The sequence below is a fragment of the Streptomyces sp. SDT5-1 genome (assembly GCF_052245995.1).
In the GTDB taxonomy this organism is placed as follows: Bacteria; Actinomycetota; Actinomycetes; order Streptomycetales; family Streptomycetaceae; genus Streptomyces.
Map to the genome: position 1 here is coordinate 55,036 of NZ_CM125963.1, position 54,266 is coordinate 109,301.

The 54,266-nt window shown below is 72.4% G+C and carries 57 protein-coding genes (2 of these 57 only partly in view); 26 read left to right on the top strand and 31 right to left on the bottom strand.

Translation table 11 applies throughout. The features are described from left to right. A protein-coding gene (locus tag ACTWJ8_RS00270; RefSeq protein WP_443262297.1) for a cysteine hydrolase family protein crosses the window boundary here: on the top strand, positions 1 to 180 show its end. Its footprint begins 384 nt before the window's first position; 180 of the gene's 564 nt are visible here — the last part of the coding sequence; its start codon lies beyond the left edge, outside the window; it ends in the stop codon at positions 178 to 180. Between the two features lie 8 nt (positions 181 to 188). Here the strand turns inward: ACTWJ8_RS00270 and ACTWJ8_RS00275 are convergent, their stop codons facing one another. The 3 genes from ACTWJ8_RS00275 to msrA form a co-directional block, all read right to left on the bottom strand. Continuing rightward, positions 189 to 368 (bottom strand): hypothetical protein, encoded by a 180-nt coding sequence (locus ACTWJ8_RS00275; RefSeq protein WP_356382595.1) that lies wholly within the window; start codon positions 366 to 368, stop codon positions 189 to 191. Between the two features lie 55 nt (positions 369 to 423). Then, positions 424 to 2,154: an MFS transporter gene (locus ACTWJ8_RS00280; RefSeq protein WP_443262298.1), complete on the bottom strand. Its 1,731-nt coding sequence runs from the start codon at positions 2,152 to 2,154 to the stop codon at positions 424 to 426. Positions 2,155 to 2,241: 87 nt separating this feature from the next. After that, the gene (msrA, locus tag ACTWJ8_RS00285; protein ID WP_356382590.1) at positions 2,242 to 2,751 is read right to left on the bottom strand and encodes a peptide-methionine (S)-S-oxide reductase MsrA; all 510 of its coding nucleotides are present in this window, start codon (positions 2,749 to 2,751) and stop codon (positions 2,242 to 2,244) included. Positions 2,752 to 3,000: 249 nt separating this feature from the next. On the opposite strand from msrA, the gene ACTWJ8_RS00290 reads away from it, so the two are divergent. Next, positions 3,001 to 4,365: an FAD-dependent oxidoreductase gene (locus tag ACTWJ8_RS00290; protein ID WP_356382587.1), complete on the top strand. Its 1,365-nt coding sequence runs from the start codon at positions 3,001 to 3,003 to the stop codon at positions 4,363 to 4,365. A 135-nt stretch (positions 4,366 to 4,500) separates the two neighbouring features. Then, entirely contained in the window at positions 4,501 to 4,947 is a 447-nt protein-coding gene (locus ACTWJ8_RS00295; protein WP_443262299.1) for a 5-carboxymethyl-2-hydroxymuconate Delta-isomerase, read from the top strand. Here the strand turns inward: ACTWJ8_RS00295 and ACTWJ8_RS00300 are convergent. Genes ACTWJ8_RS00300 through ACTWJ8_RS00340 form a run of 9 tightly spaced genes read right to left on the bottom strand, consistent with a single transcriptional unit; the run spans position 4,892 to position 10,751 of the window. Continuing rightward, positions 4,892 to 5,485 carry a bifunctional 4-hydroxy-2-oxoglutarate aldolase/2-dehydro-3-deoxy-phosphogluconate aldolase gene (locus tag ACTWJ8_RS00300; RefSeq protein WP_443262300.1) on the bottom strand — a complete coding sequence of 198 codons (594 nt, stop codon included), beginning with the start codon at positions 5,483 to 5,485 and terminating at the stop codon, positions 4,892 to 4,894. The genes ACTWJ8_RS00295 and ACTWJ8_RS00300 overlap by 56 nt on opposite strands. Before the next feature lie 32 nt (positions 5,486 to 5,517). Further along, on the bottom strand, positions 5,518 to 5,781 hold the full coding sequence (locus ACTWJ8_RS00305) for an HPr family phosphocarrier protein (RefSeq protein ID WP_443262301.1): 264 nt from the start codon (positions 5,779 to 5,781) through the stop codon (positions 5,518 to 5,520). Next, positions 5,778 to 6,881: a DgaE family pyridoxal phosphate-dependent ammonia lyase gene (locus ACTWJ8_RS00310; protein WP_443262302.1), complete on the bottom strand. Its 1,104-nt coding sequence runs from the start codon at positions 6,879 to 6,881 to the stop codon at positions 5,778 to 5,780. Before ACTWJ8_RS00310 ends, ACTWJ8_RS00305 begins: the two co-directional genes overlap by 4 nt. A gap of 25 nt (positions 6,882 to 6,906) precedes the next feature. Next, positions 6,907 to 7,647: a DUF4310 family protein gene (locus ACTWJ8_RS00315; protein WP_443262303.1), complete on the bottom strand. Its 741-nt coding sequence runs from the start codon at positions 7,645 to 7,647 to the stop codon at positions 6,907 to 6,909. Positions 7,648 to 7,660: 13 nt separating this feature from the next. Beyond that, positions 7,661 to 8,449, bottom strand: coding sequence for a DUF4311 domain-containing protein (locus tag ACTWJ8_RS00320; protein ID WP_443262304.1), 789 nt, complete (start codon positions 8,447 to 8,449; stop codon positions 7,661 to 7,663). A 4-nt stretch (positions 8,450 to 8,453) separates the two neighbouring features. Beyond that, positions 8,454 to 8,789, bottom strand: coding sequence for a DUF4312 family protein (locus ACTWJ8_RS00325; protein WP_443262305.1), 336 nt, complete (start codon positions 8,787 to 8,789; stop codon positions 8,454 to 8,456). Continuing rightward, on the bottom strand, positions 8,786 to 9,154 hold the full coding sequence (locus tag ACTWJ8_RS00330) for an SFCGS family glycine-rich protein (RefSeq protein ID WP_356382563.1): 369 nt from the start codon (positions 9,152 to 9,154) through the stop codon (positions 8,786 to 8,788). The genes ACTWJ8_RS00325 and ACTWJ8_RS00330 overlap by 4 nt, the downstream gene beginning before the upstream one ends. A gap of 23 nt (positions 9,155 to 9,177) precedes the next feature. Then, positions 9,178 to 9,573 carry a hypothetical protein gene (locus ACTWJ8_RS00335; protein WP_356382560.1) on the bottom strand — a complete coding sequence of 132 codons (396 nt, stop codon included), beginning with the start codon at positions 9,571 to 9,573 and terminating at the stop codon, positions 9,178 to 9,180. Next, complete coding sequence (locus ACTWJ8_RS00340) at positions 9,570 to 10,751, bottom strand: amidohydrolase/deacetylase family metallohydrolase (protein WP_443262306.1); 1,182 nt, start codon at positions 10,749 to 10,751, stop codon at positions 9,570 to 9,572. The genes ACTWJ8_RS00335 and ACTWJ8_RS00340 overlap by 4 nt, the downstream gene beginning before the upstream one ends. A gap of 158 nt (positions 10,752 to 10,909) precedes the next feature. On the opposite strand from ACTWJ8_RS00340, the gene ACTWJ8_RS00345 reads away from it, so the two are divergent. Then, on the top strand, positions 10,910 to 11,656 hold the full coding sequence (locus tag ACTWJ8_RS00345; protein ID WP_443262307.1) for an IclR family transcriptional regulator: 747 nt from the start codon (positions 10,910 to 10,912) through the stop codon (positions 11,654 to 11,656). 52 nt (positions 11,657 to 11,708) lie between these two features. Here the strand turns inward: ACTWJ8_RS00345 and ACTWJ8_RS00350 are convergent, their stop codons facing one another. From ACTWJ8_RS00350 to ACTWJ8_RS00360, 3 genes are all read right to left on the bottom strand, one after another. Continuing rightward, the gene (locus ACTWJ8_RS00350) at positions 11,709 to 11,993 is read right to left on the bottom strand and encodes a hypothetical protein (RefSeq protein WP_356382551.1); all 285 of its coding nucleotides are present in this window, start codon (positions 11,991 to 11,993) and stop codon (positions 11,709 to 11,711) included. 112 nt (positions 11,994 to 12,105) lie between these two features. Continuing rightward, a complete protein-coding gene (locus ACTWJ8_RS00355; protein ID WP_356382548.1) occupies positions 12,106 to 12,579 on the bottom strand; it encodes an SsgA family sporulation/cell division regulator in 474 nt (157 codons plus the stop codon). A gap of 296 nt (positions 12,580 to 12,875) precedes the next feature. Next, positions 12,876 to 13,082 (bottom strand): hypothetical protein, encoded by a 207-nt coding sequence (locus ACTWJ8_RS00360; protein WP_356382545.1) that lies wholly within the window; start codon positions 13,080 to 13,082, stop codon positions 12,876 to 12,878. Positions 13,083 to 13,202: 120 nt separating this feature from the next. Between ACTWJ8_RS00360 and ACTWJ8_RS00365 the strand changes: the two genes are divergently transcribed. Continuing rightward, positions 13,203 to 13,673, top strand: coding sequence for a peroxiredoxin (locus ACTWJ8_RS00365; protein WP_443262308.1), 471 nt, complete (start codon positions 13,203 to 13,205; stop codon positions 13,671 to 13,673). A 3-nt stretch (positions 13,674 to 13,676) separates the two neighbouring features. On the opposite strand, the gene ACTWJ8_RS00370 is transcribed toward ACTWJ8_RS00365, so the two are convergent. Genes ACTWJ8_RS00370 through ACTWJ8_RS00380 form a run of 3 tightly spaced genes read right to left on the bottom strand, consistent with a single transcriptional unit; the run spans position 13,677 to position 17,588 of the window. Next, complete coding sequence (locus ACTWJ8_RS00370; RefSeq protein WP_443262309.1) at positions 13,677 to 15,731, bottom strand: iron ABC transporter permease; 2,055 nt, start codon at positions 15,729 to 15,731, stop codon at positions 13,677 to 13,679. A gap of 4 nt (positions 15,732 to 15,735) precedes the next feature. Continuing rightward, positions 15,736 to 16,719 carry an ABC transporter substrate-binding protein gene (locus tag ACTWJ8_RS00375; RefSeq protein ID WP_356382537.1) on the bottom strand — a complete coding sequence of 328 codons (984 nt, stop codon included), beginning with the start codon at positions 16,717 to 16,719 and terminating at the stop codon, positions 15,736 to 15,738. Beyond that, on the bottom strand, positions 16,716 to 17,588 hold the full coding sequence (locus tag ACTWJ8_RS00380) for an ABC transporter ATP-binding protein (RefSeq protein ID WP_356382534.1): 873 nt from the start codon (positions 17,586 to 17,588) through the stop codon (positions 16,716 to 16,718). Before ACTWJ8_RS00380 ends, ACTWJ8_RS00375 begins: the two co-directional genes overlap by 4 nt. 142 nt (positions 17,589 to 17,730) lie before the next feature. Here ACTWJ8_RS00380 and ACTWJ8_RS00385 point away from each other — a divergent pair, with 142 nt between their 5' ends. From ACTWJ8_RS00385 to ACTWJ8_RS00405, 5 genes are all read left to right on the top strand, one after another. Continuing rightward, positions 17,731 to 18,288 carry a Dps family protein gene (locus ACTWJ8_RS00385; protein ID WP_356382532.1) on the top strand — a complete coding sequence of 186 codons (558 nt, stop codon included), beginning with the start codon at positions 17,731 to 17,733 and terminating at the stop codon, positions 18,286 to 18,288. A 130-nt stretch (positions 18,289 to 18,418) separates the two neighbouring features. Beyond that, positions 18,419 to 18,586, top strand: coding sequence for a hypothetical protein (locus ACTWJ8_RS00390; RefSeq protein ID WP_356382529.1), 168 nt, complete (start codon positions 18,419 to 18,421; stop codon positions 18,584 to 18,586). Positions 18,587 to 18,740: 154 nt separating this feature from the next. Beyond that, positions 18,741 to 19,229 carry an HPP family protein gene (locus ACTWJ8_RS00395; protein WP_443262310.1) on the top strand — a complete coding sequence of 163 codons (489 nt, stop codon included), beginning with the start codon at positions 18,741 to 18,743 and terminating at the stop codon, positions 19,227 to 19,229. 215 nt (positions 19,230 to 19,444) lie between these two features. After that, positions 19,445 to 21,079 (top strand): ribosomal protection-like ABC-F family protein, encoded by a 1,635-nt coding sequence (abc-f, locus tag ACTWJ8_RS00400; RefSeq protein WP_443262311.1) that lies wholly within the window; start codon positions 19,445 to 19,447, stop codon positions 21,077 to 21,079. A gap of 83 nt (positions 21,080 to 21,162) precedes the next feature. Then, entirely contained in the window at positions 21,163 to 22,791 is a 1,629-nt protein-coding gene (locus tag ACTWJ8_RS00405) for an ABC-F family ATP-binding cassette domain-containing protein (protein ID WP_443262312.1), read from the top strand. A gap of 9 nt (positions 22,792 to 22,800) precedes the next feature. Here ACTWJ8_RS00405 and ACTWJ8_RS00410 read toward each other — a convergent pair whose 3' ends face one another. Beyond that, entirely contained in the window at positions 22,801 to 23,535 is a 735-nt protein-coding gene (locus ACTWJ8_RS00410; protein ID WP_443262313.1) for a nitroreductase family protein, read from the bottom strand. A 202-nt stretch (positions 23,536 to 23,737) separates the two neighbouring features. Between ACTWJ8_RS00410 and ACTWJ8_RS00415 the strand changes: the two genes are divergently transcribed. From ACTWJ8_RS00415 to ACTWJ8_RS00425, 3 genes are all read left to right on the top strand, one after another. After that, complete coding sequence (locus tag ACTWJ8_RS00415) at positions 23,738 to 24,076, top strand: hypothetical protein (protein WP_443262314.1); 339 nt, start codon at positions 23,738 to 23,740, stop codon at positions 24,074 to 24,076. Positions 24,077 to 24,148: 72 nt separating this feature from the next. After that, the gene (locus ACTWJ8_RS00420) at positions 24,149 to 24,730 is read left to right on the top strand and encodes a carbonic anhydrase (RefSeq protein ID WP_356382514.1); all 582 of its coding nucleotides are present in this window, start codon (positions 24,149 to 24,151) and stop codon (positions 24,728 to 24,730) included. A gap of 8 nt (positions 24,731 to 24,738) precedes the next feature. Further along, positions 24,739 to 26,220: a SulP family inorganic anion transporter gene (locus ACTWJ8_RS00425; RefSeq protein ID WP_443262315.1), complete on the top strand. Its 1,482-nt coding sequence runs from the start codon at positions 24,739 to 24,741 to the stop codon at positions 26,218 to 26,220. A gap of 63 nt (positions 26,221 to 26,283) precedes the next feature. Here the strand turns inward: ACTWJ8_RS00425 and ACTWJ8_RS00430 are convergent, their stop codons facing one another. The 3 genes from ACTWJ8_RS00430 to ACTWJ8_RS00440 all read right to left on the bottom strand — a co-directional run bounded on the left by ACTWJ8_RS00430 (position 26,284) and on the right by ACTWJ8_RS00440 (position 29,125). Next, positions 26,284 to 26,691 carry a RidA family protein gene (locus tag ACTWJ8_RS00430; RefSeq protein WP_356382510.1) on the bottom strand — a complete coding sequence of 136 codons (408 nt, stop codon included), beginning with the start codon at positions 26,689 to 26,691 and terminating at the stop codon, positions 26,284 to 26,286. 71 nt (positions 26,692 to 26,762) lie between these two features. Then, positions 26,763 to 28,091: an alpha/beta fold hydrolase gene (locus tag ACTWJ8_RS00435; protein WP_443262316.1), complete on the bottom strand. Its 1,329-nt coding sequence runs from the start codon at positions 28,089 to 28,091 to the stop codon at positions 26,763 to 26,765. Positions 28,092 to 28,267: 176 nt separating this feature from the next. Beyond that, positions 28,268 to 29,125, bottom strand: a complete 858-nt coding sequence (locus ACTWJ8_RS00440) for a Cof-type HAD-IIB family hydrolase (RefSeq protein ID WP_443262317.1) — start codon at positions 29,123 to 29,125, stop codon at positions 28,268 to 28,270. Positions 29,126 to 29,333: 208 nt separating this feature from the next. Here ACTWJ8_RS00440 and ACTWJ8_RS00445 point away from each other — a divergent pair, with 208 nt between their 5' ends. From ACTWJ8_RS00445 to ACTWJ8_RS00465, 5 genes are all read left to right on the top strand, one after another. Then, complete coding sequence (locus ACTWJ8_RS00445; RefSeq protein ID WP_356382501.1) at positions 29,334 to 30,146, top strand: alpha/beta fold hydrolase; 813 nt, start codon at positions 29,334 to 29,336, stop codon at positions 30,144 to 30,146. Positions 30,147 to 30,155: 9 nt separating this feature from the next. Next, positions 30,156 to 30,923 carry an IclR family transcriptional regulator gene (locus ACTWJ8_RS00450; protein WP_356382498.1) on the top strand — a complete coding sequence of 256 codons (768 nt, stop codon included), beginning with the start codon at positions 30,156 to 30,158 and terminating at the stop codon, positions 30,921 to 30,923. Between the two features lie 95 nt (positions 30,924 to 31,018). Beyond that, positions 31,019 to 32,032 (top strand): aromatic ring-hydroxylating dioxygenase subunit alpha, encoded by a 1,014-nt coding sequence (locus ACTWJ8_RS00455; protein ID WP_443262318.1) that lies wholly within the window; start codon positions 31,019 to 31,021, stop codon positions 32,030 to 32,032. After that, positions 32,029 to 32,199 (top strand): hypothetical protein, encoded by a 171-nt coding sequence (locus ACTWJ8_RS00460; RefSeq protein ID WP_356382492.1) that lies wholly within the window; start codon positions 32,029 to 32,031, stop codon positions 32,197 to 32,199. The genes ACTWJ8_RS00455 and ACTWJ8_RS00460 overlap by 4 nt, the downstream gene beginning before the upstream one ends. Continuing rightward, complete coding sequence (locus tag ACTWJ8_RS00465; protein WP_443262320.1) at positions 32,196 to 33,116, top strand: PDR/VanB family oxidoreductase; 921 nt, start codon at positions 32,196 to 32,198, stop codon at positions 33,114 to 33,116. Before ACTWJ8_RS00460 ends, ACTWJ8_RS00465 begins: the two co-directional genes overlap by 4 nt. On the opposite strand, the gene ACTWJ8_RS00470 is transcribed toward ACTWJ8_RS00465, so the two are convergent. From ACTWJ8_RS00470 to mdlC, 5 genes are all read right to left on the bottom strand, one after another. Beyond that, entirely contained in the window at positions 33,100 to 34,665 is a 1,566-nt protein-coding gene (locus ACTWJ8_RS00470) for an MFS transporter (protein ID WP_443262321.1), read from the bottom strand. The genes ACTWJ8_RS00465 and ACTWJ8_RS00470 overlap by 17 nt on opposite strands. A gap of 109 nt (positions 34,666 to 34,774) precedes the next feature. Further along, positions 34,775 to 35,260: a GNAT family N-acetyltransferase gene (locus ACTWJ8_RS00475; RefSeq protein WP_356382483.1), complete on the bottom strand. Its 486-nt coding sequence runs from the start codon at positions 35,258 to 35,260 to the stop codon at positions 34,775 to 34,777. Positions 35,261 to 35,303: 43 nt separating this feature from the next. Continuing rightward, entirely contained in the window at positions 35,304 to 36,530 is a 1,227-nt protein-coding gene (locus tag ACTWJ8_RS00480; RefSeq protein ID WP_443262322.1) for an MFS transporter, read from the bottom strand. Positions 36,531 to 36,626: 96 nt separating this feature from the next. Next, positions 36,627 to 38,084 carry a benzaldehyde dehydrogenase gene (locus ACTWJ8_RS00485; RefSeq protein ID WP_356382477.1) on the bottom strand — a complete coding sequence of 486 codons (1,458 nt, stop codon included), beginning with the start codon at positions 38,082 to 38,084 and terminating at the stop codon, positions 36,627 to 36,629. 2 nt (positions 38,085 to 38,086) lie between these two features. Continuing rightward, positions 38,087 to 39,670, bottom strand: a complete 1,584-nt coding sequence (gene mdlC / locus ACTWJ8_RS00490; protein WP_356382474.1) for a benzoylformate decarboxylase — start codon at positions 39,668 to 39,670, stop codon at positions 38,087 to 38,089. 126 nt (positions 39,671 to 39,796) lie between these two features. Between mdlC and ACTWJ8_RS00495 the strand changes: the two genes are divergently transcribed. Both ACTWJ8_RS00495 and ACTWJ8_RS00500 read left to right on the top strand, forming a co-directional pair. After that, positions 39,797 to 40,705, top strand: a complete 909-nt coding sequence (locus tag ACTWJ8_RS00495) for a LysR family transcriptional regulator (protein ID WP_443262323.1) — start codon at positions 39,797 to 39,799, stop codon at positions 40,703 to 40,705. 226 nt (positions 40,706 to 40,931) lie between these two features. Further along, entirely contained in the window at positions 40,932 to 41,504 is a 573-nt protein-coding gene (locus tag ACTWJ8_RS00500) for a hypothetical protein (RefSeq protein WP_356382468.1), read from the top strand. A gap of 43 nt (positions 41,505 to 41,547) precedes the next feature. On the opposite strand, the gene ACTWJ8_RS00505 is transcribed toward ACTWJ8_RS00500, so the two are convergent. Further along, entirely contained in the window at positions 41,548 to 43,941 is a 2,394-nt protein-coding gene (locus tag ACTWJ8_RS00505; RefSeq protein WP_443262325.1) for an ATP-binding cassette domain-containing protein, read from the bottom strand. Between the two features lie 349 nt (positions 43,942 to 44,290). On the opposite strand from ACTWJ8_RS00505, the gene ACTWJ8_RS00510 reads away from it, so the two are divergent. Then, positions 44,291 to 45,172, top strand: coding sequence for an SGNH/GDSL hydrolase family protein (locus ACTWJ8_RS00510; protein ID WP_356382462.1), 882 nt, complete (start codon positions 44,291 to 44,293; stop codon positions 45,170 to 45,172). A gap of 12 nt (positions 45,173 to 45,184) precedes the next feature. Here the strand turns inward: ACTWJ8_RS00510 and ACTWJ8_RS00515 are convergent, their stop codons facing one another. Both ACTWJ8_RS00515 and ACTWJ8_RS00520 read right to left on the bottom strand, forming a co-directional pair. Beyond that, the gene (locus ACTWJ8_RS00515; protein WP_443265145.1) at positions 45,185 to 45,757 is read right to left on the bottom strand and encodes a transcriptional regulator; all 573 of its coding nucleotides are present in this window, start codon (positions 45,755 to 45,757) and stop codon (positions 45,185 to 45,187) included. A 109-nt stretch (positions 45,758 to 45,866) separates the two neighbouring features. Then, entirely contained in the window at positions 45,867 to 47,102 is a 1,236-nt protein-coding gene (locus ACTWJ8_RS00520; RefSeq protein WP_443262326.1) for an alpha/beta hydrolase family protein, read from the bottom strand. A 223-nt stretch (positions 47,103 to 47,325) separates the two neighbouring features. Here ACTWJ8_RS00520 and ACTWJ8_RS00525 point away from each other — a divergent pair, with 223 nt between their 5' ends. From ACTWJ8_RS00525 to ACTWJ8_RS00545, 5 genes are all read left to right on the top strand, one after another. Next, positions 47,326 to 49,557: an FUSC family protein gene (locus ACTWJ8_RS00525; protein ID WP_443262327.1), complete on the top strand. Its 2,232-nt coding sequence runs from the start codon at positions 47,326 to 47,328 to the stop codon at positions 49,555 to 49,557. A gap of 95 nt (positions 49,558 to 49,652) precedes the next feature. Beyond that, complete coding sequence (locus ACTWJ8_RS00530) at positions 49,653 to 50,420, top strand: nucleoside phosphorylase (protein WP_443262328.1); 768 nt, start codon at positions 49,653 to 49,655, stop codon at positions 50,418 to 50,420. Then, positions 50,417 to 51,712: an amidohydrolase gene (locus ACTWJ8_RS00535; RefSeq protein WP_443262329.1), complete on the top strand. Its 1,296-nt coding sequence runs from the start codon at positions 50,417 to 50,419 to the stop codon at positions 51,710 to 51,712. The genes ACTWJ8_RS00530 and ACTWJ8_RS00535 overlap by 4 nt, the downstream gene beginning before the upstream one ends. Continuing rightward, complete coding sequence (locus ACTWJ8_RS00540; protein ID WP_443262330.1) at positions 51,709 to 52,320, top strand: sulfite oxidase-like oxidoreductase; 612 nt, start codon at positions 51,709 to 51,711, stop codon at positions 52,318 to 52,320. Before ACTWJ8_RS00535 ends, ACTWJ8_RS00540 begins: the two co-directional genes overlap by 4 nt. A gap of 4 nt (positions 52,321 to 52,324) precedes the next feature. Beyond that, a complete protein-coding gene (locus ACTWJ8_RS00545) occupies positions 52,325 to 53,056 on the top strand; it encodes a ferredoxin reductase (RefSeq protein ID WP_356382442.1) in 732 nt (243 codons plus the stop codon). A gap of 9 nt (positions 53,057 to 53,065) precedes the next feature. Here the strand turns inward: ACTWJ8_RS00545 and ACTWJ8_RS00550 are convergent, their stop codons facing one another. Beyond that, positions 53,066 to 54,266, bottom strand: partial view of a S28 family serine protease gene (locus ACTWJ8_RS00550; protein WP_443262331.1) — the 3' portion only. 122 nt of this gene lie beyond the right edge of the window; the window shows 1,201 of its 1,323 coding nt (coding positions 123-1,323); the start codon falls outside the window, past its right edge; its stop codon occupies positions 53,066 to 53,068.

The following is a 54,266-nucleotide window of genomic DNA, read 5'->3' on the forward strand; positions in this document are numbered from 1 at the left end:
CAGTGCGTGCTCTATTCGGCGCTCGACGCGCACATCCGCCATCTGCGGACCACGGTGCCGCACGACGCGGTGGCGGCCATCCACCCGGAGCTCGCGCAGGCGGCTCTCGAGATGATGCGGCGCAACATGGGCGCCCGCATCGTGGCGGCCCCGGACGTGACGTTCGAGGCCGCCGGCTGAGACGAACCTCAGCGTACGAGTGCGTACACGCCCCAGCCGAGGAGGAACAGCACCACGATTCCTGTCAAGATCGCGGTGCCGCTCCCCGGCCGCGCCGAGCGTTCGCGCTCGAGTTCCTTCTCCTTGATGAACGCCTTGGTGTCTGCCTCGGTGCGGGTGCGCACCCACGCGCTTCCTGGAGCGAACATTTCCGTCTTCCTCCCCGTTGTCGACTGATCACGAGCCTCACCGATCGGGGGCGGATCAAACGTTTCCCGCGCCGCGCAGCTGGGCCAGGGACGACGGGTTGAGGGGGCGCGGCGGGGTGTTCTCGGCCGTGTCGACGAGGACGACGGTGCGGGCGCAGGCGTGGGTGAGGGCGGTGGTGAAGCTGCCGTCGGCGAACTGGGCGAGCGGGCCGCGCGGCGAATGCCCGACGGCGACGACGCGGGCCCCGACCTCCTCGGCGTGCCGGGCGAGGGCGCGGCCCGCGGCGGCGTGGTCACCGACGCTGGTGAGCACCTGGCCCGTCGCTGCGACGCCCTGTCCCGCGAGTCGGTCGAGGTGGGCGGTGACGGCGGCGCGGGCCTGCGCCAGGTCCTCGGTGTCGGTGGCCTGGTCGTCGACCACGGCGGTCTGCTGGACGTGGACGACCTCCAGCGGGCCGCCGGTGTCGCGGGCGAGGCGCGCGGCGGCGTCGACGATGGCGGGTGCCCTGTCGTGGTCGCCGACCGCGACGACGACGCGCGGCGCGGTGTCCCGCGCCGGGGCACCGACGGGCGTGAACGACGGCCGCACCGGCTCGCTCTCCGCTCCCCCGGACTCGGCCCTGCGCAGCAGCCGGTGGCCGCTGGCCAGGACGGGGATGGCGAGGAGGAAGGTGCCCGCGGCCAGGTAGAAGGGCACGCTGAGGTCGGTGGCGTCGGCGAGCTTCCCTGCGACGTAGGGCGCGAGGCCGCCGCCGATGAACCGCAGGAAGCCGTACGCGGAGGAGGCGACGGGGCGCTCCACCGGGGAGACGAGCATGACGGCCTGAGTGGTGAGCGTGTTGTTGATGCCGATGAAGGCGCCGCTGACGATGACGGCGACGATCACCACGGTGGGGGTGGCGACGCCCGCGGCGATGACCGCCATGACGACGCCGAGGCAGAACAGGTTCGCGTAGAGGACGGCGGCGGTGCCGTACCGGGCCTGGAGGCGGGGTGCGAAGAACACGCTGAACAGGGCGACGAGCAGGCCCCAGCCGGTGAAGACGAGGCCGAGTTCGTGGGCGTCGAGCTCCATGGGGTACGGCGCGTAGCCGAGCATGGTGAAGAAGCCCCAGTTGTAGAGCAGCGCCATGATGCCCATGGTCAGCAGGCCGCGGTGGCGCAGGGCCCGGAGCGGGGCGAGCGGCGACGTGATCCTCTTCGGTCTGGGCAGGTCGGGGACGAAGGCGATCGTGGCGGCGAGGGCGATCGCCATGAGGACGGCGACGCCGAAGAAGGGGCCGCGCCAGCTGATCGCGCCGAGTTCGCCGCCGAGCAGCGGGCCCACGGCGATGCCGAGGCCGAGCGCGGTCTCGTAGAGGATGATCGCGCCGCCGAAGCCGCCGCTCGCGGAGGCGACGATGACGGCGAGGGATGTGGCGATGAACAGGGCGTTGCCGAGTCCCCAGCCGGCGCGGAAGCCGACGATGCCGTTGATGGAGCCCGTGGCGCCTGCGAGCGCCGAGAAGACGACGATGACGCTCAGGCCGATGACGAGGGTGCGCTTGGCGCCGAAGCGGCTGGAGAACCAGCCGACGACGAGCATCGCCACGGCGGTCACGATCAGATAGCTGCTGAACAGCAGGGACACCTGGCTGGGCGTGGCGTGCAGGCTCTCGGCGAGGGCGGGCAGGATCGGGTCCACGAGACCGATGCCCATGAACGAGATGACGCAGGCGAACGCGACGGCCCAGACGGCCTTGGGCTGCTTGAAGGGGCTCGCGGTCTTCGACTCACGCTGATCCATGCAGCCATCATGTATTTACGTGTAAGGCGAAACAAGATGCGTGCGGGCGCCACTCCCCGCAGGGGGCGGCGCCCGCACGGCGACGGCTCAGGCGGCGCGCTTCGGCAGCTTCCAGTTCGGCCGCGGGAAGTGGCAGGTGTAACCGTCGGGGTAGCGCTCCAGGTAGTCCTGGTGCTCCGGCTCGGCCTCCCAGAAGTCGCCGAGCGGCTCGACCTCGGTCACGACCTTGCCGGGCCACAGACCGCTCGCGTCCACGTCCGCGATGGTGTCGACCGCGACCTCGCGCTGCGCCTCGTCCGCGTAGTAGATCGCGGAACGGTAGCTGCGCCCCAGGTCGTTGCCCTGACGGTCCTTGGTGGTCGGGTCGTGGACCTGGAAGAAGAACTCCAGGAGGTCCCGGTACGTGATCACCGACGGGTCATAGACGATCTCGATGGCCTCGGCGTGGTCGCCGTGGTTGCGGTACGTGGCGTTCGGCGTGTCACCGCCGGAGTAGCCCACGCGCGTCGACAGCACGCCGGGGCGCTTGCGGATCAGGTCCTGCATTCCCCAGAAGCAGCCGCCCGCCAGCACTGCCTTCTCGGTCTTCTCCGACATACGCCACTCCCTGCACTTCCTGACACGACCAACGGATCCAACGAGTGCAACAGACCGGGACCCGCAGATCTTCCAGCTTAAGGTGAGCCCCTAAAGCGAGGCTATCGACCCCCATAAGCCTGCCTTATGTGCCCATAGACCGGACCCGCCTACTTGCTAAGGCTTGCCTTACTTTAGGCTTCCCTTCAAGCACTCGTGGCCCGACCAGCACGTACGGACCACGGGAACCACTCGAAGGGAACCTGAACCATGCCTCGCCCCCTGAGGGTCGCCATCGTCGGAGCCGGCCCCGCCGGCATCTACGCCGCCGACGCCCTGCTCAAGTCCGAAGCGGCCGCCGAGCCGGGGGTGTCCATCGACCTCTTCGAGCGCATGCCGGCGCCGTTCGGCCTGATCCGCTACGGCGTGGCGCCGGACCACCCGCGCATCAAGGGCATCGTCAAGGCGCTGCACCAGGTGCTCGACAAGCCGCAGATCCGGCTGTTCGGCAACGTCGACTACCCGCGCGACATCGACCTCGACGACCTGCGCGCCTTCTACGACGCCATCGTCTTCTCCACCGGCGCCACGGCCGACCGGGCGCTCGACATCCCGGGCATCGAGCTCGACGGCTCCTACGGCGCGGCCGAGTTCGTCGCCTGGTACGACGGCAACCCCGACTTCCCGCGCACCTGGCCGCTGGAGGCCGAGAAGGTCGCGGTCCTCGGCGTCGGCAACGTCGCCCTCGACGTCGCCCGCGTGCTCGCGAAGACGGCGGACGAGCTGCTCCCGACCGAGATCCCGGCCAACGTGTACGAGGGCCTGAAGGCGAACAAGGCCAAGGAGATCCACGTCTTCGGCCGCCGCGGCCCGGCGCAGGCGAAGTTCAGCCCCATGGAGCTGCGCGAGCTGGACCACTCCCCGTCCATCGAGGTCATCGTCAACCCCGAGGACATCGACTACGACGAGGGCTCGATCGCCGCCCGGCGCGGCGAGAAGCAGACCGACATGGTCGCCAAGACGCTGGAGAACTGGGCGATCCGCGACGAGGGCGACCGCCCGCACAAGCTGTTCCTGCACTTCTTCGAGTCGCCCACCGAAATCCTCGGCGAGGACGGCAAGGTGGTCGGCCTGCGCACCGAGCGCACCGAGCTGGACGGCACGGGCAACGTCAAGGGCACGGGCAAGTTCACCGACTGGGACCTCGGCGCCGTCTACCGCGCCGTGGGCTACCTCTCCGACGAACTGCCCAAGCTGCCCTGGGACATCAAGTCCGGCACCGTCCCGGACGAGGGCGGCCGTGTCATCCAGGAGAACGGCGAGCACCTCCAGTCGACGTACGTCACCGGATGGATCCGGCGCGGCCCCGTGGGCCTCATCGGGCACACCAAGGGCGACGCCAACGAGGCGATCGGGAACCTCCTCGCGGACCACGCGGAGGGCCGCCTGCAGACGCCGGTCTCCCCCGCCCCCGAGGCCGTCGACGAGTTCCTCGGCGAGCGCGGCGTCCGCTACACGACGTGGGAGGGCTGGTACAAGCTCGACGCCGCGGAGAAGGCGCTCGGCGAGCCGCAGGGCCGTGAGCGCGTGAAGATCGTGGAGCGCGACGAGATGCTGGACGCCAGCGAGGCGTGAGACTCCGTGTGAGGGCCCGGCCGGATTCCGGTCGGGCCCTCACACGTACCCGCGCGTGCGGGGCGAGTTCGGCGACGGGATAAGCTGGTGCGGATAGATGTAAAGCCCACCCACCTTGTCCGCCGCGGAGGCGCCGTGCCTCAGATCACCGTCGACTACTCGCCCGCACTCTCCGACACCCTCGACCGGCGGGCCCTCGCCGTGGAGCTGGGCGCCCTGGTCGTCGAGGGGTCGGGATCCCGCGGCACCTGCAAGACGTTCTTCCGCGCCGCCACCGAGACGTACGTCGTCGGGGGCGAGCAGGAGGACGCCCCCGTGGTGCACGTGGAGGTGGCGCTGCTGCCGGGGCGCAGCGAGCGGACCATGGACCGGCTCTCGCAGCGGATCCTCGCGCTGCTGGTCGAGCGGGCGGGCGAGGACGTGGTGTGTTCCGTCGAGGTGCGGCCCCTGGCGGCGTACAGCCTGTATCCGACGCGGCACGCGTGCGCCTCGGACGCCTGCGGGCGCCCGGCCGCCCCGTCGGCGCTCAGCCGATCCGCGCCTTCAGCCGGGCCACGTTGGACGGTACGTCGCCGCGGGTGAGGTCGCTGCCGATGCTGACGGTGAACGCGCCGGCGGCGAGCCACCGGTCGGCCTCGTCGACGGCCACGCCGCCGGTCGCCATGATCCGGGCGCCGGGCAGCACGGAGAGCACCGACTTCAGGTAGGCGATGCCGCCGACATGGGCGGGGAACAGCTTCGCGACACCCCGGCCCGCCGCGGTCCGCAGCTCGCTCGGGGTGAGGCCGCCCTCCACCAGGAGCCGTCCCGCGGTGTCGGCCACGGGACGTACCTCCGGTACTTGGAACGGGCTGACCAGGAAGTCGGCCCCGGCCGCAAGGGCGCGCTCGGCGATGTCGGGCGAGGTGACGGTGCCGAGGCCGAGCGTCACCTCGGGGAACTCCTTCGTCCAGGCCGCCACCAGGTGCTCCCAGCCGGGTGTGGTGGCGGTGAACTCGAAGGCGGTGAGGCCGCATTCCACGAGGGTGCGGGCGACCCGGTCGGCGGTGTCGGCGTCGGCCTCTCGGACGGTCGGGGTGACGCGCGCGGCGCGCAGGGCGTCGATGACGTCGGCGTGCATGGATGTCTCCGGTGGGGTGCTGGTCGCCTCGGTCATGCCGGGGCCGCGATCTCGGCGAGGGCGTCGAGGGTGGACTCGGCGTCGGCGCCCCGGGCGCGCAGCACGATGGCGTCGCCGCAGCGGATGTTGAGGGTCATCAGGGACAGCACGCTGCGGGCGGGCACCTCGTCGCCGTCGTCGCGTGCGACGGTGACATCGGCCGCTGCGCGGGCGGCGATCTGGGCGAAGGCGGTGGCGGGGCGGGCGTGCAGGCCGGCCTCCTCGGTGACCACGAGGCGGCGTTCGACGACGGTCATCGGTTGGTCTCTCCGTCCAGCAGGGCGGTCAGCCGGCGCACCAGCTGGTCCTCTTCGTCGGGGTTCAGGGGGCGCGGGTCGATGGTGAGGCGGCCGGTGGCGGCGTGGTGGTCCCTCAGGTACACGCCGGAGGCGGCGAGTTCGGCGGCGAGACCGGCCGCGTCGCGGCCTGCCGTGTCCGGGTCGACGGTGAGTTCGGTGCGGTGGATGTCGCGGCCCGCCTCGTCGCCGACGACGCGCGTGGTGATGCCGGGCAGGCCGGCGAGGCGCGCGGCCAGCTTCTCCATGCGCGGGCGGTGCCCGCCGGACGGGGCGGTGCCGTACTCGCGCAGGGCCTGGACGAGGCCGAACAGGGTCTCCTTGCCGACCTTCATGGGGCGGGCGATGCCGCCGTACTGAGCCCGGCACGCCGCCATGTGCGCGGCGCCGCCGCAGATCATGCCGGAGGTGGGTCCGCCGACGGCCTTGCCGCCGCTGTAGATCACGAGGTCGGCGCCGGTGGCCGGCCAGTGGCGCAGATCCTCTTCGGCTGCAGCGTCGACGATCACCGGGAGGTCGTGGGCGTGGGCGACCTCGATCGTCTCCGCGAGGGACACCATGCCTTTCTGGACGGCGTGGTGGGACTGGACGTACAGGAGGGCGACGGTGCGCGGTCCGACGGCGCCCGCCAGGTGGGCCGCGGTCACCTTGTTCGCGGAGCCGACCTCGACCGGGCGGCCGCCGCCGAGCGCGACCATCTGCCGTACGGGCGCCCCGAAGTGGACGGAATGGCCGCGCGGCAGGATCACCTCGCAGGGGGCGTCGCCGGGGTCGGGCAGGGCCTCGATGCGGGACACGTCGGTGCCCGCGATCAGGGCGGCGACGGCGATGGCGATGCCGGAGGCGGCGCCCGTGGTGGGGCAGCCGTCCTCGGTGCCGGTGGCACGGGCGATCTCGCGGCCGACGGCGGCCATCAGGTCGTCCATGACGACGTGGTGCCGGGCTGCCTCGCCCATCGCGGCGACGACGCCCTCGCTGAGGACGCTGCCGCCGAGCGCGGTCATCTTGCCGCTGGCGTTGATGGCTGGGGGTGTGCCGAGGTCGTGGTGGAGGGATTGCACGTTGCTCCCGAGAGCCTGGGGGTGGTCACTTGCCGGGGATGGGGAAGAAGAGGCCCGCGATCATCGCGCCGATGATGGCCCCGCCGGTGAGCGGCTTCTGCCACTTGTAGAAGAGGGCGGCGCCGACGGTGGAGCCGATGCCGACGGGCAGGGAGGCGGTGGCGGCGGAGATGATGACGAGCGGCCCGAGGTAGCGTCCGGCGGAGTTGCCGGCGCCCATCATCACGTCGGCTCCGAAGGTGGAGGTGCCGCCCGTCGAGTTCACGGTGGCCCGCCGGATCGCGAGGATCGCGGCGCCGATCAGCGCACCGAGCAGGGCGCCCACCGGGATGGCGAGCCAGAAGTGCTGGAGCGGGGCGGTGAACCCGGCGCCGAGCAGCATCGCGGGCACGCCGATACCGACGCCGGTCTGGAGGGAGCCGCCGATGTCGAGGATGCCGACCATGGGCCCCTCGATGACGCGGGCGAACAGGAAGCCCGCGCCGAACGCGGCGGCGGCGCCGTAACTGCCGCTCTCCATACCGGCCTTGAGCATGGAGGCCACGGCGACGTCGCTGAACACACCGGTGCCGTACGTGTAGTAGAGGTGCGTACCGGTGAAGATGCCGGAGGCCAGGCAGGCCACGAAGACGGGGAAGGCCCATTCGGAGAGCCAGAAGCTGCCCTCGCCCGGCACCTTGGTCAGGAAGCCGCCCTTGGACTGCTTCTCCCCGGAGTCGTTCTGTGCCGGTATGCCGCCCGACGCGGCGGTTGATGTCTCGGTCATGTCGCTGCCTGCCTCACTCGGGCTTGGTGCCGGTCACGTCGTGGAGGTGCGCGAGCCAGTGCGGGATGTCGACGTTCAGCTGCTGGAGCAGGGTGAGGTCGGCGCCGCGCAGGAACGTGCTGGCCGCGAAGAGGGTGAGCACCACGGCCGCGAGGGACTTGGTGACCTTCGTCCAGCCCAGATCGTCGACACCCTTGCCGATGACGATGCCGAGCACGATGCCGGGCACCGCGTTGCCCATCACGAGGTGGCCGAGGCCGCCGAGCACGGTGCCCCAGGCGCCGGTGCGGCGGCCCGCGTCGACGGCGGCCATCCAGAAGATGATCGGCATCACGGGGTTGATGAGCCACTCGGACGCCGGTCCGAGCACCTTCGCCGCGACCTCCTGGAGGGAGTGCGGGATGGAGGCGGCGGTGGTGTTGAGGAGGGTGACGAGGAGCATGCCGACGGCGGTGCCGGTGATGGCCATGCGCCGCGGGTTGTGCAGGGTCTCGGCCAGCCGCCGGTTCTTGATCATGGCGACGGACGCGGTCCAGTGCGGCACGATGCGGTGGTCGACGTCGGAGGTGAGCGCGCCGGTCCCGACCGCGCTCGACCAGGCGTTGAACAGGAAGCCCAGGCCGAACGAGAAGTGTGCGACGGGGTCGTTCTGACAGGCGTTCAGCTCGCCGAGGGTGCGGAAGGCTCCCATGCCCTGGACCTTCGGCGCGTGGAACATGCGGGCCACGCCCGCGGAGGCGCCGAAGCCGATGAGTCCGCCGATGACGAGGGACTCGAGCAGGACGGTGAGGGTCTCGTTCATTCGGTCACCTCATGTGCAGCGCGTGCTGGACCGGCGAGAGCCGCTCCTCGCGCACCGCGAAGTCGACGGACGCCAGGTCGAGGGAGGTCACCTGGACCTCGACGCGCAGGGTGAGTTCGAAGCGCTGCCGGGTGCGCGGGAAGAGCAGGCCCAGGAATCGCTCGGTCCAGCGGTGTTCCACGGCGTCGACGACCTCGAGGTCGAGCGGCTCGACGCGGAAGCACACACCGTCGGTCTTCTTGTCGACGGCCCCCTGCACCTGCCCGATGGCGGTGGCGAACGCCTTGTCCCGGCTAGGCCCCGAGCCGGTGAGGCGCAGGGTGTGGCGGGTCCGCTTCACGAGGCCTCCTCCCCCAGCTTCTTCAGGAGCGCCTCGGTGACCTTGAAGCCGAGCTCCTCGCTGTCGAGGAAGCCGAAGCCGAGGACGGTGCGGCCCTGCTGGACGGCGGTCACCCCGGCCTGCGCCGAACGCATGCCGAACTCGATGTCGTGGCCGTACTTGGCCTTCGCGGTGACGGCTCCGGCTCCTCCGCTGCCGCAGAAGGAGATGCCGAGCGCGGCGCCCTCCGCGGCCATCACGTCGCCGACCTTCATGTCGGCGCCGGGGCCCGCGATGAGGACGGGCTCACCGCCCGCGGCCCGTACGCCGTCGGCGACGGCCTGGCCCTTGCCGAGCCGGTGTCCGATCACGATCTTGACTGTCATGGCGGTGCTCCCTGGTGTGTGGGTCAGGCCTGCGGGGTGGACTGCTGGCGGAGCTGTGCCGCCGCCTCGAAGTGCAGGGCGAGCAGCAGGACTTCGGTGTCTCCCGCGAGGAATTCGCGGGGCGCGCAGTAGGTGTCGACGAGAGTGCGGGCGGCGGCCATCCGGTCGGGGCCCAGTTCGGCGGCGAGTTCGGGGTCGAGCGGGTCGAGGTGTTCGACGTCGCGCACCCGGCGGACGAAGGCGAGCGCGTGCACGGCGAGGGCGAGCGCCCGGGTGTCGTCGAAGTCGACGCCCGCGATCTGTGCGCTGGCCCGGGCGAGCGGCAGGAACTCGGCGAGGTCTGTGCGGTCCTCGTCGGTGACGGGTCGCGTGGTGTCCTGGACTGCCGTCGCGAGCCGTTCGATCAGGGGCGTGCTCATTCACGGGCCTCTCGGTGGTTCGGTGGAGCGGTCGGAAGGGTGTGGAGGCGTCCGGCGCGCACGGCCGCGACGGCCTCCAGGTGGGTTCGGGTGGTCCGTGTGTCGCCTTCGGCGTCGGTGAGCCGGAGGGGTGTGTCGGCGAGGCGCAGCAGGGTGAGATCGGCGGCGCCGCCGACGCGCAGCGTGCCCAGTTCGCCGTCGAGGCCGAGGACCTGGGCGGGGTGAAGGGTGGCGCGGCGGATCACCTGCTGCGGGGACAGGCCGAGCGCGAGCATCTTGTTGAGGGTGGTGACGAGCGAGTGCACGGGTCCCTCGACGTTGCGGACGTGCACGTCGGTGCTGATGGTGTACGGGGAGAAGCCGGCGGCGAGGGCCCGTTCGGCGGTGGCGAATGCGAGGCTCGCGCTGCCGTGGCCGACGTCGAGGCGGACGCCGCGGGCCACGGCGCGGCGTGCGGCGTCCTCGCTGCCGAACAGGCCGCCGGGCTTGCCGTGGAAGGCGTGCGTGACGACGTCGCCCTCGCCGAGCAGGTCGAGTACGTCGCCGAGGCGGGGCGGCTCGTTGCCGACGTGCACCATCACCGGGCGGCCCGCGCGGGCGGCGACGCGCTTGGCGGCCTCCAGCGGGGCGAGTCCGCTGTCGCCGACGACCGATGAGCTCATCCGCACCTTGATGCCGCGGATCGTGTCGGGGTGTTCGCGCAGCAGTTTCTCGGTGGCGGCCTCGTCGATGTCGTCGGGGCCGCCCGCGAGTTCGGTGCGGCCGTGGACGAGGCCGTGCCGGGAGATGTTGAGCCAGCTCAGGACGCGGGTGGTGGCGGGTTCGACAACGTTGCCTGCGAAGTCGTCCCAGTGGTCGCTTCCGCAACTGCCCGCGTCGGCCAGGGTCGTGACGCCCTGCTCGACACCGACGCGGTCGGCGGGGACACCGAGGTCGGTGCGGGGCGCGTAGACGTGGGCGTGCAGGTCGATCAGGCCGGGCGCGAGGAGCAGCCCGGTGGCGTCCACGCGCTCGGCGCCGACGAGCGTGCCCGGTGCGCCGGTCGCGGCGATCCGGTCGCCCTCGACCGCGAGGTCCGCCGCGACGGGCTCCGGCCGCAGCGGATCGGCCAACAGGCCGCCGGTCACGACGAGATCGAATCGTTGCGGGTCCGCGGAGGGCGCTGCGTGCACAGCCATGGACGGCGACCTTTCCCAGGCGTGAGAGTGGTGCGTGCGAGACGGGCGCACCGCTGGTGGACACCCGGATCGAGGACCCGGGATCGTTCCGTGGAGTAGAATGGCGTTCCGCTCGGCGGATCGAGTGGAAACATAGCCCGCGTCTCCTCGGAGGGTCAATGGAACCGAGCAAGCCCGCGAATTCCGTCGTCAAGGCGCTTCGAGTGCTGCACGCCGTGGCACGCGCGGACGGACCGCACCGGCTCGGCGACATCGCGGAGCGCGCCGGCGTCTCCAAGGCCAGCACGCACCGGGTCCTGGCCACGCTCGTCGATGAGGGGTACGCGGCGGCGGACGGCGAGGGCCGCTACGGCTGCGGGAACCAACTGCGCGCGATGGCGGCGCAGGTGCTCGCGGACGACGCGGTCGGCATCGACGCGGTGCTGCGCGCGCTGCAGCAGCGCCTCGGGCAGGCGGTGCACCTGGCGGTGCTCAGCGGCGACCACGCGACGTACACGCACAAGGTCGACCCGGGGCACGCCTACCGGATCGCGACCGATGTCGGGACGCCGCTGCCGCTGCACGCCACGGCCGCGGGCAAGGCGCTGCTCGCCCATCTGCCGGAGCCGGAGGCCGCCGCCGTCATGGACCGCACGGGGCTGCCGGCCCGCACCCCGCACACGCACACCGAACGCGGCGCGCTGGTCAAGGAGTTGGCGGCGATCCGGGATGCCGGGTACGCGACGGACTACGAGGAGGCGGACGAGGCCATCTGCTCGATCGCGGCGCCGGTCCTCGACGCGGACGGCACGCCGGTCGGCGCGGTCTCGGTCTCCTCGCTCACATTCCTCGTCACCGAGGAGCAACTGGCCGATTTCGCCCCGGCGGTTCGACAGGCGGCGCAGGACGTGTCACGGCGCCTGTGACATGACGGGGCCCCTGCGCACCGGATGCGCAGGGGCCCGTAAGGCGATGGCTTCAGAATCCGCAGCCGCAGCGCGCGCACCCGGCGAGCCAGCGGCGCAGGGTGGCGTGCACGGACTCCGGGAGCGCGCTGAGCATGTCGATCGCCTCCGCGTCGCCCGGCGAGGGCGCGATGCCCGCGGCCGTGAGCAGCGCGTGCAGGTCGAGGCGGCGCATGTCCCGCGGGTCCACGTGGCACGGCACGCGGTGCGCGGGGTTCGGCGGGGCGAGCAGCCAGTCGTCAGCCCAGTCGATGGCGCGGGTCTGCTCTTCGTCCAGCCCGGTCGTGATGGTCTGCATGCCGGCCTCCTTGATGGCGTACGCCGTTGTGTCGAAGGCAGAGAGCGTCGCCGGTCGGTCGCCGGTTGCGAAGGGGCCCCAGGATCACACGAAGGGCGCAATGCGCAGTTCATCAGGCATGCGCACCGCCGTCCCCCGGCCGCTCCCCGCCGCCGAAGAGCCGGTCGAGCTCCCGGTCCATGGCGCCCTGGTCGGCCTCCGCGCCGAACGGTACGAGGGCGTGGCTGCGCTCCAGATACGTGAGCAGCGCCTGGTGGCCGAGGGCGAAGCGGACCAGCTCGCCGGTGCCCGCCGCGCGGACCTCGATCTCCACACTGAGCGGCTGCCCCTCGTGCGCCACGGGCCGGACCGTGACGTCGCCGATGCCCGCCGTGCCGCTGAGCCCGGCGGAGAGCAGATCGCGGGAGAGCGCCCAACTCCCGCCGCGCAGCCCGGCCTCGGGCACCAGGACCCGCACGACGAGCGGGTCGTCCGCGGTGTAGCGCAAGTGGATCTCGCAGGAGAGCCGCTCGCCGTCCGGGTAGGCGAGAACTCCCGTCGCCAGCGCCTCCAGGCGCTCGTGCATGTGCCGTTCGTCAGGGCTCACCCTGACCCACCCCATCCCTGCTGTCGCACCGGTGCGGGAGCTCTCCCCACTCCTTGCCCCACTCCCGGACGGCACTGCCCGGTCCATGGGGTCGCCCGGCCCTGCATCGCTCCCGCCGGACTGTGCTGTCGCGCCGACGCCTTATACGCACCGTGCGCGACAAGCGCAACCTTAGGCCAAAGGGCATACATCATCTGGCATATGCGCCAATGACCTCAGGCCTTCACAACCAGTTCGATACGGGGCACGCACGGGACAGAAACGTTCGAAAGCGACTGCTCCCCCGGCGGCGTCGGTCAGATGTCGTCCTCCGCTCCGGGCAGGTGGGTGTCACCGTCCGACCAGTGGTTGATCCAGCCACAGGCGCCGCATGCGTAGCGGCCGTTGATGCCCGCCACCACCGTTCCGCAGCCACCGCACTGCTTCTCGGTGACCTGCTGTCCGGAAAGGAAGGCGGCAGCGGCCACCGCCGTCTCCACGTTCTGGTCATGCGACACGTCCATGAGGCGCCCCTACCCAGCTCGCACCGGCTCAACATCCCTGGGGCACTTTCTGTTCGGCGGGACCTACTGTCCGGTATACGTGGGCGACACACGCGCCCGCAGTCCACCTTGGGAGGCCCCATGCCCGCGTCCGCCGTCCGTGCCGGTTCCGTCGTCGACGACTTCACGCTGCTCGACGAGACGGGGACGCCGACCACGCTGTCCTCACTGCTCGCCGACGGGCCGGTCGTGCTGTTCTTCTACCCGGCCGCGCTCACCCCCGGCTGCACCGCGGAGGCCTGCCACTTCCGGGACCTGGCGGCGGAGTTCGCGGCGCTCGGCGCCCGCCCTGTCGGGGTCAGCTCCGACGCCGTCGAACGCCAGCAGGAGTTCACTCAGCGGCACACCCTCGGGTTTCCGCTGCTCTCCGATCCGGAGGGCGAGGTGCGCCGCCGGTTCGGCGTGGCCCGCGGGTTCGGGCCGCTGCCGACCAAGCGGGCCACGTTCGTGATCGACACCGACCGCCGGGTGCTCGACGTGGTCCGCAGCGAGTTCCGGATGAGCGCGCACGCGGACCGCGCCCTCGAGACGCTGCGGACCAAGACGGGCTGAGCGCTAGCGGCGTCCCCGTACCAGCAGATACACGAAGTACGGGGTGCCGACGACGGCCGTCACCAGGCCCGCGCCCAACTGCGCCGGGGCGATCACCGTGCGGCCCAACAGGTCCGCCACGCAGACGAGGGCCGCGCCGAGCAGCATCGCCACCGGCACGACGCGCACGTGCTTGCGCCCCACCAGGGCGCGGGCCGCGTGCGGCGCCACCAGGCCGACGAAGCCGATCGTGCCCGCCGCGGCGACGGCCGTGGCGCTCAGCAGCACGCTGAGCACGAGGAAGCCGAGGCGTCCGCGCGCCAGGTCGAGGCCGAGCAGCCGGGGCGTGTCGGCGTCGAGCGAGACGAGGTCGAGCTCCTTGCGCCGGGCGACCGCGACGGCGGTGCCGAGCACGAGGACGGCAGCGACCGGCAGCACGTCCGGAAGGCCGCGCCCGTACGTCGATCCGGACAGCCACACCAGGGCCTTCGTCGCGCTGAACCGGTCGGTGAGCACGATCAGGAGGCTGATCAGGGCCGCCGTCCCGGACGCCGTGCCGATGCCGACCAGGACGAGCCGGGTCTGCTGGAAGCCGCCCTTGGCCGCGAGCTCGAACACGAGCGCCGCGGTGACGCCCGCGCCCGCGAACGCCGCCGCGGCGATGGACCACGACCCGGCGCCGGGCACCGTCGTGACCAGCAGTACGGCGCCGAGCGCGGCGCCGCCCGAGACCCCGAGGACACCGGGTTCGGCGAGCGGGTTGCGGCTGACTGACTGCACGAGCGTGCCGGACAGGGCGAGCGCCGCGCCCGCGCACAGGGCCGCGAGGACGCGCGGCACCCGGGTGTCGAGGACGAATGTGATGGCCTGCCCCGCCTGCCCGCGCGCCCAGTTGGCGACGTCGCCGAGGAGCAGGGTGCTGTCGCCGAGGAGGACGCCGCCGACGGCCACGCCGACCAGGACGGCCGCCAGCACGACCACGGTGGCGGCGAAGACCTTGCGGCTCGGGATGCGCAGCCGGTCGGGCTGCGCTGCGGCGTCCCCGTCCCGCGTCCGCAGCGCCATCACGACGAGGAAGACGGCGCCGACGACGCTCGTGACGACGCCCGTCGGCACGGTGACGGCCACCTGGGCGGAGGTCACGGCGCGCAGCAGCAGGTCGGAGCCGAGCACGAGCGCGGCGCCGACGAGGCCCGCGACGGGGATACGCACCCGGTGCCGTACGAGCGGACGCACCCGGCGGGCGAGCGGCCTGACCAGGGCCGGGGCGCACAGGCCCACGAAGCCGATCGGCCCGGCGAGGGTGACGGCGGCGGCCGACAGGAGCGCGGCGAGCACGACGGCGGTGACGCGGGTGCCGCGCACCGGGATGCCGAGGCCGCGCGCCGCGTCGTCGCCGAGGGCGAGGCCGTCGACGCGGCGGGCGAGCAGCACCAGGCCGACGAGGGCGGCGAGCACGACGGGCGCCATGCGGCCGACGCCCGCGAAGCCGTTCTGGGCGATGCTGCCCTGGTTCCACTGGTAGAGGCCCTCGGTCTGCTCGGGGAAGAGCAGGATCAGCGACTCGGTGACGGCGTTGAGGCCGAGGGCGAGGGCGCTGCCCGCGAGGACGAGGCGGACGGTGGTGGCGCCGCGTCCGGCGAGGGTGAGCACGACGGCGGCCGCGGCGAGCCCGCCGACGAAGGCGACGGCGGAGGACGCGAAGACGGATACGGCGGCGCCGCTCGCCGTGAGCACGCCGAGCGCGAGGTAGGAACCGGCGTTGACGGCGAGGGTGTCGGGCGAGGCCAGCACGTTGCGGCTGACCGCCTGGAGGACGGCGCCGGCCGCGCCGAGCGCCACGCCGACGAGCACCCCTGCCGCCATGCGGGGCAGCCGGGAGGCGACGACGACGGAGGCGTCGCCGGCCTCGGCCTGCCCGGTGAGGGCCTGCCACACCTGGCGCGCGCCGACGTCGGCCGTCCCGTAGGCGATGTCGGCGACGGCGAGCGCGGCGACGAGGAGGGCGAGCCCCGCCGTCACCGCGACGGCGCCGACGCGCGGCGCCGCGAGGGTGCGGGGTGGTGCGGTGACGGCCACGGGCCTACTTCTTCGTCAGGGCGGCGACGACGCCGTCGATGTACTGCTCCATGGACTTCGGGCCGCCGAACAGCCAGGTGCCGTCGGGCAGTCGGTGCACGTCGCCGGACTTCACGAAGGGCAGCGACGTCCACACCTTGTTGTCGGCGAGGTCCTTGGTGAACACGTCGGAGCCGCCGGCCTTCTTGTTGCCGATGTACGTGAAGCGGACGTCCTTGCCGAGGCCGGTGAGGCCCTCGACGTCGGTGGTGGCGAGGCCGTAGTCCTTGTCGCCCTTGACCTTCCAGGCGTTCTTGAGGCCGAGGTCCTCGTTGACGGCGCCGAGCAGGGAGCCGTCGGTGAAGGCGCGCACGGAGACCTGGTTGGAGGCGGCGTAGCCGTCGGCGGTGGCGATGCTCGCCCCGTCGGCGCCGGCGTCCTTCAGTGCCTTCTTCCCTTCGGCGAGCTTGGTCTCGTACGCCTTCTTGGCGGCCCTGGCCTCGTCCTCCTTGCCGGTGGCCTTCGCGAGGGTGTCGAGGGTGTCGAACATCGTGCCGACCTGGTCGTCGGCGTCGGCCGACTTCACCTGGAGGACCGGCGCGATCTTCTTCATCTGCTTGACGGCGGAGGCCGACAGATCGGTCGTGGCGACGATGAGGTCGGGGGCGAGGGCCGCGATGCTGTCCATGCTGGGCTCGCCGCGGGTGCCGATGTCCTGGGGCGAGTTGGTCAGCGGAGCGGCGGTGTCCCAGGCCTTGTAGCCCTTGACGTCGGCGACGCCGGTGGGGGCGACGCCGAGGGTGACGAGGGACTCGACGACGTTCCACTCGGTGCCGACGACCTTGGTGGCGGGGCCGTCGAGGGTGACCTTGGAGCCGTTCGCCCCGGTCAGGTTGATCGGTTCGGCCTTGCGGTCGGGGTCGGTCTGCGCGGGCTCGGACGAACCGCAGGCGGACAGGACGAGGGCGGCGGCAGCGGCGGTCGCCGCGGCGATCAGGGGGCGTCTCATGACGTGCTCTGGAGCCTTTCGCTTCTGCTGTGGTGGCGGCCGATCGCGCGGGTGCGCAGCCGTCCGGTGAAGGGGTCGGTGTCGACGTCGACGCGGATGCCGTACGTCTCGGTGAGGCGCTCGGAGCTCAGTACGTCCTCGGGGGCGCCGTCGGCGACGACCCGGCCCGCGCTGAGCAGCGCGATCCGGTCGGCGACGGCCGCGGCCTGGTCGAGATCGTGCAGGACGACGCCGACGGCGATGCCGCCGTCGTCCGCCAGGTCCCGCATGAGGTCGAGGAGTTCGACCTGATAGCGCAGGTCGAGGTAGGTGGTCGGCTCGTCGAGGAGGAGCACGCCGGTCTGCTGGGCGAGGCAGCTCGCCAGCCACACGCGCTGGAGCTGCCCTCCGGAGAGCTGGTCGACGCCCCGGTCGGCGAGGGCGGTGACACCCGTCGACTCCAGGACCCGGTCGACGACTTCGGGGCCCTCGGCGTCGGCCCGGCCCCACCGGCCCCGGTAGGGGTAGCGGCCGAACTCGACGACGTCGCGCACCGTGAGCCCGCCCGGCGTGGGCCGGCTCTGCGTCAACAGGGCGACGCGGCGGGCGAACTGACGGGCGGTGAGGTCGAAGCCGTCTGCGGCGTCGGGGGTGCCCGCGTCGAGGGTGAGCGTGCCGTGCCGGGGGCTCTGCAGGCGCGCGATGGCACGCAGCAGCGTCGACTTGCCGCTGCCGTTCGGGCCGACCAGGGCGGTCACTTCGCCGGGCTTGAGGACGAGGGCCGCGTCGTGCACGACGTCGGTTCCGTCGTACGACACGGTCACGTGCTCGGCCGCCAGTTCATGACCGCGCGGACGTGGGGCGCTACCTGCGCGTTCACCAGATCTCACGACGTGAAGGTTAGCCTAACCTTACCCTTCGGGGAACCCCGGGGGTCCGGCTCCCGATCCGCTCCCACCAGGCATGGATCCGCCGCGCGGGGATAACCGGGAGTGCGGATCACACAGCCCGGATCGAAGGGAGTCACATCTCATGGCACTGCGGAGCAACCCGAAGTACACCGTTCCCGGTCTCACGGTGACCGAGGCCGGCGAACTCATCGACATCCTCCAGCTGCGCCTGCACGCCCTCAACGACCTGCACCTCACGCTGAAGCACATTCACTGGAACGTCGTGGGGCCGCACTTCATCGCGGTGCACGAGATGATCGACCCGCAGGTCGACAAGGTCCGCGCGATGGCCGACGACGTCGCGGAGCGCGCGGCCGCACTGGGCGGCGTCAGCTGCGGCACACCGGGCGAACTCGTCGCGGCCCGCACCTGGGAGGACTACAGCGTCGGGCGCGCGGACGCGATCGCACACCTCGGCGCGCTCGACGTCGTCTACACGGGACTGATCGAGGACGTCCGCAAGGCCGTCGACCGCACCGGCGAACTCGACCTGGCCACCCAGGACCTGCTGATCGGACAGCTGCGGGACCTGGAGCAGTTCCAGTGGTTCGTCCGCGCCCACCTGGAGACCGCGGGCGGCACCCTGCGCACCGGGGACGCCGACACCGAGACCGAGGCCGCGCGGCAGGCCGTCCGGTGAGCGACACGGGCCCGATCGTGTGACTGCGCCCCGCCGGTGCCCGGCACCGGCCACCAGGTGTGCCTACCGTGGGAGTTCGTCAATCTTGAGTCGACGCGGCACCGCGCCGCGTCGACCGTGAGGAGCTCTCATGTCCGACGAAGAGCCGCAGCGCACACGGAAGTTGGGCGTCGAGATGCGGCGGGTGTCGCTGGACGACGGCAGCGTGATGACGATCGTGTGCGACGCGGGCCTGTCCGAGGCCGACGTACGCTCACGCGCGACCCGTATCGCGGAGGAGAACCACCGACGGCAGTAGCGGGGCCGCGACACACACGGGGTGCGGTGCACACGGGATGCGACGTACACCACACCCCTGAGCCGCGTTCTTGCCCGTGAGGCAAAGAAAATGCCACGGGTTCAACAATTTGTTTATGATCACCGGGTCCCCGCTCCCCCTGCCCGGAGATCGCATGTCCACGCCCCCGTCCGCCGCTCCCCGACCGCATCCGCTGCACGCCCTGCGGGCCACCGTCTTCGCGATCGGCGCCCTGCTCGTGCTCGTCGCCGTCGGTGTGCTGCTGCGGCAGCCGCTCCTGATACCCCCGCTCGCTGCCAGCGCCGCCCTGGTGCACGGCGCGCCGGGACTGCCGATCTCGCAGCCGCGCAACCTCGTCGGGGGCCAGCTGATCTCGGCCGCCATCGGGTTCGGCACGCTCGCGGTGACCGGGAGCAACGGCTGGGGCGCGGCCGTCGCCGCCGGCCTCTCGCTCGGGGCGATGATGCTGACCCACCTCTCGCACTCCCCCGCCGCCGCGACCGCGGTGATCGTCGTGCTGCAGGCCCCGCACCCCGCCCCCTTCCTCGCCCTGCTCGCGCTCGGCACCGGCCTGCTCGTGCTGATCGGGCTGCTGCCCGGGCGGATCGGCGGACACCCCGTGCGCTACCCGCTCAGCTGGTGACCCCGGAGGGCGTAACCTGTTAGTGTTCTTGGAACTTTCACGCATCGAGGAGAACGAACATGGCGGTGGACGACGACATCTCCGGGTGATACCCGGCTCCGACAGGCCAGCGGCAGCGCGCGGACGCGACGCCGGGGTGGCCTGATCAGTCGTCCCCTTTTCCTGTTCCGGGCAGCCGCAGTGGTCTGCCCGTCTCCCACGCGAGGTCTGCTTCCGTGTCCGACGCTTCCGTCGTCTGCTCGAACCTGTCCTTCTCCTGGCCCGACGACACCCCGGTGTTCGACGGTCTGTCCTTCTCCGTGCCGTCCGGCCGCACCGGGCTCGTCGCCCCGAACGGCGCGGGCAAGAGCACGCTGCTCAAGCTGATCGCCGGTGAGCTGACGCCCACCGGCGGCTCGGTGACCGTGCACGGCGTGCTCGGCCACCTCCCCCAGAACCTGCCGCTGTCCGGATCGCTCAGCGTGGCCGAGGTGCTCGGCGTCGCCGACATCGTCCGGGCCATCGACGCCGTCGAGTCCGGCGACGTCGACGAGGAGCACTTCACCGTCATCGGCGACGACTGGGACATCGAGGAGCGCACCCGCGCCGAGCTCGACTCCCTCGGCCTCGGCTCGCTCGACCTCGACCGGCGCCTCGACACCCTCAGCGGCGGCCAGATCGTCTCGCTCGGCCTCGCCGCCCAGCTGCTGCGCCGCCCCGACGTGCTGCTCCTCGACGAACCCACCAACAACCTCGACCTCGACGCCCGCCACCACCTGTACGACGTCCTGGAACGCTGGAACGGCTGCCTGCTGCTGGTCAGCCACGACCGGGCGCTGCTCGACCGCATGGAGCGGATCGCCGAGCTGCACCACGGCGAGCTGCGCTGGTACGGCGGCAACTTCACCGCGTACGAGGAGGCCGTCCGCGCCGAGCAGGAGGTCGCCGAGCAGAAGGTCCGCAACGCCGAGCAGGAGGTGAAGCGCGAGAAGCGGGAGATGCAGCAGGCCCGCGAGCGCGCCGACCGCCGCGCGAGCAACGCCGCGCGCAACCTCAAGAGCGCGGGACTGCCCAGGATCTTCGCAGGGAACATGAAGCGCGGCGCGCAGGAGGCGGCGGGCCGGGCCGGGCAGACGCACGCGTCCCGGGTCGGCGAGGCCAAGGCGCGTCTCGACGAGGCGGAGCGGGCGGTGCGCGACGACCCGCGGCTCGTCCTCGATCTGCCCGACACCAAGGTGCCGGCGGGGCGCACCCTCGTGCTCGCCGAGCACGCGCAGGTCCGCAGGGGCGACCGGGACCTGTTCGCGGCCGGTGGCATCGACTTCGCGGTGCGCGGCCCGGAGCGGATCGCGCTGACCGGGCCCAACGGCGCGGGCAAGACCACCCTGTTGCGGCTCGTGAGCGGTGACCTCCAGGCGACCGACGGCAGTGTGAAGCGGGCCGACGGGCGGATCGCGTATCTGTCGCAGCGCCTCGACCTGCTGGACCCCGAGCGCACCGTCGCCGAGAACTTCGCCGCGTTCGCGCCCGGGCGGCCCGAGGCGGAGCGGATGAATCTGCTGGCCCGGTTCCTGTTCCGGGGGCCGCGCGCGCATCTCCCGGTCGGGGTGCTCTCGGGCGGCGAGCTGCTGCGGGCCACCCTGGCGTGCGTGCTGTGCGCCGAGCCGGCGCCGCAGCTGCTGCTCCTCGACGAGCCGACGAACAACCTCGACCTGGTCGGCGTCGGGCAGCTGGAGAGCGCGCTCGGTTCCTACGAGGGCGCGTTCATGGTGGTCAGCCACGACGAGCGGTTCCTCGCGGCGATCGGTGTGCAGCGGGGGCTCCGGCTCGCGGACGGCGAGCTGACCGAGGTGGGGGCGCCCGCGATGTGACCCGTCGGCGTGACGACACGGCCCGCCCCGAGGCGCTCGCCCGGCGGGCCCCACGACCGCTCACGTCGAAGGGACACCCTCTGATGCCTCAGCCTGCCCTGATCGCCCACGACCTGACCCGCACCCTCGGCACCCGCCGCGTCCTCGACGGTGTGTCGCTGACCGCGGCGCCCGGCCGCCGCATCGGCCTGATCGGCGAGAACGGCGTCGGCAAGTCGACACTCCTTCGCCTGCTGGCCGGCGTCGACACACCCGACGCGGGAGAGGTCGTGCGCCCGCCCGACCTCGGTTTCCTCCAGCAGGAGGCGCCGTACGACGCGGCCATGACCATCGCCGACGTGCTCGACGACGCGCTGCGCGAGACCCGCGCCGAACTCGCCGAGCTCGACCGGCTCGGCGCGGAACTCGCGGACACCCCGGAGGACACCGCCGCCCACGCCGAACTCCTCGACGCCTACGGCCGGTTGCTGGAGAGCGCGCGGGAGCGCGAGGCGTGGGACGCGGACCGGCGCGCCGAACTCACCCTCGCCGGTGTCGGGCTCGGCGCGCTCGACCACGGCCGGACGCTCGGCTCGCTCTCCGGCGGCCAGCGCGGCCGGCTCGCGCTCGCCGCGCTGCTCGTGCGCCGCCCCGCCGCGCTGCTGCTCGACGAGCCGACGAACCATCTCGACGACGATGCCGCCCGGTTCGTGGAGGAGCGGGTGCGGGCGCTGCCCGGTGTGGTGGTCCTCGCGAGCCACGACCGCGCGTTCCTCGACGCGGTGTGCACCGATCTCGTCGACCTCGATCCGGCGGTGGAGGGGCCGGTGCGCTTCGGTGGCACGTACAGCGCGTACCGGGAACAGAAACGGGCCGACCGCGAGCGGTGGGAGCGGCGGTACGAGGAGGAGCAGGAGGAGTGGGAGGCGCTGCGGCACGCGGCCGGTGTCTCGGCGCGCCGCGTCGCCCCCGACCGCGGGCCGCGCGACAACGAGAAGATGGGCTACGGAGTGCGCGCGAACCGGGTGCAGAGCCAGATCTCGCGGCGGGTCCGCAACGCCACCCGGCGCCTGGAGGACCTGGAGCGCACCCGGGTCGCCGCTCCCCCGCCGCCGCTGAGCTTCCGCCCCGACCGGCTGGCCGAGGTGTCGGCCGACGCCGCCGACGAGCCGCTGGTGTCACTGCGCGGCGTGCGGGTCCCCGGACGGCTCGCCCTCGACCGGCTCGACGTGACACCCGACGACCGGCTCCTGGTCACCGGCGCCAACGGCAGCGGGAAGTCGACCCTGTTGGCGGTACTGGCCGGGCGGCTCGCGGCGCACGGCGAGACACGTCGCAGGGAAGGTGTCTCGGTGGGCCTGCTCACCCAGGACTCCGTGTTCGCGCGCCCCGAGCGCACCGCCCGGGACACGTACGTACGGGAGTTGGGCTTCGAGCGGGCGGCTGCGGTGCCGCTGAGCGGGCTCGGGCTGCTGCGCGCGGCCGATCTCGACAAGCCGGTCGGCCAGTTGTCGGTGGGCCAGCGCCGCCGGCTCGCGCTCGCGCTGCTCGTGGCGGACCCGCCGGAGCTGTTGCTGCTCGACGAGCCGACGAACCATCTGTCGCCCACGCTGTGCGACGAGTTGGAGGACGCCCTGGGTGCGGGGCCCGGCGCGATCGTCGTCGCCTGCCACGACCGGTGGCTGCGCGAGCGCTGGAAGGGGCGCGAGCTGCGGCTGACGGCGGACGGCTGACCGGAGGGGCTACCAGCGGTCGCGGTGCAGGACGTCCGCGACCGGCCTGCGGCGCACCGGGCCGAAGCGGCCGAGCGGCCACCCGACGGGGATGGCGGCGAAGGTGCGCATGTCGTCGGGGATGCCGAGCGCGGCCTTCCACTCGTCCTCCAGCATCAGGTGCCAGATGGTGATGTTGGCGGCGAGGCCGAGGCCGCGCGCGGCGAGCAGCAGGTTCTGTACGCCGGGGTAGACGCAGGAGCCCTCGGCGAGCGCGGTGAAGCGCTCCTGGGTGGCGGCCATCGTGGCGGTCGCGGCGGGTCCGAGCGCCGCGGCCGATGCCTCGAGTCCTTCCTGGTCGAGGCGCGGCGGCGGGAACCGGTAGCAGGGGACGACGAGCGCCGGTGTCTCGGCGAAGTGGTCTCGCTGGTACTCGATGGCGGCCACCATCCGCGCGTACGCCGCCTCGTCCATGCCCTCGGGGGCGTGCTTTCCGGTGGTCGCCAAGTAGGCGTCGACACACCGCTTCCACAGCGGGGCGAGTTCGGCCATGACGGCCGGATCGGTGACGAGGACGTACTCGTAGCGCTGCATGTTGCCGCCGCTCGGGCCCCACACGGCGGCCTGTATCAGCCGTTCCAGAAGTTCGTCGGGCACGGGGTCGGGGCGCAGCCGGCGCATGGCGCGCATGGTGGCCATGGTGTCGAACAGGGCCGGGGCATCGGGGTGTTGGGCGGTTTCGGCAGGTGTGATCGCGTCGCTCATGATCATGAGTCTAGGGGTGTCGTTCCGGCCAAAACACCCTCGGATTTCACGCATCCTGCCAGCCGAAACACGGAGTTAACCCGCGAGCCACCTTTGCACAGTTAACCTATCTCTTGACCTTCAGTTGACCCTACGTTGACGAGTTCTTGAGGCGAGAGGAGTGCGGGGAACCATGGCCCGAGGTGGGAGGAAGCAGTCCGTGATGGCTTTGGCCATCGCTCTGCTGCTCGCCGTCCCGCTCCTGGCTCCCCGTCTGTCGTTCGCGTCCGCACACGTCCCCGTGGCGGCCCAGATGCCCGTCGAGACACGAGCGTGCCCCACGGACGGCGCCGCGAACCAGGGTCCGGCCGAGGAGATCAAGCACCGCGACCGCCACAGGTCCGGGTCGCACACGTCCCCACTCCTGCGGCCGCGTGGCACCTCACCGAAGGCCGATCCCGACGCCGCGCCCGCTGACCGCGCGCCCTCCGCCTCGTACGCCCGCCCGGACAGATCCGTCAGAGACCTGTCGGCGCCATCGCTCCAGGTGTTCCGCTGCTGACAGGCACCGCTGTGTCAACCTGTCCTGCCCGTCCGACGCGCCGCTGCGGCGCGCCAGGAGGAATCACCACACATGCAGCCCCTCATCGACAACGCCCGTACCTTCGGCCAGCGCCCTGAGGAGTTCGCCAGTCACGCCGACGGCCAGTCCCCGCAGGTCCTGTTCATCACCTGCTCCGACTCTCGCGTCGTGCCGGCCCTGATCACGGGAGCCCGCCCCGGTGAGCTGTTCGAGCTCCGCACCGCGGGCAACATCGTGCCCCCGTACACCAGCGGCAGCCCCTCCGGGGAGACCGCCACCATCGAGTACGCCGTGGAGGTCCTCGGCGTCCAGGACATCGTCGTGTGCGGCCACTCGCACTGCGGGGCCATCGGCGCGCTGGTGCGCGGCGACGACCTCGCGGCCGTGCCCGCCGTGCGGGACTGGCTCGCGCACGCCGCCGACGAACCGGGGGCCTGCGACCCGGCCGATGTCACCGTCGCCTCGGCCGTCCAGCAGCACGTCCTCGCCCAGTTGCTGCGGCTTCGCTCCTACCCCTGCGTGGAGCGCCGGATCGCCGAAGGACGGCTCACGCTGCGCGGCTGGTACTACGAGGTGCACACCGGCGGCGTGCGCGAGCACCGCGCCGACTCCGACGCGTTCGAGACCCTGTGAGCGCCGCCATGACCGACACCGCCCCCCACACCTCACCCCCGAAGTACCCCCATCTCAAGGCGGACTTCACCGCCTCGCTCGTCGTGTTTCTGGTGGCACTGCCGTTGTGCGTCGGCGTGGCCGTCGCCTCCGGCGTGCCCGCGGAACTCGGCCTGATCACCGGCATCGTCGGCGGCATCGTCACCGGCCTGATGCGGGGCAGCAGTCTCCAGGTGTCGGGCCCCGCGGCCGGCCTGACCGTGCTCGTGTACGAGGCGGTGCGCGAGTTCGGCCTTCCCATACTCGGTGTCATCGTGCTGGCGACCGGGCTCCTTCAGATCGTCATGGGCGCGCTGAAGGTCGGCCGCTGGTTCCGGGCCATCTCGGTCTCGGTCGTCGAGGGCATGCTCGCCGGCATCGGGCTGGTCCTGATCGCCGGTCAGATGTACTCGGTGCTCGACGCCAAGGCCCCGGAGTCCGGGCTCGGCAAGATCGCGGGCCTTCCGGAGGCGTTCGTCGACGCGCTCGGCAGCACCCGCGCGCTGGCCTCGCTCGCCCTGGGCGCCGGGACCGTCGCGGTCCTTGTGCTGTGGAAGTACATGCCGAAGCGGGCGCGTGTCGTCCCGGGGCCGCTCGCCGCGGTGGGCCTCGCGATGCTCGCGGCGTTCGTCCTGGACGCGCCCGTCGCCATGGTCGAGGTCAACGGTCTGCTGGGCTCCATCCAGCCGCCGCCGCTCGACGCGTTCGGTGGGCTCGCCACCGTCGGCGTGCTCGGCACGATCCTGGCGTTCACGCTCATCGCGTCCGCCGAGTCGCTGTTCAGCGCGGCGGCCGTGGACCGGATGCACGACGGTCCCCGCACCGCGTACGACAAGGAGCTCCTCGCGCAGGGCGCGGGCAACGCGGTGTGCGGTGTGCTCGGCGCGCTGCCGATGACCGCGGTGATCGTGCGCAGCTCGGCGAACGTGCAGGCGGGCGCGAAGACCAAGGCGTCCCGTGTCCTGCACGGTGTGTGGCTGCTGCTGTTCGCGGCGCTGCTGCCGTCGCTGCTCGCGTACATCCCGATCCCGGCGCTCGCGGGTGTGCTGGTGCATGCCGGGGCGAAGCTGGTGCCCGTCAAGGCGCTGGTGCCGCTGTGGCGCGAGCACCGGGGCGAGGCGCTGATCCTGGTGGTCACCGCGGTGTCGATCGTCGCGGTCAGCATGTTCGAGGGTGTGCTCATCGGCCTCGCCCTGTCGGTCGTGAAGACCGCCTGGGACGCCTCGCACGTGAAGCTGGAGGTCATAGACAAGGGCGCGGGCCCGATCCAGGCGCATCTGACGGGGAACGCGACGTTCCTCAAGCTGCCGAAGATCCTCGACAGTCTGGAGGCGCTTCCGCAGGACCGTCCGGTCGAGCTGAACCTGTCGGGCGTGCATCATCTGGACCACGCCTGCCGTACGGCTCTGGAGAGCTGGGCGGAGCGGCACAGTTCGGGTGAGACGGAACCGGTGAAGGTGACGTCTGGCTGATCCCGCCGCACCGTACGAGGCCCCGACTCCTGTGTCCCGCACGGGAGTCGGGGCCTTCGCGCGTCAGTCGACGACCGCGGCGACCGCCTCGATCTCGACGAGCTGGTCGGCGTAGCCGAGCACGGTGACGCCCATCAGGGTGCTGGGCACGTCGTGGTCGCCGAACACGTCACGGACCACCTGCCAGGCCGTGACCAGGTCCTCGCGGCGCGTGGAGGCGACGAGGACGCGGGTGCTGATGACGTCCGAGAGCCCGGCGCCCGCCGCGTCCAGGGCGACGCGCATGTTCTCGAGGCACTGCGCGGCCTGACCCGCGTAGTCGCCGACCGCGACGGTCGAGCCGTCCTTCGCCAGCGGGCAGGACCCGGCGAGGAAGACGAGCCGGGCCTCTGCCGGTGCCGTCGCCGCGTAGGCGTACTCGGCGACGTCGGACAGGGCGTCGGTGCGGATCAGGGTGACGGCGCGGGTCACGGGTGTGTTCCCTTCGGGCGGATGTGCGGACGTGATGGGACGTCATCGTGTCACGGCATCCGCCCGTGCGGTCAGCGCTGGGACGGGAGTTCGGCGCAGCCGTTGCCCGCGGGCTCGCCGGAGAGCCGGTCGGTGAGCCAGCCGATGGCCGGTCCCTGGTCGGTGAGGAGCGGTCCGAAGTGGTTGATCAGTGCGCGGCCGACGTCGGGCAGGGCGACGGCCTTGTAGGTGACCTGGGCGCCGCGCCCGCACCAGTCGGCGGCCAACTGGCGGGCCTGCGGGTGCGGGACGAGGTTGTCGTGGACGCCGGTGGCGACGCGGACGGGGCTCTGCGGCTTCATGGTGCCGATGCGCTGCTGGGCGAGGAACTCCTGGAGGCGCGGCTCGGCCTGGATGATCTCTTCGAGGCTCTTGCCGTCCTTGGTCCAGGTGGAGCTCTTCTTGGAGGAGTAGCCGAGGATGGCGTCGCCGACGCAGGCCGTGGACAGGTCCTTGAGCGCGGCGCGGCCCTTGTCGTTGAGGTGCTTGTCGGCGATCGACCGCAGCTCCGGGTCGGACTGGAGGAATCCGTTGAGCGACCAGCCGAGCGCGCCGACGAGGTCGGTGCCGTCGATGGCCTTGGTGGTGGCGGTCAGGTCGGCGGGCGGCGCCCCCGCGTACGTGCCGGAGAGCGTGACGTCGGGGGCGTACTCGGGCTGCAGCTCGGCGGCGGCCGCGGTGGCGCCGCCGCCCTGGCTGTAGCCGTAGAGGCCGACGCGGGAGTCGCGGGTGACGGAGGTGTCCTTGAGGGCGCGGGCGGCGCGGACCGCGTCGAGCACGGCGTGCGCCTCGTCGAGCCGGTTCACGTAGGTGTGCAGCCGGTCGGTGGCGCCGAGGCCGATGTAGTCGGTGACGACGACGGCGACGCCCTTGGCGAGCAGCCGGTAGATCGCGAGGTCCTCGTAACCGGCCACCAGGGTCTGCCCGTTGACACGCAGCGGGTGCTCGAGGCCCATGGAGGCGGCGCACTGGTCGCCCTGCCCCTGCGTGCCGGGCGCGAGCGCGACGAGCGGCCGGGGGCCCGGGCCGCGCCACTTCGCGCTGGGCTCGATGTACGCACCGGTGGCCGCGGCCGGCTTCCCGTTGGAGTCGGTGGTCCTGTACATGATCCGGGTCGCGGTGCCGGGCAGCGGTCCGTTGAGGCCCGGCAGGCTGAGGGCGAGCGGGAGGTGCTCGCTGCGGATCAACGCGCCGTTGGAGGAGGGCAGTTCGGCGGGCGGGTTGTAGAACGCGGGGATGGTGACACCGCGCGACACCTCGTTCTCCGAGCCGGTGGCGGCCGCGGCGGGCACGGCCTGGGCGCCGACGCACGCGGCGACGGTGACGGCGGCGGCCAGCAGGCGGGTGGGGGCGGCGGGCATGGCGAACCTCCGGTGAACGGGCGGGGCTCACCCCGCCGTGCGGCGTTCGACCGCGCCTTCGGGCACGACCGACGGCGCGTCGAGGGCGGTCGTCCCACCGCCACCACGCGCCTGGCCGGACGCTATCCACACCACTGTTACCAGCGGTAGCACCGGGAAGGTTACGGTTCAGTAATTTAAGCCTGCACGGGGAGCCCGAGGACGTCCCGCACCGTGCGGACCACGCCGTTCTCCGTGTTGGCCGGGGCGCGCAGGCGGGCGCGGGCCAGCACGTCGGGGTGCGCGTTGGCCATGGCGTAGGACCAGTCGGCCGTGTCGAGCATCTCCAGGTCGTTGCGGTAGTCGCCGAAGACCATGGTCTGCGCGGGCGTGATGCCGAGCGCCTTCTGGAGGGCGCGGACTGCGGCGCCCTTGTTGGCGGCGGGGTTCATGACGTCGATCCAGTGCGCGCTGGAGACGACGACCTGGTGGGTGTCGGCGAGCGGCGCGAGCAGCGGGGCGGTGGTGTCCTGCGCGGTGCCGAAGTCGAAGACGGCGACCTTGACGAACTCGTCGTCGACGGCGGTGGCGTCGGGGACGATCTCGTGGGCGGCGTAGTACCTGCGGACGTGCTCCATGAACGCCTCGTCGGAGCGTTCCACGTACGCGGAGCGCTTTCCGCACACGACGACGCCCGCGTCGGCGCCGCCCGCGTCCACGTGCCGACGCAGCTCCTTGACGATCCACTCGACGACATCGCGTTCCAGCAGGTCGGAGCTGAGTTCGGCGCCGCCGCGCACGACGTACGCGCCGTTCTCGGCGACGTAGACCATGCCGCCGTCGTCGACGGCGCCGAACTGCGCGGCGAGCGTCGCGTACTGGCGGCCGCTGGCGGGGCAGAAGGCGATGCCGCGCTCGTTCAGCTCGGTCAGCAGCGGCCACAGGGCGTCGGGGACGTTCCCTTCGCCGTCCAGGAGCGTGCCGTCCATGTCGGTGACGACCAGGCGGATGTCGGGCGGGGTGGTGGCGGTCTGCCGGTCGTGCTGGACGTTCACGGTGGTTCCTGCTTCGGTGGTGCGGTGTGCCGGGGCCAGGGGCGGGGCCCCAGACGTAACACCACCACTGTACGGAGGGGCCCTGCCCAGGGCTTTCGCCCCTCCCCCGGCCCCGCGCGACCGGCCGCCACTCTTGATCACGCACAGGCCCGCGCCGTACGGTTCCGGCACTCACCCCGCGCGGCACCAACCCCACCAGGAGCGCGTCATGCCCCGATTCACCCTCGACGGCACCGGTTTGCGGTACGACGACCTCGGCCCCGTGGACGGCGTCGCGGTGGTGCTGATCCACGGGCACCCGTTCAACCGGACGCTGTGGGCCCCGCAGGCCGAGGCGCTCGCGGCGGCCGGATACCGGGTGCTCACGCCGGATCTGCGCGGCTACGGCGACAGCGATGTCACGCCGGGCGTGGTGCCGCTGTCCCGCTTCGCCGACGACACGGCCGGGCTCCTGGACGAGCTGGGGATCGACGCGGCGGTGATCGGCGGCGTGTCCATGGGCGGCCAGATAGCCATGGAGTTCCACCGGCTCCACCCGAAGCGCACGAGCGCTCTCGTGCTGTGCGACACCTCCGCGCCCGCCGAGACACCCGAGGGCAAGACGCGCCGCAACCGGCTCGCGGTGCGGCTGCTCGCCGAGGGCATGGGCGGGTACGCGGACGAGGTCATCGACAAGATGCTCGCGCGGTACAACGTGGCCGCGCTGCCCGAGGTCGCCGCCCACGTCCTCGGCATGATGCAGGTGACCGATCCGCGCGGGGCCGCTGCGGCGCTGCGCGGGCGGGCCGAGCGCCCGGACTACCGGGACGGCCTCGCAGCCGCCCGGGTGCCGACGCTCGTCGTGGTCGGCGCGGACGACGTGTACACGCCGGTCTCGGACGCCGAGGAGATCGTGAAGCTGGTGCCGGACTCGGTGCTGCGGGTGATCGACGGGGCCGGGCACCTGCCGGGCGTGGAGCAGCCCGAGCTGTTCAACGCGGTGCTGCTCGAGTTCCTCCGCGACCGCTGCCCGACCGGATAGGGGCGGGTCGTGACGCGTTCCGCGAGCGACCGGCTGCTCGACGCGCTCGGCGCCTTCGACCAGGACCACCCGTCCCTCACCCTCACACAGCTCGCGCAGCGCGCCGATCTCGCGCTGCCCACCGCGCACCGGCTGGTCGGCGCGCTCACCCGGTGGGGCGCCCTGGAGCGCGACGAGGCGGGCAACTACCACGTGGGCCTGCGGCTGTGGGAGATCGCGGCGCTCGCCCCGCGCGGCCTCGGCCTGCGGCAGTCGGCGCTGCCGTTCCTGGAGGACCTGTACGAGTCGACGCACGAGAACGTGCACCTCGCGGTGCGGGACGACCTGGAGGTCGTCTACATCGAGCGCCTGTCCGGGCGTTCAGCAGTGGGCGTGCACTCGCGGGTCGGCGCGCGCTGGCCGCTGCACGCGACCGGCGTGGGCCTGGTGCTGCTCGCGCACGCGGACCTCGACCTCCAGGACCGCTACCCGGCGGGCGGGCTCGAGGCGTTCACGCCGTACACGGTGACCGACGCGGGGCGGCTGCGCCGGATGCTGGCCGATGTGCGGCGCAGCGGCGTCGCGGTGAGCGACCGTCAGATCACCGACGACGCCCTGTCGGTGGCGGCGCCGGTGCGCGGGCCGCGCGGCGATGTCGTCGCGGCGGTCTCCGTCGTCGTACCGGTCGAGGGGGCGCGGACACCCGCGCTGATTCCCGCGGTGCAGCTGGCCGGACGCGGCATCTCGCGGGCGCTCGGCTGGCAACCCGCCCCGACCGCTCCCCCGGCTTCCGTCTGACGGAAGTCCCGTTGTGGGCCTGTGGTCCGGGTCACCAAGGTGGTCGGTGACGCGCGGCGACGGTGCCGCGCGCGGTGACAGGAGGGACGCCCGTCATGACCGCCTACTCGGCCTTCGCCCGCAACCAGTGGTACGTCGCCGCATGGTCGAAGGAGGTGGGCCGGGAGCTGCTCGGCCGCACGATCCTCGGCGAGCCGATCGCCTTCTACCGCACCGAGGCCGGCGAGCCGGTCGCGCTCGCGGACCGCTGTGTGCACCGCCGCTACCCCCTCTCGGCGAGCGGGCTCGACGGGGACCGGGTGGTGTGCGGGTACCACGGGTTCACCTACGACACGACGGGCACGTGTGTGTTCGTGCCGGGGCAGAAGCGGGTGCCGCGGACGGCGCGGGTGAGCTCGTACCCGGTCGCCGAGGTCGACGGGATGGTGTGGGTGTGGATCGGTGACCCGGAGCGCGCCGACGCCTCCGTGATCCCGCGCGCCCCGCACCTGGTGGCGGACGACCACGTGACCGTCGAGGGCATGGAGCCCATCGACGCGGACTTCATGCTGCTGGTCGACAACCTGATGGACCTGTCCCACGAGACCTACCTGCACGGCGGCTACATCGGGACACCGGAGGTCGCCGAGACCCCCATCACGACGGAGGTCGACGAGGAGTCCGGCGTCGTGCGGGTGTCGCGGCACATGAAGGACGCCGAGTGCCCGCCGTTCTACGCCCGCTCCACCGGCATCGAGGGCCGCATCGACCGGCGCCAGGACATCGAGTACCACGCGCCGTGCCTGTACCTGCTGCACAGCACGATCAGCCCGTCCGGGCAGGAGACCCCCGCGTTCCGCACCGAGATCACGTACGCGATCACCCCGTCGTCGCCGGGCAAGGTGTACGACTTCTGGGCGGTGTCGCGGAACTTCGCGACCGAGGACGCCGAAGTCACCACGTTCCTGCGGGACTTCAACCACACGGTCGTCATGCAGGACGTCGACGCGCTCAATCTGCTGCAGCGCACCCTGGACACCGAGCCGGAGGGCTACCAGGAGCTCAGCATCAACATCGACACGGGCGGCCTGGCCGCGCGCCGCATCCTCGGCAAGCTGGCCGCCGGATGACCCGGCCCGTCTACCGCATCGAATGGCTCCCCGGCACCGACCTCCTCGACGGCCTGTGCCACTGCGGCGCGCGGCACACCAGTCAGGACCCCGTCGCCATGTGGGAGTGGATGCTGGCCCACCCCGATCACCCCGACACCACCGAGGACAAGGAACGCCGACCGTGAGCGAAGTGCTCGACCTCGTCGTCGCCGAACGCCGGCAGGAGGCCGAAGGCGTCGTCTCCCTGCTGCTGCGCCGCCCGGACGGCGCGCCGCTGCCCGGATGGGAGGCCGGCGCGCACATCGACCTGCTGCTGGCCGACGGCCTGGAGCGGCAGTACTCGCTGTGCGGCGGCGCCACGGACACCTGGCGGATCGCCGTGCTGCGCGAGCGCGACGGCAGGGGCGGCTCCGCCCATGTGCACGACGAGCTGCAGGAGGGGGCGGCGGTACGGGCCCGTGGGCCGCGCAACCACTTCCGGCTCGAACCGGCGCCCGCGTACCGGTTCGTCGCGGGCGGCATCGGCATCACGCCGATCCTGCCGATGCTGACCGCGGCGGCCGAGCGGGGCGCCGAGTGGTCGCTGTCCTACGGGGGTCGCTCGCGCGGCACCATGGCCTTCGCGGACGAGCTGGCGGAGCGGCATCCGGGTGGCCGGGTGGCGCTCGTGGAGGGCCTGCTCGACCTCCCTGCCGTCCTCGCCGATCTGCGCCCGGGGGAACTCGTCTACGCCTGCGGCCCCGAGCCGCTGCTCGCCGCCGTGGAGGAGCTCGTGCCCGCGGGGGCGCTGCGCACGGAGCGCTTCACCCCGGCGGAGACCGACACAAGCGGCGACACCGCCTTCGAGGTCGAACTGGCCTCGTGCGGCCGTACGTTGAAGGTTCCGGCGGACCGGACGGTCCTCGCCACGTTGCAGGAGGCCGGGATCCAGGTCCTGTACTCGTGCACGGAGGGCACGTGCGGCACGTGCGAGACGGATGTGCTCGCCGGGGAGGTCGACCACCGCGACAGTGTGCTGACGGCCGCCGAGCGGGAGGCCAACGAGACGATGATGGTGTGTGTCTCGCGGGCCAGGGGCGAGCGGCTCACGCTGGATCTCTGACCGCCGGATCCGTGAGCGCCGCTTCCGTGGTGGTCTCCGTATCGGGCTGCGTCGCGTGTTCCGCGCGGCGCAGCAGCACGGCCGCCACCAGACCGCCCGTCAGGACGGCGGCCGCGCCCACGAGTTGGCCGGTCTCCAGGGCGGATCCGAACGCCCGCTTCACCGTGCGTCGTTCGCCCGCCGAGCCCGCGGCGGCCAGCGCGGCGGGCAGCGAGGCGGCGGTCACCGGGACGAGCGCGGAGAACCGTGCGCTGAGCACGGCTCCGAGCACCGCGACGCCGAGGCCGCTGCCGAACTCGGTGACGGTGCCCTGGATGCCGGCGCCCGCGCCCGCCTTCTCGCGCGGGATGGAGCCGAGCACGGCGACGGCCATCGCCGGGTTGGCGAGCGCGCAGCCGAGGCCCATGAGGACGAGCCCGACGAGCAGTCCGCCGTAGCCGTCGACGACGCGCCCCGCGAGGGCGACCGCGGCGAGCCCGGAGGCGAGCAGGGTCATGCCGAGGGCCACCGAGCCGGGGATGCCGAGCCGCTTGCTGACGCGGGCGGAGACACCGGTGAAGTTGAGCAGGACCACGGTGAGCGCGAAGGGCGCGGTGCGCAGTCCTGCCTCCAGCGGGCCGTAGCCGAGGACGAACTGGAGCTGCTGCGTGAGCAGGAACAGCGCGCCGCCGCTGCCGAAGGTGATGAGCACGGCGCCGAACACGGCGCCGGTGAAGGTCCGGTCGCGGAAGAAGCCCATGTCGAGCATGGGGTCCTCCACGTGCCGCTCCCACAGCACGAACGCGGTGAGCGCGCACACTCCGAGACCTGCGCCCGCGAGCACGTACGGGGACGACCAGCCGTGGTCGGGCCCGGAGACGACGGCGTAGACGAGCGAGGCCATCGCGACGGTCGACAGGAGGGCGCCGAGCAGGTCGGGCCGGTGGCTCTGGTCCGCCCTGCTCTCCGGCACGAGGAGGGTCACCGCGCACAGGCCGAGCAGCACCACGGGCACGTTGACGAGGAAGAGGGAGCCCCACCAGAAGTGGGCGAGGAGCAGTCCGCCCGCGAGGGGGCCCGCCGCGAAGCCGAGGGCGTTGACGGCGGCCCAGATGCCGATGGCGCGGACCCGCTCGTCGTCGTCGAAGACCTGCACGGCCACGGCGAGGGTGGTGGTGAGGAGGAGGGCGCCGCCGATGCCCATGCCGGCGCGGGCTGCGATCAACTGCCCGGTGCTGTGGGCGAGTCCGGCGGCGAGGGAGCCCGCGCCGAACAGCACGAGCCCGGCCAGGAGCAGCTTCTTGCGCCCGTAGCGGTCGGCGGCGGCGCCGGCCGCGAGCAGCAGTCCGGCCTGCACCAGGATGTACGCGTTGATGATCCACTGGACGTCGGCCGTGCCCGCGCCGAGGTCGGCGGTGAGGGTGGGCACGGCGACGTTGAGGATCGTGTTGTCGAGGATGACGACGAGTTGCGCGAGGCAGATCACGCCGAGGATCAGCCAGCGGCGTGGGTCCCTCGGCCGCGCGGGCGAGGGGGTGGTCGACTGCTCGGCGGCGGGCGTCGCCGTCATGCGGGCTCCTTGTGGGCAGGCAGGGAACACGGGGCCACCCCGTTGGTTAGGTAACCCTAACTCAACGGGGTTCGCGCAGGTACCCCGCCCTGTCCGGGCCGTGTCGGCCCTACAGCGCCCGGTGCATGATGTGCAGGCCGACCCGGCCGTGGCGCGGGTGGTCGAAGGCGTCGGGCACCGTGCCGAGGATCGTGAAGCCGAGCGAACTCCACAGCCGCACCGCCGGGTTGGTCTCGACGACGGCGTTGAACACCATGGCGCGGTAGCCGTCCGCCTTCGCCGTCTCCAGGACGTGCTCGGCGAGGGCGCGGCCGTACCCGTGGCCGCCGTGGTCGGGGTCGACCATGAATCCGGCGTTGGCGACGTCCCGCGCCGGGCCGCCGTAGTTGGGCTTCACGTAGGCGCTCGCGACGACGTGGCCCGCGTCGTCCACCATGACGTGGACCCGCTTGCCCGCGCCCTCGGTCCACAGGGCGCGGGCCTCGGGCTCGCTGGTGTCGGGGTCCCAGCCGTAGGTCTCGCCCGCGCGCACGATCCGCTGCCAGAACGGCCAGATCCGCTCCCAGTCCCCGTCCTTGATGTCTCTGATCTCCATGGGCCGAGTCTGGCACGCGCACCGGCCGCGCCGTCAGGTCCGCTCACCTGGTGAACGCGGCGCTCGGCACCTCCGCCCGGTCGGCCGTCGGCGGGGTGAGCAGCAGCATCGCGCCGAGCCCGAGGGCGGCGACACCGGCGAAGAACCAGAAGCCCCAGGGGTGGGCGATGCCCGCGGTGACCAGGGCTCCGGTCACGAAGGGCCCGGTGATCGAGCCGAGGCGGCCGACCGCGGAGGCGAGGCCGAGGGCGGTGCCGCGGGTGCGAGCCGGGAAGACATGGGCCACGTACCCGTAGATGAGGACCTGCGCGGAGAACACGAAGACGCCCGTGAGGAGGACCAGCGCGTTCAGGAGCAGGCTGGACTCGATGCGCAGGCTCAGGACGGCGAGCAGCACGGCGCCCGCCGCGAACCAGACGCGGGCCACGCGCCGGATGCCGTAGGTGTCGGCGACAATGCCCGCGACGACGAGGCCGATGACCGCGCCGACGTTCAGGACGAGCAGCAGGGCGATGGAGCGGGAGATGGGGTATCCGGCGCTGCGCATGAGCTGCGGCAGCCAGGTGTTGAGGCCGTACACGAGCAGCAGGCCCATGAAGGAGCCGCCCCAGACGGCGAGGGTGGTGCGACGGCTGCGCGGTCCCAACAGGTCGCGCATGCCGACGCGTTCGCCCTGCGGCTGTTGCTTGGCTGCGAGGTACGCGGCGGACTCCGGGAGCTTCCACCACATGAGCGGGACGACGAGAAGGCCCGCGACTCCCCCGCCGTAGAACAGCCAGTGCCAGTCGCCCGCGACGGCGAGCGCGAGCAGGGAGGTGAGCACGGCCCCTACGTGGTAGCCGGTCATGGTGAAGGTGCTGGCGCTGGCGCGGCGGCTCTCGGGGAGGTTCTCCGACATGACGGTCAGGGCGACGGGCATGCAGGCGCCGAGGCCGAGCCCGGCGAGGAAGCGCAGCACACCGAACACGGCGATGTTCGGGGCGAGCGGTGTCACCAGCGTGAACACCGAGAACAGCAGGACGGAGCCGATGAGCATGCCGCGCCGCCCGAACCGGTCGGTGAGCGGCCCGAGCCCGGCGGCGCCGACCGCGACCCCGACGAGGGACACGGTGGCGACCGCGGTGGCATCGGCGGCGGTGAAGCCGAGGTGGTGGGTCTTGAGCAGGGTGGGGATGGTGGCGCCGAGCGCCACCAGGTCGTACCCCTCGAGCAGGACGGTCAGCCAGCACAGCACCGCTGTGCCGGCTGCCCGCGTGGGAGACGTCGTCATTGCCGTGCTCCTTGCGGACGAGCAGGATCGGGGACGGGGGCGCGCTGCTCCTCGGGGACAGGGACTACTGCTCGGACGCCGGGCCTTCCGTGGGGATCAGAAGGGGTACGGCGCGATCTGCGGGCGGACGGTCACCCACTGGGTCTCGGTGAACGCCTCGATGTTGGCCTGCGCGCCGCCGAACCGCGATCCGTTGCCGGAGTCGCCGACGCCGCCGAAGGGGGCGGCGGGCTCGTCCATGACGGTCTGTTCGTTGATGTGCACCTTGCCGGAGCGGATCCGGTCGGCGAGCGTCATCGCGGTGCCGACGTCGCCGAGGATGCCGACGGACAGTCCGTACGGCGACGCGTCGACGATGCGGGCGGCCTCGTCGAGGTCGCGGTAGGTGCGCACGGGGGCGACGGGGCCGAAGATCTCCTCGCGCCAGGCGGGTGTGTCGTCGTCGAGCCCGGTGAGGACGGTGGCCGGGTAGTACGGGGCGTCGGCCTTGCCACCGGCGATCAGCTTCGCGCCCGCGGCGACGCTGTCGGTCACCACCTTGTCGATGTGGGCGAGCTGGCGGCCGTCGATGATGGGGCCGAGCGCGACGTCCCCTGTGGCGGGGTCGCCGACGGGCAGCCGGTTCGCCTTCTCGGCGAGCAGCGCCACGTACTCCTCGGCCTGAGACTCGTGGACGAGGTGGCGTCCGGTCGCCATGCAGATCTGGCCCTGGTGGAGGTACGAGCCGAACGCGCCGGCCGAGGCGGCGGCGGGCAGGTCGGCGCCGGGGAGGACGACGAGGGCGTTGTTCCCGCCGAGTTCGAGGTGGACCTTCTTGAGGTTGCGGGCGGCGGCCTCGCCGACCTTGCGCCCCGCGGCGGTGGAACCGGTGAAGGAGACGACGGACACCTCGGGCGCCTCGACGACGGCGGCGCCGACACTCGCGTCACCGGGCAGCAGGTGGAGCAGTCCCTCCGGAAGCCCGGCCTCCTCGAAGATGCGGACGATGGTGACACCACCGCACACCGCGGTGCGCGGGTCCGGCTTGAGGAGCACGGCGTTGCCGAGCGCGAGCGCGGGCGCCACCGAGCGGATGCCGAGGATGAGCGGGAAGTTGAACGGCGCGATCACCGAGACGACGCCCGCGGGGACGCGGCGCGCGAACGACCAGCGGGGTTCGCCGCTGCTGAGCACGTCGCCGAGCGGGTGCGCGGGCAGGGCCGCGTCCTCGTGGCACTCGGCGGCGGCGAAGTCGGTCTCGACGGTGGCCTTGGCTCGGGTGGAACCGGCCTCGCGGACGATCCAGTCCTTGATCTCCTCGGCGTGCTCGGCGAACAGGTCACCGGCCCTGCGCAGCACGGCGGCGCGCTCGGCGGGCGCCTTGCGGGCCCACTCGCGCTGCGCCTCGGCCGCGCGGGCGGCGGCGCGGGTCACGTCGTCGGCGGTGGCGCTGCCGATCGAACCGAGCCGCTGTCCGGTGGCGGGTTCGACGACGTCGGTGGCGCCGCCGCCTCCGGCGGTCCAGCCGTCGAGGTGGATGCGCCCGTGCCAGGCGGGGTCTTCGAGGAGAGGCATGTTCACTCCGGTGAGGTGGGGTGGGTGTCGACCTGGACGAGCCGGGGCCCGTCGGTCGCGGGTGTCTTCAACCATGCACGCAGTTCGGCGAGTCCGGTGACGGTGGTGGCGGGCACCCCGTAGCCCGCGGCGAGCGCGGTGAAGTCGATGCCGGGGATCTCGGTGCCCGGGACGTCGGGTGTGTCGAGCAGCTTCCCGAACCAGCGCAGGGCGCCGTACGTGCCGTTGCGCAGGATGACGAAGGTGACCGGGACCCGGTAGCGGGCGGCGCTCCACAGCGCCGTGATCCCGTAGTTGGCGGAACCGTCGCCGACGACGGCGACGACGGGCCGCTCCGGGTCGCCCATCGCGGCGCCGACGGCGGCGGGCAGGCCGAAGCCGAGTCCGCCGGACGCGGGGAAGAAGTAGGAGCCGGGGTGGCGCAGGTCCATCTGGCGCCACCACGCGGAGTTGGTGGACGTCGACTCGACGACGTAGCGGGTGTCGGGCGGCTGGGTGTCGCGGAGGGCGGCGAAGACCTCCTCGGGGTGGAGGGCTGCGCCGGGCGCGGTGGCGGGCTCGGGCGGCAGCGTGAACCCGGTTGCCCCGCTTGCCCGTTGGGGAAGGCGGGTGAGCAGGGCCGTGAGGACCGGGCCCGGGTCGGCGACCAGTGCCTCGCCCATCGGGGCGCGGGCGGCGGCGCCCGGGTCGTCGGTGACCTGGACGAGGCGTGCGCCCTCGGGCAGGTGGCGTCCGGGCACGTGCTGGTGGTAGCGGAAGACGGGCGCGCCCAGGACCAGCACGAGGTCGTGGCCGGCGAGCGCCGACGACACGGAGCCGATGCCGGCGGGCAGGACGCCGCGGAAGAGCGGGTGCCGGTTGGGGAAGGGGAGCCGGTGTGGCGAGGGCGCCACCCACACCGGCAGATCCAGGTGTTCGGCGCAGGCCACCGCCCGCTCGAAGAGCCCTTCGGCGTCGATGTCGCCGCCGAGGACGAGCACGGGCGCGCGGGCCTCCCCCACCTCCCGTACGAGGTCGTCGAGTTGTTCCGGGTCGGGCACGAGCCCGCGGCGCACGCTCCGGTCGAGAACGTCGGCGGCGTCCGGGGCGAGTTCGGCGTCCCAGTCGTCGTACGGCACCGACAGATAACTGGGGCCGCGCCGCAGTTCGGCCTCGAACACGGTCTGGGCGAGGGCGCGCGGGACGTCGGCGGCGCAGGCGGGTTCGGCGGAGTGGGCGACGAGCGGGCGCATCAGCTGCGGCGCGTCGACGTTGGCGAGCATCGCTTCCAGGCCGATCGCGGAGCGCACCTGCTGCCCGGCCGTGAGGACCAGCGGCGAGCGGGCGTACACGGCGTTGGTGAGGGCGCCCATCGCGTTGCCCGAGCCCGCGGCGGCGTGCAGGTTCACGAGCGCGGGGCGGCCGGTGACCTGGGCGTATCCGTCGGCCATGCCGACCACGGCGCCCTCGTGCAGGCCGAGGACGTAGCGGAAGGAGTCCGGGAGCCCGGCGAGGAACGGCAGTTCGTTCGACCCGGGGTTTCCGAAGATCGTCGTCAGGCCCTGGCGCTCCAGGAACGCGTGCGCGATCCGGCGTGCGGTCGGCATCCGTGAACCCCTCCTTGACCGGCGGTGATGCCTCGAGCCTAGGAAGGAAGCCGACCGCGCTCCAATCAATGTTGCCCACTCGCGTCATAGACGGTTTCGATAACGCGAGCCCTAGACTGGCGGATCATGCGGGACTTCGACCTCAACCTCGTGCGCACGTTCGTGCTGCTCTACGAGACCCGGAGCGTGACGGCGACCGCCGAGGCCCTGCACGTCACCCAGCCGACGGTCAGTTACGGGCTCCAGAAGCTGCGCCGCCGCTTCGACGACGAGCTGTTCCGCCGCACCGGCGCGGGCCTCGCCCCGACGACCACGGCGCGCGCCCTGTACGAGCCGCTGCACAGCGCGCTCTCCGAGATCGAGACGACGCTGAGCGGTGCCAGGTCCTTCGATCCGGCGACGGCGCGCGCCGCGTTCACGGTGTGTCTGTCGGATCTGGGCGAGGTGGCGCTGCTGCCCCGGCTGATGGCGGCCCTGCCGCGGCGGGCGCCGGGCGCGACGCTGAGCGTGCGGCCGCTCGACATCGCGGGCGCGGCCGACCAGCTGGGGCGCGGCGAGATCGACGCGTTCATCGCCTCGCCGCCGCTCGGCTCGCCGCGCATCGAGCGGATCCCGCTGTTCTCGGAGGGGTACGTCGCCGTGGTGGCGCGCGACCATCCGCGGCTGCGCGGCAAGACGGTGTCACTTCCCGAACTGGGCGCCGAGCGGCATGTCACGGTGTCGGGTCCGGCGGGGCACGACGGGCCGCGCCGCGCCCTGGAGGCGCACGGGCTGCTGCCCCAGGTGGCTCTGGAGGTGACCCGGTTCGCGGGCCTTCCGTACCTGTTGCAGGAGAGCGAGCTCGTGGCGATGGCGCCGCGCCTGGTGGGCCGGATGTTCGCAGCGGACCACCGCGTGCGGCTCCTGGAGCTGCCCTTCGACATCGAGCCGGCGCAGGTGTCGATCTACACGCGCCACGCGCACGCGCGCACACCCGCGCAACAGTGGCTGGTGGACTTCATGCGGGAGTCCCTGGCCACGGCGACGGAGGAGTGATCGGTCACACCTCCGCCGCCGCAGGAGCCGTCACTACACCGGGAGAGCCGTATTCGCCCCGCTCAGCCGCGGTCGTCCACCCCGCCTTCACGGGACGTACACCGTTGTGCCTGGTGAGCGGCGGGTAACCCCACCCCGGATGGTCCCCTGTCACCCGATCGTCGTAGGGTCCCCTTTTGTTCACCCTCAGGGTGGCTTCAAGACCCCGACACCAGGAGCTCTTCCCGTGCCCGCACCGTCCACCGCCCCGGCGCCCATCTACGACCGACTCGTCGACGAGCAGGGTGATGTGCTCGCCGACGCACGTGAGGCCGCGCACAAGGCCGAGCGCACCGCGGAGGGAGTGCTCGACTTCGGGCACGGAGGAGCCGCGCAGAGGCAGCAGCAGCCCGCGCAGGGTCCGGCGTCCCTCCAGGCCCCCGAGCCCGCTCAGGAGCAGCAGGGTCAGCAGGCCGCCCAGGCGCCCGCCGCCGAGCAGGCACCGCAGGGTCAGCAGTTCCCGCAGGGCGGCCCGCAGCAGCCGCAGGGCGACCCGTTCTCGCAGACGGGCCCGCAGGAGTCCCCGTTCACGCAGACCGGCCCGCAGGAGACGCAGGGGCAGCAGTTCCCGCAGGGCGGCGCGCAGGACTCGCCGTTCTCGCCGGGCGCCGCGCAGGAGTCGTCGCCGTTCTCCCCCGCCGGCCCGCGGGAGAACCAGGACCGCCCGTTCCAGGGGAACGGTCCACAGCAGAACGGCCCGCAGGAGACGCAGGCGTTCCCGCAGGTTCAGCAGCACCAGGCCCCGACGCAGGAGGGCTGACCGCGGCCGCGGCCGACCCTCCCGGTCGGTCGGCGGCGTCCGGTCAGGCACCCACGTACTGCGCGAGGTGCTCGCCCGTGAGGGTGGAACGGTCGGCAACGAGCTCGGCCGGTGTGCCCTCGAAGACGACCTTGCCGCCGTCGTGGCCCGCTCCGGGGCCCAGGTCGATGATCCAGTCGGCGTGCGCCATCACGGCCTGGTGGTGCTCGATGACGATGACCGACTTTCCGGAGTCCACGAGCCGGTCGAGCAGCCCGAGCAGCTGCTCGACGTCCGCGAGGTGCAGTCCCGTGGTCGGCTCGTCCAACACGTAGACCCCGCCCTTGTCGGCCATGTGCACGGCCAGCTTGAGCCGCTGCCGCTCGCCGCCGGAGAGCGTGGTCAGCGGCTGCCCGAGGGTGAGGTATCCGAGCCCCACGTCCTCGAGCCGCTCCAGGATCCTGTGCGCCGCCGGGGTGCGCGCCTCTCCCGCCCCGAAGATCTCCACCGCCTCCGTGACCGGCATCGCGAGCACCTCGCTGATGTCCTTGCCCCCGAAGTGGTAGTCGAGCACGGACGCCTCGAACCGCTTGCCGTCGCACTCCTCGCAGGTGGCGGCGGCGCTCGCCATGATGCCGAGGTCGGTGTAGACGACCCCCGCGCCGTTGCACGTCGGGCAGGCGCCCTCCGAGTTGGCGCTGAACAGTGCGGGCTTCACGCCGTTGGCCTTCGCGAACGCCTTGCGGATCGGGTCGAGCAGACCCGTGTACGTGGCCGGGTTGCTGCGCCGTGAGCCGCGGATCGGGGTCTGGTCGACGGCCACCACCCCCTCGTCGGCGGGGATCGAGCCGTGCACGAGCGAGCTCTTGCCGGAACCGGCGACGCCTGTCACCACCGTGAGCACCCCGAGCGGGATGTCGACGTCGACGTCGCGCAGGTTGTGCGCGTTCGCCCCGCGGATCGCGAGCTTGCCACTGGGTTCGCGCACGGTGTCCTTGAGCACGGCCCGGTCGTCGAGGTGCCGCCCGGTGATGGTGTCACTGGCGCGCAGCTCGTCGACGGTGCCCTCGAAGCAGACGGTGCCGCCGCCGGTGCCCGCTCCGGGGCCGAGGTCCACGACGTGGTCGGCGATGGCGATGGCCTCGGGCTTGTGCTCCACCACGAGCACGGTGTTGCCCTTGTCGCGCAGGCGAAGCAGCAGCTTGTTCATCCGCTGGATGTCGTGCGGGTGCAGGCCGATGGTGGGCTCGTCGAAGACGTACGTGACGTCGGTGAGCGAGGAGCCGAGGTGGCGGATCATCTTGACGCGCTGCGCCTCGCCGCCGGAGAGCGTGCCGGCGGCGCGGTCGAGGGAGAGATAGCCGAGGCCGATCTCCTCGAAGGACTCCAGGGTGTGCCGGAGCTTGGCGAGGAGCGGGGCGACGGAGGGCTCCTCGAGCCCGCGCACCCACTGGGCGAGGTCCCTGATCTCCATCGCGCACAGGTCGGCGATGCTCTTGCCGTCGATCTTCGAGGAGCGGGCGAGTTCGCTGAGCCGGGTGCCGTCGCAGTCGGGGCAGGTCTGGAAGGTGACCGCGCGGTCCACGAAGGCCCTGATGTGCGGCTGCATCGACTCGCGGTCCTTGGACAGGAAGGTCTTCTGGAGCTTCGGGAGCAGGCCCTCGTAGGTGAGGTTCACTCCGTTGATCTTGACCTTGGTGGGTTCCTTGTAGAGGAAGTCCTGCCGCTCCTTCTTGGTGTATTTGCGGATCGGCTTGTCCGGGTCGAAGAAGCCGGATTCGCGGATGACCCGGACCACCCAGCCGTCCCCGGTGTACGTGGGGATGGTGAACGGGTCCTCGTTGAGGGACTTGGTGTCGTCGAAAAGCTGGGCGAGGTCGATGTCGGAGACCGTGCCGCGGCCCTCGCAGTGGGTGCACATGCCGCCGGTGCGACTGAAGGACACCTTCTCGGTCTTGGTCCTGTCCGCGCCGCGGTCGACCGTGAAGCCGCCCTGGGCGGACACCGACGCGACGTTGAAGGAGTACGCGCCGGGCCCGCCGATCCGGGGCTCGGCGAGGCGGCTGTAGAGGATGCGCAGCATCGCGCTGGCATCCGTCGCCGTGCCGACCGTGGAGCGCGGGTCGGAGCCCATCCGCTGCTGGTCGACGGTGATGGCCGTGGTGAGCCCGTCGAGCACGTCGACCTCGGGCCGCGCCAGGGTCGGCATGAAGCCCTGGAGGAACGCGCTGTACGTCTCGTTGATCATCCGCTGGGACTCGGCGGCGATGGTGTCGAACACCAGGGAGCTCTTGCCGGACCCCGAGACTCCCGTGAACACCGTGAGGCGCCGCTTGGGGAGTTCGATGCTGACGTCCTTCAGGTTGTTCTCCCGCGCGCCGTGCACGCGGATCAGGTCGTGGCTGTCGGCGGGGTGCGCACCTGACGACGGTGTCCCCGTTCTCGCGACCTTGGTCATCTTCTCTCCATCGGGTGTCGACGGACGCCTGGGTGTGCTCGGCGTCGCACGTCTCGCATCGGCGTGTTCGATTGTCGCCGTCGGCACGGCCCGCGCCACCGCAATCGGTGAACACGCCGGGCGGCCTGCCGACGGACCTGCGGCTCGTCTGTGAGGCTATCGAGCGCCACCGACAATCCGGGGTTCCCCGACTCTCCCCTGGTCACAAGCGCGTGCACGACTATTGACTCAAATTCAAACCCGTCGGTAGCTTCAACTACCAGCGCGCTGAACCCCCTTGCCCCACACCGGACTTGGCCACCCCACGGCCGGGCCCCGCAGGTTCCGAAGGCTACGAAGGAGTACCTCCATGGCGAACCGCGCGTTCAGCGGCAGACTCACCGCCCTCGCGGCCACCACCGGCGCAGCCGCCCTCGTCACCGCACTCGCCGCACCGGCGCACGCGGACTCCGAACCCCTCCAGTACGCCGCGCTCGGCGACAGCTACAGCGCCGCGTCCGGGGTCCTCCCGCTGGACCCGAAGGCCAGCCCGCTGTGCGCCCGCTCCACCGCCAACTACCCGCACGTCATCGCGAAGCGCACCGGCGCCGCCCTCAAGGACGTGACGTGCGGCGCCGCGCAGACGAAGGACTTCGCCGGGGCGCAGTACCCGGGCGTGCCGCCGCAGCTCGACGCCCTGAACGCCGACACCGACCTGGTGACGCTCTCCATCGGCGGCAACGACAACGGCACGTTCATCAACACGATCCTGGCCTGCGCCTCCTCCGGGATCGCGGCGGGCGGCCAGGGCAACCCGTGCCAGACCAAGTACGGCGACAAGTTCAGCGACGAGATCGACACCAAGACGTACCCGGCGGTGAAGTCGGCGCTCCAGGCCATCAAGAACAAGGCGCCCAACGCCCGCGTCGCGATCCTCGGCTACCCGTGGATCATGCCCGCGACCGCGCAGAAGGGCTGCTTCGTGAAGATGCCGATCGCGTCCGGCGACGTGCCGTACGTGCGCGACATCCAGACCCACCTCAACCGTGCGGTGCAGCGGGCCGCGGGCGAGACGGGTTCGACGTACGTCGACTTCACGACGTCGTCCGAGGGCCACGACGCCTGTCAGCCGTCCGGCACCCGGTGGGTGGAACCGGCGCTGTTCGGCACGAACTTCGTGCCCGTGCACCCGAACGCCCTGGGCGAGTCGGCGATGGCCGACGCCACCATGGGCGCGCTCGGGATGCTCTGATCGCTCCGAGGCTCAGGCGGCGAAACCCACGTTGGTCACGAACTCGTAGGCGCCCCACTGCGAGCCGAGATCCACGATCTGCTCCACCCACGCGTCGTCGAGGGCCCGGTCGTCCCCGGACGCCCAGGCCGTGACGAGGGCGTCCCAGTGCCGCACGTTCAGGGCACGGAACTCGACGACGCGCTGGTGGGGCCGCGGCACCTGGGACTGGTTCAGCGGGTGGATCTCCACGCGGGTGCCGCGGCCGGAGCGGTTGAGCCGGCCGAGCAGGTGCCGGGAGACGTTCTGGCGGCGGACCGTGCGGTACGCCGCCTCGATGCGCTCCAGGTTCTTCGCGGTGGGGCGGCGCCGCTCGGCGAGCCACGCGTTGAGGGTGCGGTCCGTGACGGTGAGCCCTGCGGCGCGGGCCGCGGCGCGCGCGTGGGCGCTGCGGGTGAGGTAGTGCAGGCGGGCCAGCAGTCCGCGGCGTGCCGTGACCGGCGTGACGACGAAGCCGGCGAGCCGGTCGAGTTGTCGGGCGACGGCCTCGTGGCCCTTGACGCCCTGCGCGCCCAGCTTCCCGAACTCGATGTTCCGCTCCGGCACCGCGCCTCCCGATCCAGTGGCTGACACGTCCTCACCACGGTGCCCCGCGTGGCATGTCGAGGCTACCGGATCATCGTCGGGGCCGCCGGTCGCCGTGCCCCGTCCGGCTTCACACGAAGGCGATCTCCGGGTACCCGGGCGAAGGACCGTCGAGCAGCTTCCCCGGCCCACCGCGCAGCCAGCGGTGGAAGAAGGCCGCGAGATACGCGCGTTGGGCGGCGACCGCCCGGTGCGCGGGCACCGTGCCCACCCACTCCGTGAGGGTCTCGCGCGGCAGGTCGAGCCGGTCCGCGATCTGCGGGAGCAGGCTCGTCGCGTCGGTGTACGTGGCGTGCCGTGCGCCGCGCAGGGTCAGATCGCGGTGCCATCCGTCGCTGTGACGCCACAGTTCGCGCCACGAGGGGACGGTGGTCCGGTCGTTGCCGTCGCTGCCCATCAGGAGCACGGGCCGGTCCACGCCCTCGGCGGCGACGGTGGACAGGCCGCCCTCGTGGTGTTCGTCCTGGACGTACGCGAGCAGGCCGTCGAGGTCGGCGGCCGCGGCGAGCCGCTCGTCGTCGTGCAGGGTCTGGAGCGCGGCGAAGCCGCCCGCGGACTGCCCGAACATGCCGATCGGGGCCCTGCGCAGCCGCCCCGTGGCGAAGGCCCGCGTCACCGCGTCGAGCACGAAACGGGTGTCGTCGACCCGCGCCCCCGCGGTCTTGCGCAGCAGCGCGGTGACGGCCTCCGGCCCCTCCTGCTGCGCCTTCTCGAACTCCTGGGGCAGCCGCGACGTCAGGACCCGCCCGCCGGGCAGCTCGACCGCCGACACGTCGTACGGATGGTCGACGGCGACGACCACATAGCCGCGCGACGCCAGGTCGTCCGTGAGCGTCGTTCCCAGGGAGCGCGGGTCGAGGACTCCTGGCGAGTACAGCACCACGGGGTGCGCCGCGCGGCGGTCGAGCGGCGCCCCGGTGTGGGCGTAGGTGCGCACCCCCGCCCAGTCGACACGCCCCGCGGGCAGTCCTCCGAAGTTGTTGAGCCGGTCGAAGACCGCGGCCTCCCCCGGTGTCATCTGCGGCGCCCGCGGGTGCCCGGCCACCGTGCTCGCCGGGTAGCGGACGTCGACCAGCAACTCCCGTGCCGGGTCCCCCGTCCACGGGTCGCGGCGCGAGCGGTCCACCAGGCGCAGCGTCACGCGGCCCACGGAGTGCGGTCCGGTCGGCGCGGGCAGTCGGGGGCGTACGCGCGCGGGCGCCGCGGTGGCGGCCGGTGCGGCTCCCAGGGTCAGCAGGGCGGCGCCCGCGACGAGCAGTGTGCGGCGGGCCGGGCCGCCCGTCGTCTTCGTACCGTGATCGTCCATGATGCGAGATTGGCGGGTCCGTGGCGGGGGCACCATCCGGCTGTCCCCACCCTTCGGTGGGGGCAATCCCCCAGAAGTCACCATTCACGCAGGTCGTCGGGCCGTCCTCACGTCAACACCGCGCCCACCTCCTCGTATGCTCAGGGGCGACGCCGACGGACCGAACTTGGAGTGAACACTGGTGGCGCGACGGCCGATCCGCAGGGATCCCTGGGACCGCTTCATGGCATCCGATCCTGGGCTGCTGCGCCTGATGGCCGGGCTGCGGATCGTCGCGGCCATCGGGCTGACGCTCGGCGTGCTCGCGCTCCTGGGCACGGACGTGACGCACATGGTGGCGGGCGCGATGGCGGCGATGGTGAGCACCTTCGCGATCCGCGAGAAGAACCTGCGCGGTCAGGCGATCACGCTGGCGTGCGGGTTCCCCGTGGCGCTGGCGGCGGTGTCGTTGGGCGCGCTGCTGCACAGCAGGGTCGTGGCGGGTGATCTGTTCTTCATCGCGCTGATCTTCTGCGCGGTGTACTTCCGCCGGTTCGGCGACCGGGGCACGGCCCTTGGCCTGATGGGCTTCCAGGTCTACTTCGTGTCCCTGTTCGTGAACGCGACGGTGGATCAACTGCCGGAGCTGGCGGGCACGTTGGCGGTGGCGTTCGCGTGCAGTGCGATCGCCCGCTTCGCGCTGGTGCCGGAGACGCCGCAGCGGGTGCTCGGACGGCTGCGGGGCGCCTTCCGGGCGCGGCTCGCGCAGTTGGTGACCGTGCAGACGAAGCTGCTCGACGCGGCGCCCGAGGACCTGGACGACGTGCTGGACGAGCTGCGCCACCACACGGCGCGGCTGCACGAGACGGCGCTGATGATCCAGGGCCGACTGGAGGACGGCGCGGGCGACGCGGCGACGGCCTCGCTGATCCAGCGCCGTGTGGCCGACGCCGAGGTGTCGGCGGAGCGGCTCGGCATGCTGCTCCTGAACGCGCGCAGCGCCGAGCGCGCCGACACCCTGACCCTGCACCTGCCGCACGCCCCGGCCCCCGCGATCGGCAAGCTGCTGCGCCAGGAGGACGAGGCGACCGCCACGCTCCGCCGCGATCTGGGCGCCCTGCACCTCATGGTGGCCCGCCCGGCGGACGCGAACCGGGGCACGGCCGTCGCCCAGATCCGCAACCGGCTGCTCGGCTACCGCGACGAGGAGCGGATGCCGCCGGGCGCGACGCTCGCCATGCAGGACGTGTTCCGCGGCATAGGTGAGGCGGCCCGTGCGGTGATGGGTCTGCGGATCGCGCTCGACGGCCCGCAGGACGAGTCGGACGACTCGCCCGCGACGACGCGTTCGCGTGAGGAGCTCGAGGCGGAGGACATGTCCATCACGGGCACCGTCGCCCTCGCGGCCGACACGGAGAAGACGTCCGACGACGAGGACGAGGACGATCGCAAGGGCCTCGACCGGCCCACGACGCGCGCCGCGTTCCAGGTGGCGGTCGGCTCGGCGCTCGCGATCGTCGGCGGCGAGTTCCTGTCCAGCCAGCGCTGGTACTGGGCGGTGCTGACCTGCTGGGTCGTCTTCCTGAACACGGCGTCCACCGGCGAGATCGTCATCAAGGGGTACCGCCGTGTCCTCGGCACGGTGCTCGGTGTGCTCGCCGGTGTGCTGCTCGCGGGCGCGGTCGGCAATCACGCGTGGCTGGCGTTCGTACTGGTCCTGGTGTGCGTGTTCGCCGCGTTCTTCACGGCCCCCTTGTCGTACGCCCTGATGTCGTTCTTCGTGACGGCGATGCTGGGCCTGCTCTACACGCTCCTCAACACCTACAGCCTCGACGTGCTGGTGCTGCGCATCGAGGAGACGGCGCTCGGTGCGGCGTGCGGCATCATCGCGGCCGTCCTGGTGCTTCCGGTGCGCACGGACTCGCGGACCGACGAGCTGCTGGCGACGGTCCTGGAGCGGCTCGGCGACGTCGTGGCGGGCGCGGTCGAGCAGCTCAGCGGCGGTCCCGCGGCGGATCTGCTGGACCGGGCGCGGGACCTGGACACCGCGCTCGACGATCTGCGGGCCTCCACGAAGCCGCTGACGCACGCGATCGCGCCGCAGCGCGAGCGGCGGCAGACGGTGCGCTATCTGGTGGCGCTCCTGGAGACGTCGGCGTACCACGCGCGCTCGCTGGCGGCGACCGCCGAGCTCGTCCCGTACAGCAAGCACGTGGCCGCCGATCCGCGGCTCGGCCGGGCCGCGCGGCGCATCGCGCACAACATCGACGTACTGGTCGCGCAGGTCACCGACGAGGACCTGACGGGCACCGTGGAGTCCGGCGCGAGCATCGCGGCGATGCTGGAGACGGACGGGACCGGGGTGCCGGCCGCGAACACGGTCACGTACCGCGTGCTGCGCCACCTCCAGCGGCTCGACGAGGGCATCTCGGGCCTGGCCCGACCGCTGGGCGTGCCCGTGGGGCAGCGCAGCTAGTCAGGTCCCGCCTTCGGACCCGCTCCCACCTGGGGATACGATCCCCTGACCGCTACGAAGCCGCCCCCGCGCCGCCGCACGACTGGAGCCGTCCCGTGAGTGCCCCCGCCCCCGATCCCCACGCCCTGCTCCCGCTGAGCCGGGTACCGCGCACCGGGCTTCCGCCGCGCGCCGTCGTCGTGGGCGACCCGGCCCGCGCCGCCGCGGTCGCCGCGCTGCTCGACGACGCCGAGGAGGTGTCGTACAACCGCGAGTACCGGGCGTTCCGCGGGACGTGGCGCGGCGTGCCGATGGTGGTCGCCTCGCACGGCATCGGCGGGCCCGGCGCGATCCTGCTCTTCCAGGAGCTGGCGGACGCGGGTGTGCGGACGTTCGTACGGTTCGGTACGGCGGGTGCGATGCGACCGGGAATCGGCGACGGCGATCTGGTGGTGGCCGAGGCGGCGGTCCGTGACGACGGGGTGACCGGGCAGCTGGTGCCCGCCGAGTACCCGGCGGTGTCGTCGCCGGAGGCCGTGTTCGCGCTGACGCGGGCGGCCCGTGCGGCCGGTGCGCCGCACCACCGGGGAATCGTGTGGACGCGCGCGGCGTTCCAACCTGGGTTGATCCCGTTGAACCAGTACGACGGCGCGGGCCTCGCGGCGATCGAGATGGAGGTGTCCGCGCTGTTCGTCACGGCGTCGCTGCGCGGGCTCGTCGCGGGCGCCGTGCTCGTCGTCGACGGGGTGAACGCGGACGAGTTGGTGGACGAGGAGAACACCGGGGGCTACGACCCGCACCGCGAGGTCGTCGCGGAGGGTGTCGCGCGCGGCAGCGTGGTGGCCCTGGACGCGCTGCGCATCCTGGCCGAGGAGGAACTGTGAGCGAGAACGTCGATCTGCTGGTGCACGGCGGCACCGTCCTGACCGTCGACGACGCGTCGACGGTGCTCGCCGACGGCGCGGTCGCGGTCCGCGACGGCCGGATCGTGGCCGTGGGCCCCGCGGAGGAGCTGCGCGCCCGGCACACCGCGGCCGAGAGCATCGACGCGTCCGGCGGACTCGTCCTGCCCGGCCTGATCAACACGCACACCCACCTCGCGATGACGCTGCTGCGCGGCACCGCCGACGACGTGACGCTCCAGGAGTTCCTCGGCCGGGTGGTGCCCGCCGAGGCGCGGCTGCTCGACCAGGACACGGTCGCCGCGGCCGTGCGGGTCGCCGTCGCGGAGAGCGTGCGCGCCGGGGTGACCTCCGCACTGGACATGTACTGGTTCCACGAGGCCGCCGAGCAGGCCGCGCGGGCGGCGGGCTGGCGGCTGCACACCGGGCCGCTGTTCATGGACGTCCCCGAGCCGCCGGACGGCCGGCCGTACAAGGAGCGCATGGACTGGGCGCGCCGTGATCTGGAGGCGGCGCGCGCCCGGGGCGAGCGGCCCGTCGTGTTCGCGCACTCCGCGTACACCCTCTCCCCCGAGCAGCTCGTCGAGTGCTTCGCGCTCGCCCGCGAGTTCGGGGCGCTCGTCCACATCCATGCCGCCGAGAACGCCGCCGAGGTCGCGGGCGTCGAGGTGGCGCACGGCCGCCGCCCCGTCGAACTCCTCGAATCGCTCGGCCTGTTGGGCCCCGACGTGGTGCTCGCGCACGCCGTCGACCTGACCGGCGGCGAGATCGCGGCGATCGCACGGGCCGGCGCGTCGGTCGCGCACTGCCCGGTGTCGAACCTGAAGCTGGGCTGCGGCATCGCGCCGGTGCCCCGGCTGCTGAGCGCGGGTGTCACCGTCGGCCTCGGCACGGACGGCGCGGTCAGCTCGAACACGCTCGACGTGCTGGGGGCCGTGCGGCAGGCGGCGCTCGTGCACAAGGCGGGCGGCGATCCGACGGCGGTCGGCGCCGAGCAGGCCGTGCGGATGGCGACCGTCGAGGGCGCGCGGGCGCTCGGCCTCGGCGACGAGCTCGGCTCCCTGGAGGCGGGCAAGCGCGCCGACCTGATCGTCCTCGACCTGGACCGCCCGCACCTCACCCCGCGCCACGACCCGTACGCCATGCTCGCCTACGCGGCGCACTCCTCCGACGTGCGGGACACCGTCGTCGGTGGCAGGGTCCTCATGCGCGACCGTACGCTCACGACTCTCGACGAGGGCGCGGTCCTCGCCGATCTGGAGGCCCTCGCATGACCGGCCACACCACCCGGGGCTTCGTGGGACGCCCCCGCGTGCGCAACCCCGGCCTGCCGCCGGGCCAGTACGACGCGGGCGACGACTGGCCCGTGCTCTCCGCCGAGGTGACACCGCACATCGCGCGCGAGGACTGGACGTTCACCCTCGACGGCCTGGTCGAGGAGCCGCGCACGTGGACGTGGGACGAGGCGCGGGCGCTGCCACCGGCGTCGTACAGCGGTGACATCCACTGCGTGACGACGTGGTCGAAGTTCGGGGTGCGCTTCGGTGGTGTCTCGCTCGACACGTTCCTCGACGCGGTGCGCCCCTCCCCCGCGGCGACGCACATCATGGCGTACTCGCACACCGGCTACACGGCGAACCTGCCGCTCGCCGATGTCACGGGCGGCAGGGCGTGGCTCGCGTTCACCTACGAGGACGAGCCGCTGCCGACCGAACACGGCGGCCCGGCACGCCTGTTGGTGCCGCACCTCTACTTCTGGAAGAGCGTGAAGTGGGTGGCGGGCATCCGGCTCCTCGACCACGACGAGCCCGGGTTCTGGGAGCAGAACGGGTACCACGCGCGGGGCAACCCGTGGGAAGAACAGCGATACGCAGGTGACTGAGACCATGACTTTCGTCGCGCCCACCCGGTTCGCCGTGCCCGGCCGGATCGCCGCGGGCCAGGGCGCCGCGCTGTGGCAGCGCGCCACGATCACCGAGATCCGCCGCGAGACACCGAACGCGTCGACGTTCCGCTTCAAGGTGCCCGGCTGGCAGGGACACCTTCCCGGCCAGCACCTGATGCTGCGGCTGACCGCGGAGGACGGGTACACCGCGCAGCGGCACTACTCGCTCGCCTCCGCGCCCGACGACTCGGGGCACATCGAGCTGACCCTCGACCACGTCGTGGACGGCGAGGTGTCGGGGTTCCTGCACACCGGGGCGCGGGTCGGCGACGAGGTGGAGGTGCGCGGCCCGCTCAGCGGCTTCTTCGCGTGGCCCGGTGACCGGCCCGCGCTGCTGCTGGGCGCCGGTTCGGGCGTCGTGCCGCTGATGTCGATGATCCGCCACCACCGGCTGCACCGCCTCGACCTGCCGCTGCGCCTCTTCGTGTCGGCGCGCACCCGGGCGGATCTGATCTACGCGGACGAGTACGGGGCCGAGACGACGCCGGTGCTCACCCGTGAGGGCGAGCGCCGGCGCCTGGCAGCGGACCATCTGGCGCCCTGCTTCGGTGCGGGGGCGCCGGAGTGGGAGGCGTACGTGTGCGGCTCGAACTCCTTCGCCGAGCACGCCTCCCAGCTCCTCGTCGGCCTCGGTCAGCCCGTGGACCGGATCCGCATCGAGCGGTTCGGCTGAGGGTGTCCCCTAGCGGATCCCGGCCCAGCGCTTGATGGTGGCCGTCGCGGCGTCCCGCTCGTTCGCGGGCAGCGCCGAGATGCGGGCGCCGTGGTTGGACTTCGGGACGACGTACTTGTACGAGTCGTTCTTGCTGGGCGTGAACTGCTCGGCGCTCCACGGGTCGTTCTGCCCGTAGACGAAGAGCATCCGCTGCGACTTGGTGCGGACCCACTTGTCGACGCCCTTGATGACGGTGCCGTCGTAGCTGGTGCGCATGTCGGCGGGGAGCACGGAGTTCGGCTGGTAGATGTCCGGGTAGTGCCGGACGCCCTTGAGGTTCTTGAACTTGAGGTCGGCCCAGCCGAGCTGCGCGGCGGCCTGCCGGTAGTAGGGGCCCGTGCTGTTGGGGCCGAGGGTGGAGTCCTCGTAGATGGACAGGCCGTGGTCTAGGGACCACTGGTACAGCTCGTCGTCGGAGACGGTCTTCGCGTCGGGGACGGTGGGGCAGTCGTCGACGGTGCCGGACTGCCAGAAGTTCCACACCTGGTCGAGGACCGCGAACTCGTAGGCGCGGTCGGTGGTGCCGAGGGTGTTGGTGAAGGTGTAGCCCTCGTCCTTGGCGGTCTTCTCGAACTTGGGGAGCAGTGAGTCGCGGCGGGCCAGCATCTCGCGCTGCACGGCGGCGAGGCCGTCGCGGCACTCCTTGGTGCCGACGTTCTTGAAGAAGTCCTCGTAGCCGCTGTCGTCGTCGTTGTTGGCGTCGTTCGGGGCGACGTAGGCGACGACGCCGTCGTAGTCCTTCGGGTAGAAGCGGTAGTGGTACGTGGCCGTCATGCCGCCCTTGGAGCCGCCCGTGGCGAGCCACTTCGAGGTCTTCTCGTACAGGGGGCGCACGGCCTGGACGATGCCGTGCTCGTCGGCGGCCTCCTGCTGGACGGTCATCTTGTTCCAGGGGGTGCCGCCGGCCGGCACGGACGCCTCGAAGAATCGGTGCTCGACGCTGAGTTGGTTGGCGTCGAGGAGGGTGGTGGGCTCGCGGGTCGAGGAGGACAGGCCGTAGCCGCCGGTGTAGACGACAACGGGCTTGGCGGTCGACTTGTGCCAGAGCGTGAAGCGCTGCTGGAACGTGCCCGCTTCCGGTCTGTCGTGGTCCACCGGCTGCGTGATCGACAGGGAGTAGAGCGGGAAGCCCTCCTTGTCGGTGACGCCGGTGACGGTCACTCCGGGC

Excerpts from the sequence above, each read along its gene's own strand:
- ACTWJ8_RS00420 (WP_356382514.1), top strand. The coding sequence starts at position 24,149 with ATGCAGCCCCTCATCGACAACGCCCGTACCTTCGGCCAGCGCCCTGAG.
- ACTWJ8_RS00300 (WP_443262300.1), bottom strand. The coding sequence starts at position 5,485 with ATGCACGCCGACGTCATCGACGCCCTGCGCGCCGCGCGCGTCACCCCG.
- ACTWJ8_RS00350 (WP_356382551.1), bottom strand. The coding sequence starts at position 11,993 with ATGCAGACCATCACGACCGGGCTGGACGAAGAGCAGACCCGCGCCATC.
- ACTWJ8_RS00495 (WP_443262323.1), top strand. The coding sequence starts at position 39,797 with ATGCGGGACTTCGACCTCAACCTCGTGCGCACGTTCGTGCTGCTCTAC.
- ACTWJ8_RS00345 (WP_443262307.1), top strand. The coding sequence starts at position 10,910 with ATGGAACCGAGCAAGCCCGCGAATTCCGTCGTCAAGGCGCTTCGAGTG.
- ACTWJ8_RS00390 (WP_356382529.1), top strand. The coding sequence starts at position 18,419 with ATGTCCGACGAAGAGCCGCAGCGCACACGGAAGTTGGGCGTCGAGATG.
- ACTWJ8_RS00475 (WP_356382483.1), bottom strand. The coding sequence starts at position 35,260 with ATGGAGATCAGAGACATCAAGGACGGGGACTGGGAGCGGATCTGGCCG.
- ACTWJ8_RS00540 (WP_443262330.1), top strand. The coding sequence starts at position 51,709 with ATGACCGGCCACACCACCCGGGGCTTCGTGGGACGCCCCCGCGTGCGC.
- ACTWJ8_RS00460 (WP_356382492.1), top strand. The coding sequence starts at position 32,029 with ATGACCCGGCCCGTCTACCGCATCGAATGGCTCCCCGGCACCGACCTC.
- ACTWJ8_RS00445 (WP_356382501.1), top strand. The coding sequence starts at position 29,334 with ATGCCCCGATTCACCCTCGACGGCACCGGTTTGCGGTACGACGACCTC.
- ACTWJ8_RS00545 (WP_356382442.1), top strand. The coding sequence starts at position 52,325 with ATGACTTTCGTCGCGCCCACCCGGTTCGCCGTGCCCGGCCGGATCGCC.
- ACTWJ8_RS00480 (WP_443262322.1), bottom strand. The coding sequence starts at position 36,530 with ATGACGACGTCTCCCACGCGGGCAGCCGGCACAGCGGTGCTGTGCTGG.
- ACTWJ8_RS00525 (WP_443262327.1), top strand. The coding sequence starts at position 47,326 with ATGGCATCCGATCCTGGGCTGCTGCGCCTGATGGCCGGGCTGCGGATC.
- ACTWJ8_RS00330 (WP_356382563.1), bottom strand. The coding sequence starts at position 9,154 with ATGACAGTCAAGATCGTGATCGGACACCGGCTCGGCAAGGGCCAGGCC.
- ACTWJ8_RS00510 (WP_356382462.1), top strand. The coding sequence starts at position 44,291 with ATGGCGAACCGCGCGTTCAGCGGCAGACTCACCGCCCTCGCGGCCACC.
- ACTWJ8_RS00315 (WP_443262303.1), bottom strand. The coding sequence starts at position 7,647 with ATGACCGAGACATCAACCGCCGCGTCGGGCGGCATACCGGCACAGAAC.
- ACTWJ8_RS00280 (WP_443262298.1), bottom strand. The coding sequence starts at position 2,154 with ATGGATCAGCGTGAGTCGAAGACCGCGAGCCCCTTCAAGCAGCCCAAG.
- mdlC (WP_356382474.1), bottom strand. The coding sequence starts at position 39,670 with ATGCCGACCGCACGCCGGATCGCGCACGCGTTCCTGGAGCGCCAGGGC.
- ACTWJ8_RS00275 (WP_356382595.1), bottom strand. The coding sequence starts at position 368 with ATGTTCGCTCCAGGAAGCGCGTGGGTGCGCACCCGCACCGAGGCAGAC.
- ACTWJ8_RS00415 (WP_443262314.1), top strand. The coding sequence starts at position 23,738 with ATGGCTTTGGCCATCGCTCTGCTGCTCGCCGTCCCGCTCCTGGCTCCC.
- ACTWJ8_RS00340 (WP_443262306.1), bottom strand. The coding sequence starts at position 10,751 with ATGGCTGTGCACGCAGCGCCCTCCGCGGACCCGCAACGATTCGATCTC.
- ACTWJ8_RS00375 (WP_356382537.1), bottom strand. The coding sequence starts at position 16,719 with ATGAGACGCCCCCTGATCGCCGCGGCGACCGCCGCTGCCGCCGCCCTC.
- ACTWJ8_RS00425 (WP_443262315.1), top strand. The coding sequence starts at position 24,739 with ATGACCGACACCGCCCCCCACACCTCACCCCCGAAGTACCCCCATCTC.
- ACTWJ8_RS00485 (WP_356382477.1), bottom strand. The coding sequence starts at position 38,084 with ATGCCTCTCCTCGAAGACCCCGCCTGGCACGGGCGCATCCACCTCGAC.
- ACTWJ8_RS00305 (WP_443262301.1), bottom strand. The coding sequence starts at position 5,781 with ATGACCGTCGTCGAACGCCGCCTCGTGGTCACCGAGGAGGCCGGCCTG.
- msrA (WP_356382590.1), bottom strand. The coding sequence starts at position 2,751 with ATGTCGGAGAAGACCGAGAAGGCAGTGCTGGCGGGCGGCTGCTTCTGG.
- ACTWJ8_RS00320 (WP_443262304.1), bottom strand. The coding sequence starts at position 8,449 with ATGAACGAGACCCTCACCGTCCTGCTCGAGTCCCTCGTCATCGGCGGA.
- ACTWJ8_RS00455 (WP_443262318.1), top strand. The coding sequence starts at position 31,019 with ATGACCGCCTACTCGGCCTTCGCCCGCAACCAGTGGTACGTCGCCGCA.
- ACTWJ8_RS00335 (WP_356382560.1), bottom strand. The coding sequence starts at position 9,573 with ATGAGCACGCCCCTGATCGAACGGCTCGCGACGGCAGTCCAGGACACC.
- ACTWJ8_RS00470 (WP_443262321.1), bottom strand. The coding sequence starts at position 34,665 with ATGACGGCGACGCCCGCCGCCGAGCAGTCGACCACCCCCTCGCCCGCG.
- ACTWJ8_RS00385 (WP_356382532.1), top strand. The coding sequence starts at position 17,731 with ATGGCACTGCGGAGCAACCCGAAGTACACCGTTCCCGGTCTCACGGTG.
- ACTWJ8_RS00290 (WP_356382587.1), top strand. The coding sequence starts at position 3,001 with ATGCCTCGCCCCCTGAGGGTCGCCATCGTCGGAGCCGGCCCCGCCGGC.
- ACTWJ8_RS00410 (WP_443262313.1), bottom strand. The coding sequence starts at position 23,535 with ATGAGCGACGCGATCACACCTGCCGAAACCGCCCAACACCCCGATGCC.
- ACTWJ8_RS00505 (WP_443262325.1), bottom strand. The coding sequence starts at position 43,941 with ATGACCAAGGTCGCGAGAACGGGGACACCGTCGTCAGGTGCGCACCCC.
- ACTWJ8_RS00520 (WP_443262326.1), bottom strand. The coding sequence starts at position 47,102 with ATGGACGATCACGGTACGAAGACGACGGGCGGCCCGGCCCGCCGCACA.
- ACTWJ8_RS00395 (WP_443262310.1), top strand. The coding sequence starts at position 18,741 with ATGTCCACGCCCCCGTCCGCCGCTCCCCGACCGCATCCGCTGCACGCC.
- ACTWJ8_RS00435 (WP_443262316.1), bottom strand. The coding sequence starts at position 28,091 with ATGCCCGCCGCCCCCACCCGCCTGCTGGCCGCCGCCGTCACCGTCGCC.
- ACTWJ8_RS00360 (WP_356382545.1), bottom strand. The coding sequence starts at position 13,082 with ATGGACGTGTCGCATGACCAGAACGTGGAGACGGCGGTGGCCGCTGCC.
- ACTWJ8_RS00405 (WP_443262312.1), top strand. The coding sequence starts at position 21,163 with ATGCCTCAGCCTGCCCTGATCGCCCACGACCTGACCCGCACCCTCGGC.
- ACTWJ8_RS00365 (WP_443262308.1), top strand. The coding sequence starts at position 13,203 with ATGCCCGCGTCCGCCGTCCGTGCCGGTTCCGTCGTCGACGACTTCACG.